Origin of the sequence: Empedobacter stercoris (assembly GCF_025244765.1) — a bacterium.
GTDB classification, from domain to species: Bacteria; Bacteroidota; Bacteroidia; order Flavobacteriales; family Weeksellaceae; genus Empedobacter; species Empedobacter stercoris.
Genome location: NZ_CP104209.1, coordinates 2261543 through 2319213, shown reverse-complemented (window position 1 = coordinate 2319213; position 57671 = coordinate 2261543). Strand labels below are relative to the sequence as shown.

Annotated in this window: 52 protein-coding genes, 7 tRNA genes and 1 riboswitch (2 of these 60 running past the window's edge); of the genes, 27 read left to right on the top strand and 32 right to left on the bottom strand. The window is 31.9% G+C overall.

Annotated features, from left to right (window positions below; translation table 11 throughout):
- Together NZD85_RS10990 and trpA are read left to right on the top strand one after the other, a co-directional pair.
- Positions 1 to 1184, top strand: partial view of an endonuclease/exonuclease/phosphatase family protein gene (locus tag NZD85_RS10990; RefSeq protein ID WP_260541823.1) — the 3' portion only. Its footprint begins 22 nt before the window's first position; 1184 of the gene's 1206 nt are visible here — the last part of the coding sequence; the start codon falls outside the window, past its left edge; its stop codon occupies positions 1182 to 1184.
- A 1-nt stretch (position 1185) separates the two neighbouring features.
- The gene (gene trpA, locus NZD85_RS10985) at positions 1186 to 1953 is read left to right on the top strand and encodes a tryptophan synthase subunit alpha (protein WP_260541822.1); all 768 of its coding nucleotides are present in this window, start codon (positions 1186 to 1188) and stop codon (positions 1951 to 1953) included.
- Positions 1954 to 2033: 80 nt separating this feature from the next.
- On the opposite strand, the gene tyrS is transcribed toward trpA, so the two are convergent.
- The 3 genes from tyrS to NZD85_RS10970 form a co-directional block, all read right to left on the bottom strand.
- Positions 2034 to 3329, bottom strand: coding sequence for a tyrosine--tRNA ligase (gene tyrS / locus NZD85_RS10980; RefSeq protein ID WP_171623276.1), 1296 nt, complete (start codon positions 3327 to 3329; stop codon positions 2034 to 2036).
- Positions 3330 to 3493: 164 nt separating this feature from the next.
- Positions 3494 to 4996: a RagB/SusD family nutrient uptake outer membrane protein gene (locus NZD85_RS10975; RefSeq protein ID WP_171623277.1), complete on the bottom strand. Its 1503-nt coding sequence runs from the start codon at positions 4994 to 4996 to the stop codon at positions 3494 to 3496.
- 12 nt (positions 4997 to 5008) lie between these two features.
- On the bottom strand, positions 5009 to 8140 hold the full coding sequence (locus NZD85_RS10970) for a SusC/RagA family TonB-linked outer membrane protein (protein WP_260541820.1): 3132 nt from the start codon (positions 8138 to 8140) through the stop codon (positions 5009 to 5011).
- 149 nt (positions 8141 to 8289) lie between these two features.
- Here NZD85_RS10970 and NZD85_RS10965 point away from each other — a divergent pair, with 149 nt between their 5' ends.
- The 5 genes from NZD85_RS10965 (at position 8290) to NZD85_RS10945 (ending at position 12672) form a co-directional block, all read left to right on the top strand.
- Positions 8290 to 9192, top strand: a complete 903-nt coding sequence (locus NZD85_RS10965) for a CorA family divalent cation transporter (protein WP_260541819.1) — start codon at positions 8290 to 8292, stop codon at positions 9190 to 9192.
- A gap of 6 nt (positions 9193 to 9198) precedes the next feature.
- Positions 9199 to 10200: an NAD-dependent epimerase/dehydratase family protein gene (locus tag NZD85_RS10960; RefSeq protein WP_260541818.1), complete on the top strand. Its 1002-nt coding sequence runs from the start codon at positions 9199 to 9201 to the stop codon at positions 10198 to 10200.
- Between the two features lie 14 nt (positions 10201 to 10214).
- Positions 10215 to 11282: a diphosphomevalonate decarboxylase gene (gene mvaD, locus NZD85_RS10955; RefSeq protein ID WP_260541817.1), complete on the top strand. Its 1068-nt coding sequence runs from the start codon at positions 10215 to 10217 to the stop codon at positions 11280 to 11282.
- Between the two features lie 101 nt (positions 11283 to 11383).
- Positions 11384 to 11812 (top strand): helix-turn-helix domain-containing protein, encoded by a 429-nt coding sequence (locus NZD85_RS10950; protein WP_260541816.1) that lies wholly within the window; start codon positions 11384 to 11386, stop codon positions 11810 to 11812.
- Positions 11813 to 11826: 14 nt separating this feature from the next.
- Positions 11827 to 12672, top strand: coding sequence for an IS3 family transposase (locus NZD85_RS10945; protein ID WP_260541814.1), 846 nt, complete (start codon positions 11827 to 11829; stop codon positions 12670 to 12672).
- A gap of 44 nt (positions 12673 to 12716) precedes the next feature.
- Here NZD85_RS10945 and NZD85_RS10940 read toward each other — a convergent pair whose 3' ends face one another.
- From NZD85_RS10940 to NZD85_RS10890, 11 genes are all read right to left on the bottom strand, one after another.
- Positions 12717 to 12926 carry a hypothetical protein gene (locus tag NZD85_RS10940; protein WP_260544576.1) on the bottom strand — a complete coding sequence of 70 codons (210 nt, stop codon included), beginning with the start codon at positions 12924 to 12926 and terminating at the stop codon, positions 12717 to 12719.
- A gap of 67 nt (positions 12927 to 12993) precedes the next feature.
- Positions 12994 to 13998 (bottom strand): IS30 family transposase, encoded by a 1005-nt coding sequence (locus tag NZD85_RS10935; RefSeq protein ID WP_260544574.1) that lies wholly within the window; start codon positions 13996 to 13998, stop codon positions 12994 to 12996.
- Between the two features lie 151 nt (positions 13999 to 14149).
- Positions 14150 to 14557 (bottom strand): DUF4184 family protein, encoded by a 408-nt coding sequence (locus NZD85_RS10930; RefSeq protein WP_260541812.1) that lies wholly within the window; start codon positions 14555 to 14557, stop codon positions 14150 to 14152.
- Between the two features lie 39 nt (positions 14558 to 14596).
- Positions 14597 to 17314, bottom strand: a complete 2718-nt coding sequence (locus tag NZD85_RS10925; RefSeq protein WP_260541810.1) for a COG1470 family protein — start codon at positions 17312 to 17314, stop codon at positions 14597 to 14599.
- A gap of 102 nt (positions 17315 to 17416) precedes the next feature.
- Positions 17417 to 18442, bottom strand: coding sequence for a hypothetical protein (locus NZD85_RS10920; RefSeq protein ID WP_260541809.1), 1026 nt, complete (start codon positions 18440 to 18442; stop codon positions 17417 to 17419).
- Positions 18432 to 19238 carry a fimbrial biogenesis chaperone gene (locus NZD85_RS10915; RefSeq protein WP_260541807.1) on the bottom strand — a complete coding sequence of 269 codons (807 nt, stop codon included), beginning with the start codon at positions 19236 to 19238 and terminating at the stop codon, positions 18432 to 18434. The genes NZD85_RS10920 and NZD85_RS10915 overlap by 11 nt, the downstream gene beginning before the upstream one ends.
- A gap of 50 nt (positions 19239 to 19288) precedes the next feature.
- Positions 19289 to 19855, bottom strand: a complete 567-nt coding sequence (locus tag NZD85_RS10910) for a hypothetical protein (protein ID WP_260541805.1) — start codon at positions 19853 to 19855, stop codon at positions 19289 to 19291.
- Between the two features lie 170 nt (positions 19856 to 20025).
- Complete coding sequence (locus tag NZD85_RS10905) at positions 20026 to 20889, bottom strand: helix-turn-helix domain-containing protein (RefSeq protein WP_260541804.1); 864 nt, start codon at positions 20887 to 20889, stop codon at positions 20026 to 20028.
- A gap of 227 nt (positions 20890 to 21116) precedes the next feature.
- Positions 21117 to 21860, bottom strand: a complete 744-nt coding sequence (gene deoC / locus NZD85_RS10900; RefSeq protein ID WP_260541803.1) for a deoxyribose-phosphate aldolase — start codon at positions 21858 to 21860, stop codon at positions 21117 to 21119.
- A gap of 9 nt (positions 21861 to 21869) precedes the next feature.
- The gene (locus tag NZD85_RS10895; protein ID WP_225539142.1) at positions 21870 to 22343 is read right to left on the bottom strand and encodes an Lrp/AsnC ligand binding domain-containing protein; all 474 of its coding nucleotides are present in this window, start codon (positions 22341 to 22343) and stop codon (positions 21870 to 21872) included.
- Positions 22344 to 22370: 27 nt separating this feature from the next.
- Positions 22371 to 23318, bottom strand: coding sequence for an endonuclease/exonuclease/phosphatase family protein (locus NZD85_RS10890; protein WP_260541800.1), 948 nt, complete (start codon positions 23316 to 23318; stop codon positions 22371 to 22373).
- 353 nt (positions 23319 to 23671) lie between these two features.
- Here NZD85_RS10890 and NZD85_RS10885 point away from each other — a divergent pair, with 353 nt between their 5' ends.
- Complete coding sequence (locus NZD85_RS10885) at positions 23672 to 25882, top strand: NADP-dependent isocitrate dehydrogenase (protein ID WP_260541799.1); 2211 nt, start codon at positions 23672 to 23674, stop codon at positions 25880 to 25882.
- Positions 25883 to 25947: 65 nt separating this feature from the next.
- Here NZD85_RS10885 and NZD85_RS10880 read toward each other — a convergent pair whose 3' ends face one another.
- Positions 25948 to 26361, bottom strand: coding sequence for a CBS domain-containing protein (locus tag NZD85_RS10880; protein WP_260541798.1), 414 nt, complete (start codon positions 26359 to 26361; stop codon positions 25948 to 25950).
- A 299-nt stretch (positions 26362 to 26660) separates the two neighbouring features.
- Between NZD85_RS10880 and NZD85_RS10875 the strand changes: the two genes are divergently transcribed.
- Positions 26661 to 29024, top strand: coding sequence for a hypothetical protein (locus NZD85_RS10875; RefSeq protein WP_260541797.1), 2364 nt, complete (start codon positions 26661 to 26663; stop codon positions 29022 to 29024).
- Between the two features lie 46 nt (positions 29025 to 29070).
- Here NZD85_RS10875 and NZD85_RS10870 read toward each other — a convergent pair whose 3' ends face one another.
- The 8 genes from NZD85_RS10870 to NZD85_RS10835 all read right to left on the bottom strand — a co-directional run bounded on the left by NZD85_RS10870 (position 29071) and on the right by NZD85_RS10835 (position 39126).
- On the bottom strand, positions 29071 to 32493 hold the full coding sequence (locus NZD85_RS10870; protein ID WP_260541795.1) for a hypothetical protein: 3423 nt from the start codon (positions 32491 to 32493) through the stop codon (positions 29071 to 29073).
- Positions 32494 to 32547: 54 nt separating this feature from the next.
- Entirely contained in the window at positions 32548 to 34179 is a 1632-nt protein-coding gene (locus NZD85_RS10865; protein ID WP_260541794.1) for an ArnT family glycosyltransferase, read from the bottom strand.
- Positions 34163 to 34798, bottom strand: coding sequence for a lipid-A-disaccharide synthase N-terminal domain-containing protein (locus NZD85_RS10860; protein ID WP_188319319.1), 636 nt, complete (start codon positions 34796 to 34798; stop codon positions 34163 to 34165). Before NZD85_RS10860 ends, NZD85_RS10865 begins: the two co-directional genes overlap by 17 nt.
- Complete coding sequence (locus NZD85_RS10855) at positions 34798 to 35511, bottom strand: glycosyltransferase family 2 protein (RefSeq protein ID WP_188319320.1); 714 nt, start codon at positions 35509 to 35511, stop codon at positions 34798 to 34800. The genes NZD85_RS10860 and NZD85_RS10855 overlap by 1 nt, the downstream gene beginning before the upstream one ends.
- A gap of 105 nt (positions 35512 to 35616) precedes the next feature.
- Positions 35617 to 36675: a glycosyltransferase family 9 protein gene (locus NZD85_RS10850; protein WP_260541793.1), complete on the bottom strand. Its 1059-nt coding sequence runs from the start codon at positions 36673 to 36675 to the stop codon at positions 35617 to 35619.
- A 124-nt stretch (positions 36676 to 36799) separates the two neighbouring features.
- Complete coding sequence (locus tag NZD85_RS10845) at positions 36800 to 37504, bottom strand: SDR family oxidoreductase (protein WP_260541791.1); 705 nt, start codon at positions 37502 to 37504, stop codon at positions 36800 to 36802.
- A 5-nt stretch (positions 37505 to 37509) separates the two neighbouring features.
- Positions 37510 to 38286, bottom strand: a complete 777-nt coding sequence (locus NZD85_RS10840) for an SH3 domain-containing protein (protein ID WP_260541790.1) — start codon at positions 38284 to 38286, stop codon at positions 37510 to 37512.
- Positions 38287 to 38349: 63 nt separating this feature from the next.
- Complete coding sequence (locus tag NZD85_RS10835) at positions 38350 to 39126, bottom strand: enoyl-CoA hydratase/isomerase family protein (RefSeq protein ID WP_171623880.1); 777 nt, start codon at positions 39124 to 39126, stop codon at positions 38350 to 38352.
- Between the two features lie 253 nt (positions 39127 to 39379).
- Between NZD85_RS10835 and NZD85_RS10830 the strand changes: the two genes are divergently transcribed.
- From NZD85_RS10830 to NZD85_RS10780, 11 genes are all read left to right on the top strand, one after another.
- A complete protein-coding gene (locus NZD85_RS10830) occupies positions 39380 to 40774 on the top strand; it encodes an anthranilate synthase component I family protein (RefSeq protein ID WP_260541789.1) in 1395 nt (464 codons plus the stop codon).
- A gap of 3 nt (positions 40775 to 40777) precedes the next feature.
- Positions 40778 to 41341, top strand: coding sequence for an anthranilate synthase component II (locus tag NZD85_RS10825; protein WP_225539152.1), 564 nt, complete (start codon positions 40778 to 40780; stop codon positions 41339 to 41341).
- Positions 41342 to 41343: 2 nt separating this feature from the next.
- Positions 41344 to 42330, top strand: coding sequence for an anthranilate phosphoribosyltransferase (gene trpD, locus NZD85_RS10820; RefSeq protein WP_225541434.1), 987 nt, complete (start codon positions 41344 to 41346; stop codon positions 42328 to 42330).
- Positions 42327 to 43112 carry an indole-3-glycerol phosphate synthase TrpC gene (gene trpC, locus NZD85_RS10815; protein WP_171623884.1) on the top strand — a complete coding sequence of 262 codons (786 nt, stop codon included), beginning with the start codon at positions 42327 to 42329 and terminating at the stop codon, positions 43110 to 43112. The genes trpD and trpC overlap by 4 nt, the downstream gene beginning before the upstream one ends.
- Positions 43109 to 43780: a phosphoribosylanthranilate isomerase gene (locus NZD85_RS10810; protein ID WP_188319324.1), complete on the top strand. Its 672-nt coding sequence runs from the start codon at positions 43109 to 43111 to the stop codon at positions 43778 to 43780. Before trpC ends, NZD85_RS10810 begins: the two co-directional genes overlap by 4 nt.
- 10 nt (positions 43781 to 43790) lie before the next feature.
- Positions 43791 to 44975: a tryptophan synthase subunit beta gene (trpB, locus tag NZD85_RS10805; RefSeq protein ID WP_225541431.1), complete on the top strand. Its 1185-nt coding sequence runs from the start codon at positions 43791 to 43793 to the stop codon at positions 44973 to 44975.
- Positions 44976 to 45035: 60 nt separating this feature from the next.
- Positions 45036 to 45110 (top strand) — tRNA-Pro (locus NZD85_RS10800).
- 47 nt (positions 45111 to 45157) lie between these two features.
- Positions 45158 to 45232 (top strand) — tRNA-Pro (locus NZD85_RS10795).
- A gap of 24 nt (positions 45233 to 45256) precedes the next feature.
- Positions 45257 to 45330, top strand: a tRNA-Arg gene (locus tag NZD85_RS10790).
- A gap of 22 nt (positions 45331 to 45352) precedes the next feature.
- Positions 45353 to 45436 (top strand) — tRNA-Ser (locus tag NZD85_RS10785).
- 24 nt (positions 45437 to 45460) lie between these two features.
- A tRNA-Pro gene (locus NZD85_RS10780) sits at positions 45461 to 45535 on the top strand.
- Positions 45536 to 45572: 37 nt separating this feature from the next.
- On the opposite strand, the gene NZD85_RS10775 is transcribed toward NZD85_RS10780, so the two are convergent.
- A complete protein-coding gene (locus NZD85_RS10775) occupies positions 45573 to 46475 on the bottom strand; it encodes a ketopantoate reductase family protein (protein WP_260541787.1) in 903 nt (300 codons plus the stop codon).
- A 147-nt stretch (positions 46476 to 46622) separates the two neighbouring features.
- On the opposite strand from NZD85_RS10775, the gene NZD85_RS10770 reads away from it, so the two are divergent.
- Complete coding sequence (locus tag NZD85_RS10770) at positions 46623 to 48050, top strand: amino acid permease (RefSeq protein WP_396127061.1); 1428 nt, start codon at positions 46623 to 46625, stop codon at positions 48048 to 48050.
- Positions 48051 to 48124: 74 nt separating this feature from the next.
- Here the strand turns inward: NZD85_RS10770 and trxA are convergent, their stop codons facing one another.
- Complete coding sequence (trxA, locus tag NZD85_RS10765; protein ID WP_317619454.1) at positions 48125 to 48481, bottom strand: thioredoxin; 357 nt, start codon at positions 48479 to 48481, stop codon at positions 48125 to 48127.
- A gap of 235 nt (positions 48482 to 48716) precedes the next feature.
- On the bottom strand, positions 48717 to 49355 hold the full coding sequence (locus NZD85_RS10760) for a suppressor of fused domain protein (protein WP_260541785.1): 639 nt from the start codon (positions 49353 to 49355) through the stop codon (positions 48717 to 48719).
- A gap of 490 nt (positions 49356 to 49845) precedes the next feature.
- On the opposite strand from NZD85_RS10760, the gene NZD85_RS10755 reads away from it, so the two are divergent.
- From NZD85_RS10755 to NZD85_RS10740, 4 genes are read left to right on the top strand one after another with little or no spacing between them, the layout of a single operon-like run.
- Positions 49846 to 50244, top strand: coding sequence for a hypothetical protein (locus NZD85_RS10755; protein ID WP_225541428.1), 399 nt, complete (start codon positions 49846 to 49848; stop codon positions 50242 to 50244).
- Between the two features lie 7 nt (positions 50245 to 50251).
- Positions 50252 to 50677, top strand: a complete 426-nt coding sequence (locus NZD85_RS10750) for a hypothetical protein (protein WP_225541427.1) — start codon at positions 50252 to 50254, stop codon at positions 50675 to 50677.
- A 6-nt stretch (positions 50678 to 50683) separates the two neighbouring features.
- The gene (locus NZD85_RS10745; protein ID WP_225541426.1) at positions 50684 to 51247 is read left to right on the top strand and encodes a hypothetical protein; all 564 of its coding nucleotides are present in this window, start codon (positions 50684 to 50686) and stop codon (positions 51245 to 51247) included.
- Positions 51237 to 51443 carry a hypothetical protein gene (locus tag NZD85_RS10740; protein ID WP_225541425.1) on the top strand — a complete coding sequence of 69 codons (207 nt, stop codon included), beginning with the start codon at positions 51237 to 51239 and terminating at the stop codon, positions 51441 to 51443. Before NZD85_RS10745 ends, NZD85_RS10740 begins: the two co-directional genes overlap by 11 nt.
- A 240-nt stretch (positions 51444 to 51683) precedes the next feature.
- On the opposite strand, the gene NZD85_RS10735 is transcribed toward NZD85_RS10740, so the two are convergent.
- From NZD85_RS10735 to NZD85_RS10725, 3 genes are all read right to left on the bottom strand, one after another.
- A tRNA-Met gene (locus tag NZD85_RS10735) sits at positions 51684 to 51756 on the bottom strand.
- 6 nt (positions 51757 to 51762) lie between these two features.
- Positions 51763 to 51835 (bottom strand) — tRNA-Met (locus tag NZD85_RS10730).
- Between the two features lie 146 nt (positions 51836 to 51981).
- Positions 51982 to 53145, bottom strand: coding sequence for an LOG family protein (locus tag NZD85_RS10725; RefSeq protein WP_171623050.1), 1164 nt, complete (start codon positions 53143 to 53145; stop codon positions 51982 to 51984).
- Positions 53146 to 53257: 112 nt separating this feature from the next.
- A riboswitch (adenosylcobalamin (AdoCbl) riboswitch) is annotated at positions 53258 to 53404 on the top strand.
- A gap of 83 nt (positions 53405 to 53487) precedes the next feature.
- Here NZD85_RS10725 and NZD85_RS10720 point away from each other — a divergent pair.
- Both NZD85_RS10720 and NZD85_RS10715 read left to right on the top strand, forming a co-directional pair.
- Positions 53488 to 53901: an acyl-CoA thioesterase gene (locus NZD85_RS10720; RefSeq protein ID WP_171623049.1), complete on the top strand. Its 414-nt coding sequence runs from the start codon at positions 53488 to 53490 to the stop codon at positions 53899 to 53901.
- A 118-nt stretch (positions 53902 to 54019) separates the two neighbouring features.
- Positions 54020 to 55396, top strand: a complete 1377-nt coding sequence (locus NZD85_RS10715) for a tryptophanase (protein WP_171623048.1) — start codon at positions 54020 to 54022, stop codon at positions 55394 to 55396.
- 40 nt (positions 55397 to 55436) lie between these two features.
- On the opposite strand, the gene NZD85_RS10710 is transcribed toward NZD85_RS10715, so the two are convergent.
- From NZD85_RS10710 to NZD85_RS10700, 3 genes are all read right to left on the bottom strand, one after another.
- Positions 55437 to 56870, bottom strand: a complete 1434-nt coding sequence (locus NZD85_RS10710) for a M28 family peptidase (RefSeq protein WP_225532418.1) — start codon at positions 56868 to 56870, stop codon at positions 55437 to 55439.
- Between the two features lie 90 nt (positions 56871 to 56960).
- On the bottom strand, positions 56961 to 57542 hold the full coding sequence (locus tag NZD85_RS10705) for a hypothetical protein (RefSeq protein ID WP_260541784.1): 582 nt from the start codon (positions 57540 to 57542) through the stop codon (positions 56961 to 56963).
- 27 nt (positions 57543 to 57569) lie between these two features.
- Positions 57570 to 57671, bottom strand: partial view of a hypothetical protein gene (locus NZD85_RS10700; RefSeq protein WP_260541783.1) — the 3' portion only. Its footprint extends 378 nt past the window's final position; 102 of the gene's 480 nt are visible here — the last part of the coding sequence; the start codon falls outside the window, past its right edge; it ends in the stop codon at positions 57570 to 57572.

Here is a 57671-nt window from a genome sequence, read left to right as displayed (position 1 = left end):
TAACTTTATTAATAATCTTTAATTTATTTTTAACGTTAACTACTCAAGCTCAAACTAAATATGCGAGTGCGACAGTCGCTTTTTATAATGTTGAAAATATTTTTGACACCATAAAATCGGTGGGATATATTGACGGAACATTACCATTTAATGATAAAAATTATCATATCCAGATTGCAGAATCTGACATTTCAAAGTACGAAACAGAAGATTTCAAACAAAGTTACACCTACGAAAACATAAAAGGAAAGAAAATTATTCGTCCTTTAATTCTTCAAGAAGAGTTTTTACCAAATGGGAATAAAAGATGGAATACGCAAAAATATTTTCAAAAAATCAATAATATTTCAAAAGTAATTAGCGAATTAGGCGCTGATGTTACAAATACCGCACCTGTTATTGTAGGGATTTGCGAAATTGAAACGAAAGAAGTTTTAGAAGATTTAGCAAACAGTTCGGCTTTAAAAAAATACGATTATGGTGTTGTTCATTTTAATTCATTTGATGCCAGAGGAGTTGACACAGGTTTATTGTATCAAAAATCTCGTTTCAAAGTAATTGAAGCAAAACCTCATCCTATTTTTAATTATGATGCAGATGGTAGACGTCGATACACACGTGATATTTTACAAGTGACTGGATTATTAGATGGAGAAGAAATTACGTTTTTAGTTAACCACTGGCCATCTCGTAGTGGAGGAGAAAAAGCTTCGATGCCAGCTCGTATGGAAGCTGCAAAAGTGATGAAAGGTATTTTTGAAGATTTAAAAGCTCAAAATCCGAATGCAAAAGTAATTGCAATGGGAGATTTTAATGATGATCCTATTTCACCAAGTATCAAAAACACATTCAATCCTGCTGGAGAAATTTCTAAATCAACAGAAAACGGCTACTATAATCCAATGTTACCTTTATACAAAAAAGGAATTGGGACTTTAGCTTATCGTGATGCTTGGAATTTATTTGATCAATTTATATCTACTTCATCATTGGTTACAAAAAACAAAGATTATTCTTCTTATAAAATCTTTAAAACAGAGGTTTTTAACAAAGATTATCTAATTGCAACAGAAGGTGCATACAAAGGTTTTCCAAATCGTATGTGGAGTGGTGATACATATCGTGCAAATGGTTACTCTGACCACTTCCCTGTTTACACAATCTTATTAAAACAAGTGAAATAATATGAATAAATTAGCACAATTATTTGGTCAAAAAAATAATCGTCTTCTTACAATATACACAACTGCTGGGTATCCAAATTTATCGGATACCCCATTTGTTTTAAGAGAATTAGACAAAAACAAAGTTGATATTATAGAAGTCGGAATTCCATATTCTGATCCTTTAGCAGATGGTCCAACAATTCAAGCAACGAGCGAAAAAGCTTTGGCCAATGGAATGACATTGAATATTTTATTCGAACAATTAAAAGATGTAAAGGATGAAATTTCTGCACCTATTGTATTAATGGGTTACTATAATCAAGTCATGACATTTGGATTAGAGAAGTTTTTACAGCATTGTAAAGAGAGTGGTGTTTCTGGATTGATATTACCCGATATGCCTTACGATATTTACTTGACTCAACACAAAGAACTTTTCGAAAAGTATGATCAAAATGTTACGTTCTTAATTACGCCTTTAACAACCGAAAAACGTGTAAAAGAGATCAACGATGCTACTTCTGGTTTTGTTTACATTGTATCAAATTCTGCGACAACAGGAGCAACAACTTCTAATTATAACGAAGATTTTTTATCAAACATCAAGAATTTAGGGTTAACGAAACCTCATCAAATTGGATTTGGCATCTCGACTAAACAAGATGTAGAAAAAGCATGGGAATTTGCAAATGGTGCAATTATCGGAAGTGCATTTTTACGTGTTTTAGAAAAAGCTGAGGGCAATTATTCTGAAGCGATTAAAAATTACATTTCGAGTTTGAGATAAATTTCCTACGAAAAAACATACAAACAAAAAAGCAAGCCCTCGTAAAGGCTTGCTTTTATATTTGAAACATGTTTTTCTATTTATTCTACAATCAAGATAAAATAGTTCTTTTTACCTTTTTGTAATAACACGTATTTATCTGCTATTAAATTTTCTGTTGTCAATACAAAATCATCTGCAACTTTTTCTTTGTTAACTGAAATTGCATTTGCTTTTAACTCACGTCGCGCTTCAGAATTCGATTTCAAGAAACCTGTTTTATCCGCTAACGCAGCTACAATATCTAATCCTGCTTCGATATCTGTCATCGCTACAGTTGCTTGTGGTACACCTTCGAAAACTGATAAAAATGTTTCTCCATCCAATTCTTTTAAATCTTCTGAAGTCGATTTTCCGAATAAAACCTGAGAAGCCTTTTCTGCTTTTCTCAATTCTTCGACACCATGAACTAAAATCGTAATCTCAGTTGCTAATTTACGTTGTAATTCACGTAAATGCGGTTCTTGACGGTGACGTTCGATCAAATCATCAATCGCTTCTTTTTCTAAGAAAGTATAAATTTTGATGTAACGTTCTGCATCTGCATCTGCTTGATTTAACCAAAATTGGTAAAATTTATACGATGATGTTCTTTTTTTGTCTAACCAAATATTTTCTCCTCCTTCAGATTTACCAAATTTAGAACCATCAGCTTTTGTTGTTAATGGACAAGTAAACGCAAACGCTTCTCCTTGAACTGTACGTCGAATTAATTCTGTTCCTGTCGTAATATTTCCCCATTGATCAGAACCTCCCATTTGCAATTTAACACCTAACTCTTTGTATAAATGCAAATAATCGTAACCTTGAATTAATTGGTACGTAAATTCTGTAAACGACATTCCGACATTAGACTCTGATGAAAGACGCGATTTTACTGAATCTTTCGCCATCATGTAGTTAACTGTAATATGTTTCCCTACGTTACGAGCAAAATCAATAAAAGAGAAATTTTTCATCCAATCGTAGTTATTCACCAATAAAGCTGAATTACCATTGTTCGTATCAAAATCTAAGAAACGAGATAATTGCGCTTTAATTCCAGCTACATATTTATTTAATGTTTCTTCATCTAACAAACTTCTTTCTGCAGCTTTACCAGTTGGATCTCCAATAAATCCTGTTGCACCACCAACCAAAGCAATTGGACGATGTCCGTGACGTTGTAAATGAACCAATAAGAAAATCGGAACCAAACTTCCTACGTGAAGAGAATCTGCAGTAGGATCAAAACCTACATAACCAGAAGTCATTTCTTTATTTAGTTGTTCTTCTGTCCCTGGCATTATATTGTGAACCAGTCCTCTCCAAGTCAATTCTTCAATTAATGGATTCATAGTATATTTAATGTGTTTTTTATCTAAATTTTACGAGTTACAAAGTTACTATTTTTCAGTAATATTAATAGTGAATAAAGAGATAAAAAAAATCAAGGTTTTCCAAATGGAAAACCTTGATTTGAGATATAATTATATGAGGATAAAATTATATTAAAAAAATGTTATGAAGGATTTTGTTCACATAAAGGATTAGAATTTAATTCTGAACGAGGAATAACCCAAGTCCATCTTAAATCTGTAGCCGGAACTTCCCATACGTTGTTTATAACAGCTGCTACAGCACCAGTATCACGACGATTAAGGGCAGATTTTGTACGTTTTAAATCGAAGAATCTGAATCCTTCTCCCCATAATTCGATACGACGGTGTAAATACAACTCGTCTAAATAAGCTTGTCCCGATGTTGTAAATGATGTAAATTCTGTATCTCTTGCTTGTGCTAATTCAGTCAAAACACTCTTAGAACCTGCTTCGTCTCCTAAATAATATTTTGCTTCGGCTTCTATTAGGTACATTTCTGCTACTCGCATAAAAGGAACATCACCCAACGCAACATTATTATCTTTATTTTTTGTTAAAAATTTTTGAGATGTATATGGGTATTTTGAATAACTCGATGGCAAACCTAAGTCTGGATGATTTCCTGTTGGATCAACTACTTGCGCACGAACATCCGATGTTGGAAAAGCAGCATATAACTTATGATTCATCACTTTTGGAGCTTGACGAATTTGTGTTGAGTTATAATTACGAGACATATATGCATGAAAGTTTCCAAAGAAATCAGTTTGATCATCTTGAATTGCAATTCCCCACATCCATTCTTTATTGGTAAAATCATTAAAACCTTTCAGATAATCTTCTGATGGCATCAATGTTTTATTCTTTCTTGCTAAAGCCGCATATTGTGCTGCTTTCGCATAATCTTGTTGCACCAATGCGACACGAGCTTTAAGTCCTTGTACGTTATCTAAAGAAAAATGTGAGTTGTGTAGTTTAGAAATACCTGTTAATTGTTTTTCAGCTTGATCTAAATCTGACCAAATTTGTTTATACACTTCTTCTACTGTAGATCTTTCTTTAGGATCTTCCATTAACTCTGGTGAAGGATCTAAGCGAATAACTACTCCTAATTGAGAATTCGTTTTTCCTGCTTCGTATCTATTAGCATACAATTGAACTAATTGAAAATAGCCAAAAGCTCTGTAAGCATATGCTTGTCCAATTGCATTATTCTTTAATGTTTGATTACCTCCTGCATCTTGCCCATATGTAATAACATTATTTGCATTACGCATCATAGAGTACCAAAAATTCCATGGATAAGCGATATTTCCTGAAGATTCGTTGTTAATATCTAACCATCTCAATGTAGAAACGAACCATCCGTTACCTGTAGAAGGAAACACAACATCATCACCTAATACATCACTTACAATTAATTGGGCTGTATATCCATTTTGACCTTGTGAAGAGTTTTGTCTAACATACATATTTCTATGCATCCCGTTAATAATCGTCATCAAGTTTTCTCCTGTAGAATATGCTGTTTCATCTCCAATTTCTGAAGTAGGAATTGTATCTAAGAAATCATCAGCACATGATGTTAAGGATAGAGAAGTCCCTAAAACTATTGCTGCTAATATATATTTTACTTTTTTCATTGTTTATTTTTTTTAAAATTGAACATTTAACCCTACACTCACAATTCTTGATGGTGTATAACGGTATGATGTTGTTCCATTAAACGACTGTACTGGTTCTAAACCTTTTCTAGCTGTCCAGCTTACAAGATTTTCTCCACTTAAGAACAGTTTTAAAGAAGACAATCCAAATCTGTCAATTTGATCTTTCTTAAAAGAGTATCCAAATGTTGCTGATCTAAATGCTAAATAATCTGAATCTACCAACCAACGTGATGAAGCTGCTAAATTTTGGCTCACATTATTAGTTGATAATTTAGGAATGTTCGTCACCTGTCCTGGAGTTGACCATGCATTTAGCATATCAATATGGATTGCTCCTCCATCTGGTGCTGTGTCAATTAAGTTAGCATAATTTCCATCGTAAGTTTGTCCTCCAATTTGATAAGTAAACAATGTATTCAAGAAGAAACCTTTGTACGAAAAGTTATTAGAAAAACTTCCGTATACATCTGGAATAGAAGATCCTACATATCCATACTCTGCGTTATTATGATTTACAGTATAAGCTTTTCCGTCAATGATACGCGTACTTGTATCATTATCTTTTTCAGGGTCTTGTACATATAATGCACGACCATCAGAAGGGTCTACACCATGATACTTTCTTAACCAAAAATCGTATAAAGAGCGACCTACTGCCAAACGTTTTGTTCCGTTAATAATTTCTTCTTGACCATTTGGCATTGTTAAGATTTCATTTTTGATTGTAGATGCATCTACATTTAAATCCCAACGGAAGTTTTCGTTACGGATAATACCGAATTGTAAAGCAATCTCAATTCCTGAATTCTCTAGATCTCCAATGTTTTTGTTAAAACTATTCCCTGGTACTCCTGATGAGTTTGGTGTTGGAACTGCGAAAATTAAATCTTCAGTTTTACGTTTGTAATATTCAACACTACCGGAAATTCTATTATTTAAGAAACTAAATTCTAATGCAACATCAAATTGCTTATTTGTTTCCCATGTTAAATCAGGATTACCCATTTGAGATAAATAAATACCTCCATTCATCCCATTATTGTATCCTAAATCATATAAATTCAAATCAGCTTGATATCCTGGTGCTTCGGACATTCCTCCATCATTCCCAACTTCTCCATAAGATGTTCTTAATTTTAATAGATTAACAAAACTTGAATCTCTCAAGAATGATTCTCTATGGATATTCCAAGCTGCACCTGCTGACCAGAATGTTCCTTTATCTCTACCTTGTGCAAAACGAGAAGATTGATCTTGTCTTACCGAAGCCGATAAAGAGTAAGTACTATTGTAATCATAATTAACACGTCCAAAGTAAGATTCTTTTCTTAAATCGATTGAGTATCCAGTATTACTTGTATTTACGATAAAGTTTGATAATTCTCTAATCCCTCCAACAACTTCGTGTGTTTTTCTCGTATAAGCATATTGTATATTACGATCAATAGACTCGTGTCCTAAATCTACTTGTAAGTTATGTAGTCCGAATGATTTTTGATAAGATAAAATTTGATTTAAAGTTAATGATGTTGTTTTTTGTCTTGTAATCCCTAATGCAGCTGTACCAATTGCATCTCCAATTTCTTTGTTCTGATAAGATTTGAAGTTATAATTTTGGATATCATATGCAACATTCGTTCTAAATGTTAATCCTGGTAACAAATTAAACTCTGCAAAAGTTCTGGTAAAAACAGCATTCGTTTCACGGAAACGATCGTTTAATAATGTTTCTTGCAAAACATTACGTCCTACTCCTGCTCCTGCTCCACGACCTCTTGTAAAAGTACCATCATATCTTACGTTACCATTTTCATCGTACATTCTTTTCCCTTCATCATCGTATAAATACGGTGAATATATTGGCCCCATAAAACGTGCAGTATAAAATGGATTAATATAAGATGAACCTTCTCCATCTTCTGCTTGTTTAGATTTTGTTAATGCACCCGTTATATCTGTACCAATTTTCAACCATTTACTTACACGAGAATCTACATTTACACGAGCGTTATATCTTTCGAAGTCAGATTTTATAATATAACCTTCTTCATTATTATAACCTAAAGATGCAAAGTAATTTGTATCATCAGAAGCACCTGCATAACTCAAGTTATATTGTTGAAGAGATCCAACTCTAGTCACAGCATCCATCCAATCAAAGTCGTTATATAACATTGACGCATTTGGGTTCAACTCACCATTAATAATCACCTCATTATTTGGAACATTATAAATGTTGTTTTTCAAATTCTGAGTTATCAAATTATTTGATGCCCATTGATTCGCTTGTTCTACTGTAGCATTTGGGTTTGATTCTAAATAACCATTACGCATTGATGTCCAAGTCAATTTATAATAATCTTCAGCTCCTACCTTAGCATACTCAGGCACCCCTCTTGTTACAACTCCGGTATTCGAGCTAAATGTGAACTTCCCTTTATTTCCTTTCTTCCCCTTTTTTGTCGTAATCATTACAACTCCATTTGCAGCTGCAGATCCGTATAATGAAGTAGATGAAGCGTCTTTTAGAACACTAAACGATTCGATATCATTCGGATTAATATCAGACAAAGACCCTGTGAAAATAGCACCGTCAACAACAAATAATGGTGAATTTGATAAATTATAAGAAGAAATACCTCTTATTCGAATATTAGCACCAGAACCAGGTTGTCCTGTAGAAGTTGAAAATTGAACTCCAGGAGCTCCACCTTCTAAGGCTTTTGCAACATTAGTTAATGCACGATCTTCAAAAACTTCAGATTTAATCTGAACATTAGAACCCACTACGGTTTCTTTCTTTTGAACACCATAAGCTGTAACTACAGTTTCTTGTAAATCTACAGTACTAGTTTTTTTAGGATTGATTACTCCTAAATTATTACTTGTAACTATATACTCTTCGCCATTAATAACTAAAATATCTCCAACTTTAGCATCAATGTCAAAATTTCCATTTTCGTCTGTATACACAATATTCTGAGTTCCTTTTACAGAAACTTCAATGTCAGACTCTGGAAAACCATTTGCATCATTCACTGTCCCTTTTGTTTGAGCAAATACAAGTGTACTTAACCCAAGAAAAGCGATCAATGATAAAGAAGTCATTTTTTTTCTCATGTGTTTTTGATTTATCTAATGCAATATTAACATTTTTTAACACATTTCCAAAAAAATCATAATTTTAACACAAAAAACCACTTATAATTACATATTTTTAATTATTCAATATAATCTTTTGTTATTTAACACATTAAAAAACACGTTCAATGCAAACGCTTTTTGAAAACGAAAAATTCAAATGGATTAATTTACATAATCCAACGAAAGAAGAATTAGATGAAATTGCAACAAAATATAATTTTCAGAAATTAACGATAGAAGATAGTTTAGAACCTGGCCATTTACCAAAATACGAATCAGATGATCAAAATGTTTCGTTTTTATTGATTCGGTTTTTTGATAAAGAACATCGCATGTTGAAAAACATCATTCGAGAATTTAGTCACAAAATCAGTATTTACATAGGAACAGATTTTATCGTGACTGTTCATCAAAAAGAAACGGATATGTTTGATCGTATTCAGGAAAAATATCTTTCAAATCCTGATTTATCCAAAATAACGATTAAAGGAATTTTGTATCGAATCATTTCCGAAACAATCAAAACTTACGAACAACCGGCTTACAGAATGGATGAAGGTGTTGACTTATTAGAACAAATGATTTTTTCAGATGATTTTAGAAGAATCAAACTTCAAAACCTTTATCAAATTAAACGAGAAGCAACCGCTTGTAAAAAAATATTAGATTATACATTAGAAGCGTTGAAAGAATATCGATTAGATCATAAACGCACAAGTTCCTCTCAAGATTTAATCGAAGAGAATGTAAAAATGCTGCATTTGCATTCACAAATTGTTGATGATGTCCAAAGTTTACTATCTATTTATCTTTCGATTAACGGTCAGAAATCGAATGAAATCATGCAAACTTTAACCATTTTTTCTGCATTTTTCTTACCCTTAACTTTTATCGCTGGAATTTATGGAATGAATTTCGATTTCATGCCCGAGTTAAATTACAAATTAGGCTATCCAATTTGTTTACTTGTCATGTTATTAGTGGTAATTTTTATTTACTTTTGGTTCAGGAAAAAAAAATATTTATAATTCAGTATGATTTTCGTAACGGGAGGAACAGGTTTGGTTGGCGCGCATTTGTTGGTAGAATTGGCAAAAAAGCAACAACCTATTCGTGCTTTAAAACGAAAAACATCGAACACAGAAACCATCCAAAATTTCTTTGCGGAACAAAATGCTTCGCAATTTTATCAATTTATTCATTGGATTGATGGTGATTTGTTGGATATAACTGAACTTCCGAATTTATTAGACGGGATTGAAACAATTTATCACGCTGCTGCTTTTGTTTCATTTGATGAACGTCAAGAAGAAGAAATTTTCAATACGAATATTTTAGGAACTGAATCTTTAGTAAATGAAGCGATAGATACCGGAATAAAGGAGTTTTTCTTTATCAGCTCGATTGCTTCCATGGATGATATTAATCCTGTTACAAAAATGATTGATGAACTTTCTCCTTGGAACAATAGCTTAACGCATTCGTCGTATTCTATTTCAAAATTTAGAGCTGAGATGGAAGTTTGGCGCGCTTCACAAGAAGGTGTTAAGGTAATTATTATTAACCCAGGTGTCATCATCGGGACGTTAGATACAAAACGCGCAAGCGAAAGTTTGTTCCAACAAAATTCCTCGAAAAATGATTATGCTCCTTCTGGCGGAACAGCTTTTGTTGATGTACGAGACGTTGTCAATATTTTATTTCAGTTGATTGACAAGCAACTTTTTAATCAAAAATTCATTGTAATTTCTGAAAATAAAACATACAAAGAAGTATTTGATTATGTCGCAATCAATAGCAAGCGATCTGTAAAAAATGTTTCGAATTCAACGTTAAAAATCATTAAAAACCTTTCTATTTTCAGTCGCATTTTTGGAGGAAAATACATGACGAAAGCCAATTATTATTCGTTAACATCTGTGACAAATTACGATAATTCCAAAGTCGTAAAAGCATTAGATTACAATTTCATTTCGGTAAAAGATGCCGTGGATTATCATTATACTCGTTTTCAAAAACTAAATTCTACAAAATAGTTTACTTTTGTTTTATGGAACAACAATTCATTTCAACACTTTCAATAACTGCTTCAGAATTAACATCAGGAAGCGTTTCAGCTAAAAGTCCATCAAATATTGCGTTGGTTAAATATTGGGGAAAAAAGAAAAATCAAATTCCAACCAATAGCTCTATCAGTTACACATTAACGAATAGTTACACGGAAACTGAATTAAGATTTTCTCCAAAAACTTCAGATACTTTTGAGGTAGACGTTTATTTGGAAGGTGAATTAAAAGAAAGTTTTGCACCAAAAATCATTACTTTTTTTGAACGAATTACCGCTTATATTTCATTCTTAAAGCATTATAAATTTGAAGTCCATACGCACAACTCTTTCCCACACAGCTCTGGAATTGCTTCTTCGGCATCTGGAATGTCTGCATTGGCGTTATGTTTAGTGCAAATAGAAAATTTATTAGGCGCAAATTTATCTGAAGAAAATGCTTTGAAAAAAGCTTCTTTTTTAGCACGTTTAGGTTCTGGAAGTGCTTGTCGTTCGGTTTACAAAGGTTTGGTTGAATGGGGAGAAAATGACTTCATTGAAGGAAGTTCAGATTTATTTGGAACAAAATATCCTGATGCAGAAATTCATGATGTTTTCAAAACTTTTCATGATACCATTTTATTGATTCACGAAGGTCAAAAATCAGTTTCTTCTACTGTTGGTCATAACTTGATGAATGGACATCCATATGCGGAACGTCGTTTTGTAGAAGCAAATGAAAATTTAGAAAAATTATTAGCTATTCTGAAAGCTGGTGATGTGAAAGCATTTGGAGAATTAGTGGAACACGAAGCCCTAACGTTGCACGCCATGATGATGATGTCGAATCCTGCGTTTATTTTGATGAAACCAAATACAGTTGCAGCTTTAGAAAAATTGTGGGAATTCCGTCGTGAAACAGGAAATCATTTGTATTTCACTTTAGATGCTGGTGCAAATGTACATTTACTATATCCTGAGCAAGATGCGGAAGCGATTGAAATCTTCATCAAAAATGAATTAAAACAATTCTGTCAAAACGGAAATTACATAAAAGATAAAGTGAGTTTTTAATCACTTCTAAAATAAAAAAGGTTGTCAATTTATTTGATGACCTTTTTTATTCTATTATTTGTCCCGTCCTGAAATAGCGATACAAAAAAGAAATCGTTATTATGGAAGAAAGAAGCAATTATGTCAAACGTACTCAGCGCGATTACAGTATGTCTTTTAAGTTGAATGTTGTAAAAGAAATTGAGTCTGGGGAATTATCTACTGTGGGCGCTTGCCGTAAGTATGGCATCCAAGCCCGAAGTACAGTTATGAGTTGGCTCAGAAAATTTGGTACCTTTGATTGGGAGAACCAAACACCCTCGAATATGCCAAAGTCACCAGAACAAAAGATCATGGAGCTTGAAGCCCAAGTAAAGCTTTTGCAAAAGCAGAAGGCTTTACTTGAGAAACAAGCTTATGTGGCTGATAAAAAAGCCATTATTTTCGATATGATGATTAACCTTGCCGAAGAGGAATATCAAATTGATATACGAAAAAACTCACCACCCGAACTATCGATTCTTTCCGAAAGGAACAAAAAGAAACCATAAGTTTCTCCTGTGAATTGTTCGGGGTTGACCGACAGGTTTATTATCGTCATTTGAAACGAAGAGCAAAGCGGCAACAAAATGCACAGCAGGTTGTGGATTGGGTAGCAGAGCTGCGAATGATTCATCCAAAAATGGGTGGAAAGAAACTGTATTTTCTTTTGAAAGAGAAACTTGAAAATTTAAGAATTGGCAGAGACAAATTCTTTGACTTCTTAAGGGCTAACCATTTGTTAATCATTTCCAAAAGAAGTTATCACAAAACTACCAATTCGTATCATCGTTTTAAAAAACATAAAAATTTGATTAAAGATTATCAATACAAAAAGCCTAATAATGTTTGGGTATCAGACATAACTTACTTGGGAAACAGAGAAAACCCAGCCTATTTAAGCTTGATAACCGATGCTTATTCTAAGAAAATCGTAGGCTTTGACGTGTCGGATTCTTTGGCTACAGCATCTTGTTTAAATGCTCTAAAAATGGCATTGAAAAAAGAAAACCCGAAGAGTCTTATTCATCACTCAGACAGAGGATTACAATATTGTTCCGATGATTATCAAAAGTTATTAAAAAAGCATAAAATACGTTGTAGTATGACACAAGAATCAGATCCTTATGAGAATGCCATAGCCGAAAGAATTAATGGAATTTTAAAACAAGAGTATGATATTGATAAATTTAATGTAGATTTGAATACAAGAAAGATTTTGGTCAAACAAACCGTAGAGATTTATAATGAGTTCAGACCACACTTGTCAAACCATTATTTAACGCCGATGCAAATGCACCAACAACAAGAATTAATACCAAAATCGTACAAAAAGAAAAACAGTACAAATACGAATATATGTACTGTTTAAAATAAAATTTTATTGGTCTAATCCTGTATCATTTTTTCAGGACGTTACAATTTATTGGTTTCTCCTTTCCCAAAAATAACCAAACTCAAAAAAACACTCATTCCGATAACGACAATAATGTTGCCTAATCCAATTTCTATCGGGAAAAAAACTAATCGTATTGCGAAAATAGTTGTTGTAAATAGAACTACTTTTAACCAAAAAATGTAATCAAATTTAGTTTTTGGAAGAATTTGTTTTGGCATTTTATAAATCCAAAAAGCAATAAAAATCGCACCTAAAAATGTGCTAAAATGTTGTAGAAATTTATATCCGCCATGTTCAAGTTATAAGTGCAACTGGCCAAGTAGATTTTAGTTTTTCGATAGGGCTAATATAGCCAAACTTTCTTACTCTTCTATTGTTAATTAATTTTTCTATTTGTTTGATTCTTAGGTTACTTACTAAATTCAGGTCTGTTTTCTTTGGTAAAAATCTTCTTATCAAGCCTATTCTGTTCTCAACAGTTCCTTTATCTTGCGAGGTGTAGGGTCGGGTGAAATAGGTTTTGATATGGTGTTTTTCGGCTATTTGTTTGTGTCCGGCAAACTCTTTTCCGTTGTCAAAAGTCATGGTTTTGATCCAGCTGCTACCTATTCTGGATATTCTTTTATTGATTAATTCTTGAATGTTTTGAGCGTATTTTCCTTGCAATTTGTCTAAGGTGGTTACCAAAGTTGCTCGGTCTGTCATCACTAATAGAGCTGATTTGTGGTCTTTCCCCATCATTAAATCGACTTCGATGTCTCCCAATCTTTCTCGTTGTTCAACTACTTTTGGACGTTTCTCAATGGATACTCTGTCTTTGATTATACCTCGGGTTTGTTTATAGTTGCCTCTTTTGAATCTGCGTCTGCCATGTCTTAAAAATTTATACAGATTTTTATAGGGCGCGTCAGCTCTGCGATTACTCTTTTTACAGTCCCATATCCATTGATAGATGCATTCTAGAGAAACACCCTGAACGCCCATGCACTTCCATTCTACAGCAATCAATTCTGGACTTAGTTGTTCATTCTTTAACCAATTAGCTGCCTGATTTTTAAGCGACTTTGTGAATTTTACTGCCTTGTTTTTTTGTTTGTGCCTTAAACTTGTTTTTTCTTGCGCCAAATCAGGAATATAGCTACCTGCGTGTAGACCACGCTTGCCAATATTTCTTTGTAATTCACGCGTGATGGTAGATTTATGTACGCCTATTAAATCAGCAATATCTTTTTTGCTTTTTCCTGCGGTCAAAAGTATTCCAATTTGGTATCTTTGTTCCTGGTCGAGTTGTTTATATATTTTTTTTACAAATCAAATTTAGCACTTGGCTAATCATTGGGGGCTAGCCCCCAATGATTTAATTTGAGTTGCACTTATTTGTTGAACTTAGATCCTTTTATTTCGAAATTATTGAAAGGAATTTGAAACCAAGTTTCCTCTAAAGCTGGAATTAATTTCGTAAAATATCCCATTCGTGGGTGAAAGCATCCCAAAAAAGATGCGAATAAGCTCCTATTATAATTGAAAGAATCACAATTATCCAATGTTTTTTAAAATAGTAAATCCAATCAAAATTTAGAAATTGAGCAAATCGTTCTTTTAAAAAAATAGGTAAATGATGAATTAAAATATTTCGGACAAATAGGTAAAAAACGAAACAATAAATAAGAGCAATTGGTAAGTCAAAATACAAAACACCCCAGAACAAATGACTGTGCGTCGCTATAATCTCCATTCGAGAGAAATATTCTAAATCTGGCGACATCGAACCAATGATTAATCCCGTCATCGAAAACCAATTCGATTTTAGTTTTTTTAGCGGAAGAATAATTGCTGGATGGCAAAAAGTTAGTGGCATTTAGAGTTTATTTTGATGCAAAGTAAATCAAAATATCCATTAACTACCAAAACGTTTGATGTTAACTTTTCGTTCCTTAATTTTCAGAATAAGCGGTTCATATTCTGTATTTTGTTCCTTTTCTACCGTTATTTTATTCAAATATGTTTTTGCATAAACATGTTCTGGTAAACTATTTTCAACAAGATGAAATGTATAATTTCCGACAGGTAAAAAAGCTGTATATTCACCTCTATCATTTGTTTTAACTGTAAAAATCTGTCCATTTTCGTGATTAAAAACCAACGTAAACCCGAATAAATTTGCCGAAACCTGATACTCCAAATTTGAAGATAATTCATACTCAACTTTCCCTCTCACAACACCAGTTTGTTGCATTGGAATAGAAATAGAAGTCGTTTTAGAATTAATATTAACCGCATAATCTTGTGCAAACCATTTTTGTCCAGGAAGTTTGATTAAATAATTACCATATGGAACTTTTTTATACTTGATATTACCTTCCAAATCTGTAATAAAGTTAGTTTCATTTATCTTTACATTACGACTATCAGCCACTTTATCACCTTCATCAAAAATACCATTTGCATTGTAATCATAAAACACAAACAAATTTAATGTTCCGTCTTTTACATCTGTTACAGTGCGTTTCGCAGGCAAATTATATTGAACACCAACCTGCAAATAAGTTTGTTTGTTGTTAAAAGTTTTCGAATCATAATGACTAAAATTCGCTTGTGTACTTACAATAAAATTATCAATTGGTTGATAATCCACAGAAGCTCCAAAAGTTAGGGTATTTCCAAAATTTTTGTCAATATTATAATAAGTAGAAACTGCCGTATTCAATTTTTTCTGAAAAAAGCTTTGACGAAAACTCGCCGAAGTTGTAAAACGTTCTAATTGATGATTTAGATTATTCGTCGAATAAACCTCTGCAATCATCATACTTCCTCGTTGATAAATTGAGTTTAACTGAAAGTTTTTCACATTCCACGTTAATTGTCCATAAACAATTGGATCAACCTTACTCAATTCGTTTAGCTCAGAAAATCCTCCCAAAGCATTCAACACCAACTGATGCACACGAGAATTAGACAACCACGTAAATGTTCCGTTCAAATAAGCTGATTTAAAGTCCATCGGCATATACTTAAACGTCTCATAATTCAGAATATTTGATTTTTCTATATTCAATTTAGGAGAAATCGAAACATTAAAATGACTTGCCAATTTGAATGATATACCCGTCTCAAAACGTAACGCTTTCGACTCATTCGCTTGTGTATAATTCATCAAATATGGATCGATAGATTTCGGATTGTTATTGGTAACCGTTAACGAAGACCACAACGAAAATTTAGAAAACGTTCGTTGAAAACGCTGATTAAGATACAATGCTCCACGTCGTGTCCCCGGATAATATCCTGAGCTGTAATAATTGGAACTATAAAAATCAAATTTACCAATTGTTCCAGAAACATTTGCAGAAATCGACATCGAGTTTTCGACATTGTTCGTCTCTTTAAATTTTGATAAACCATACCCAAATTTCATCGAGAAATTCCACTTGTTTGGTGTAATCCATTTGTAACCATTTGTCAAAATAAAGTTCGTTGTAGAATAAGTTCTATCAAACAAAGCTGTTGTTTCTAATTCGTTTTTATCTTTTATTAAAAATCGTCCATTCGCAAAAGTTGTGTTGCTATTCTTGAAAACATCGTTCGTCAAATCATCTAATAAATTGTAATTTTTTTCGACCGTTCCGACTACAATTCGGTTATCATTCTTATCATAATTATTAAACAACATCACTCCACGTCCGTTAACTGGAATATCAAAATCGTTGTTATTGATTGATCCTATTAAAATTCCTTTGTCTTTGCGTTGATATTTCACCCAAGAATCTGTCAAAACCATGTCTTGATTCTTATTCCAAGTTGTTCCATTAATATTATATGCAAATTCATTCAACCCAACCGAAAATTCTTGATGAGCCATTAAATTATAATTCGCATTAGCAGAATTAATATCGCGAGCAGTTAATCGAACATAATTTGAAGAAAAATTGGTCCAATTCTGATTTAGCATTGTTGGATCTATATACACACGATTGGAACTTGCATTCTGAATGGTAAAAAACACATTTCCTGCAAAATCTTTGGTCGTTGTATAACCCGAAACATTTGCCTGAAAACTTTCAATTTTAATCATATCTCGGTCTACATATTTAGAAAATCGAACAATTTTTTCTTGAAAAGCTTCAACTATAAGTCGTTTGTTATTATAAGTATAACTTCCTCTGAAATCAGGAAGTACATTGGTTAACAAAATTTCTTCGGCTTGATTTCCCATATTCATTACTTTTAATTCATAATGAATAGAATCTCCTTCTTGACGGTAAAAAATATTACTCTGGACAGGAAAAATTTTGATGTTTCTCTTTTGCAAAACAACAACTGAAGTAACAGATTTTCCTATTTCTTTTTTACTTAAAAAATCAATAATATTGAATTCTAAATCTAATTTCCCAGCCATTTGCGATTTACTCACCGTAAATTGCATTGGAATAAAAGCCTTCTTGTTTGGATTGATTTTAATTTGAAGATTATCTTGCGAATACGATCTTATAGCCGAAGGAATTTTAAGTCCCAGACGAGCATTTATCGTATCATTGGTTGTATTTTCTAATTGAAGAATAACAGAAAAGTTGTTGCTATCTTCTAATTTAACTTCTTTTATTGTACTAAATTTCAATCCGTTATTTATTGTTTGAGCAAGTAAGTTTTGTCCGCTAACAAGGAAAAGCAGAATAAAAAATACGCTTCGAAAATAATTAATTGAAAAGAACATATTGTTTTACAAAGGTGTAATCGTGTACAGCAAAGAAGTTGAATAATTCCCAGGTTTGCTATTCAAAATTTTATTATCCGACGGAGTTGTAGAATAAATAATATTGTATTTTTTTGAAGCTGTTTTAGAACTATTCGTCATCAATGATTGATTGTAATTCGAAAGTTTTATAACCTTAGAAAGATTATTTGTTTCGATGTCTTTTATCTGAACATTGATTGAATTTAATTCCAAATTCTGTGCATCACTCGATTGTAAATATTGATTAAGCGACGAAACTTGAATATCGTAAGCAGTATCAGAAGAAACTATTAAGCCGTTTTGATATTCTTTCTTCACACCATTTCTATAATCTTGTATTGTATTGAAAACCAATTCTGCATTTACAGCAGAACCATCGACCGCAATAGAAAACGTCGGAGCTGATTCGTAATTTCCGTTTGGACTAATTTGCATTTCAATCGGAAAAAGACTTTTACCAATCAGGGTTCCAAATTCATTCAATAAAGAAAACTCGAATTGAATTGAATAATTGTTCCATGATTTCAGAGCATTTAGATATGTTCCTGCATCTATCACAATATCATAATTCAAGACAATTGCACCATATTTTCCTGTAGTTGTAGCAATAGTCAAAGGAGAATTTCGGATAAAATAATTTGGAGAAAAACTCATCGCGATGTTATTCTGAATAACTCCTAATTGATTTAGCGTAGGATAATTCTCTGAATAATATTGAGAAGTTGTATAATTATTAAATTTTAGCTTCAGTTTTTCGACAGGAAATTCTTTTTTCTGAGAATTTACAATAGGCGAGACAACACGCGCAACTAAAGACCAATTTTTATAATTTAAAGCACCAGACATGTGCATTTCTACAGCTACAACATTAGTCACCGTAACTCCACTACTTCCATTTACTTGCACCCAACCATTATTGTGGGCATTTAACGTAAACTGAGCAGACACTGCCATTGTCAACAATAATGTAATTGTTGAAACTATTTTCTGAAACAAATTATTATTTATCATTTGAGAACGTCAATTCAGCAATTTTCAATTGATCATCTTTCTCAAAACTTAAAGTTGAGGTAACAATATACGAGCCTTTTGGCAAATCCTTTGGCAATGGTATATATACAATTCTTTTATCAGTTGGTAAACTATAAAAAACTGCATCTTGCAATTTTATTTGTTGACCATTTTCTTGATTAATGATTTCATTTCTAATCGTTCCTTCGCTCCAAACATTTCCTTCATTGGAAATATTAAGCACCAAACGGTTTTCAGTTTTATCGTAAACAAAATTTGTAAACTCTACATTTGTATCACGTGCAATATTTAACCGTTGATAAATTTTGACACCTGTACGAATCGAGATTTTAATATTTTCTCCACTTTTGTTTTGTCCATCGATCGGATTTGTTTGCGTGATGTACATCATTGCTGTATGCACACTCTCTGCATTTATCTTTTCAGGAACTTGCATCAGAACTTCTATTTCTTTCGATTCTCTTGGCAAAAGTGTAAATGTATTACTTGGTAAAACTGTGATCCAGTTTGCATTACTTGTTGGTAAAGTATTAGGTTCAGAGACTACATTACCTCCAAACTCATCATACTTCCAATCATTAAAAGAAACAGACAACTCTAATGTATGTGCATCACTTACATTGGTTACCAAAATCTTTTTACGCTCAGACTCACCAGGATTTAACGCAAAATAAGTCCTTGGTGGACTTACAGAAATACCTGATTGTGCACTAATCTTAGTTGAAATGATTAATGCTAAAAAAGAAACGATTGTTAAAAAACGAAGAACTTTCATAAGCAAAAAAAGAAGTGATATTTTTCAATACCACTTCCTGTTTTTTTATATTATTGTGCCTCAATTGTATAAGTTACAGTAGTTGTATAAACATTAGGATTCTCAACATTGTAGTATTTATTTAGATAAGCATTGTTTCCTCTTCCTTTATACGCAACGTTGAATTTTAAATCTGTACCACCAACTGCACTAGAAATTAAATTTTTATCAGAATTAGTTAAATTTTTAACTTCAGGAAACTTAGCCTTTGTTAATTCATTCCCTGTTCCTAAACTTGCTTGTAAATTAATTGTACTTACAGCAATTTTATGATCTTTACCATCTTTAGATGTATATTCTAAATTTTCGTTATCAGATTTCACTTTTACAGCAAAACCACCAGTACTATATACAATTAAGTGGTCGTTCATGTTTGATGTAACACCATTAGAATAATCTTCTTTTGTTTGATATTCTAAGTTTACAATATTATCACCTCCAATTAAAATTGTTTGAATTGGGTATAATTTTACATTCAATGTTGCTGAAGCTGTTTTAGGTCCCACTGCCTCTTGTGCAAAAGCTGTTCCAGAAACTAATCCACAGAAAATTGTTAAAAAAAATGCTAATTTTTTCATGATTTTATAATTTGTTAAAAATTTATTAAAAAATATTTGTTAAACAATCTGGTAGTTTGTATATTTAAGATTGGTTATTCTCAAATGCGATTGCAAATGTAGAAGTTGTTTTTTATTCTTAAAAGATTAAATCATACCAAAAGATGATGAAAAACGACATTTCTAACTATTTAATTCGGAGTGCTTTGTCTGAATTTAGTCGGAGAAATCCCCGTGTTTTTCTTGAAAAACGCAGTAAAATTGGTTTCTTGAAGGAAATTGAGTTCCAGCGCAATGTCTTTTATTGACATTTTTGAGTTGACTAATAAAATCTTTGCATTTTTCATCAATTCTTCAACAATCATTTCTTTTGCTGTTTTTCCAAAAACGATTTGAGTTGCTTTATCTAACCTTCTTTTTGTAATAAAAAGTTTATCACTGTAAAAAGATACTTGTTTATTTTCCTTGACATTTTCTTGCAAAAGTTTTTTGAATTTTGTCGCAAGTTCTACATCAAAATCATCTTGTATAAATTGGCTTTGCATATCAAATGTTTCCATTTGACCATTGATAATAATACGTTCCAAAAGATTATGAGCAAGCTTCATATCTAATTCATTTTCGAATGCAGTAAAGAAATATTGCAAATAATTAGCCTCAAAAATTGGAGCAGAACAAATTCTATTCTCAACAATATTTATAATATCTCGCGAAAAAAGTGTAGAATTTTCTAACTTCAAGTTCTCTTCGATTGATTTCGAATAAAACTCTTGTTTAAAAACAATATAATAAGCATCAGTACGAGTAGTTTGTTTCACAAAATCTTGGGAGATATTGGGAGCTATAAAAAGAAAATGATTTTTGGGAATCGAATATTCTTTTCCATTTATTTTATGAACAAATTTTTTAGAACCAGACCAGATTATTCCAAAATACTCATCAACGGATAACTCTTTTCTCAATTCCTCTATTTGTAGGATATCATTCAATTCAAATGCAGTTATACCTACATCAAAAATCAAATTATTATAAACATTACGACTATTCAACAACATAAGTCTATACTATTTTATCAATGTTATCTATGCAAAATTACGACCATTTTTAATCAAATCACTTGATATAAATCAAGTTATAATTTTAGGGCTCCAAAAATAATAAAATACAATATGCTATTTAAGTATTTTTAGAAATTAACTAAAAAAGGAAGCTTATTTTTAATGAATAAAAAAAGTCTCAATAAATATTGAGACTTTTAAATGTATTATAATGTAGAAATTTTCTAATAACCTTCTGCTCCTTGATCTCCTTTTACAATCGCCAAAGCAGATGAAGTGCCTATTCTTTTCACACCTAAATCAATCATCTTTTTTGCTTCTTCTGTTGTACGAACTCCTCCAGAAGCTTTAACGGGTAAAGAACCAGCGTTCTCAAGCATTAACTTAATCACATGTTCGTTTGCACCATTTGGTTCTCCATTGTCTGTTTTATAAAAACCAGTCGAAGATTTAACGAATACTTTTGATGCGTATTCATCTCCAATTTTATTCAAAACAATATCACGAATAAGTTGCGTAATTTCAACAATTTGTTCGTCCGATAAAGCAGCAGTTTCTATAATCCATTTTACAACTTTACCTTCACGTAAAGCTACTGAAGTAGCAGATTCTACTTCCTCTCTTACTTTATCAATTTCACCTTTTTTGAACGCTTCGTAGTTCACTACAAAATCTAATTCATCAGCTCCATCTGCAATCGCTTTTTGCGCTTCTCTCAACTTTTCATTCAAATCGTAAGTTCCCTCTGGAAAACCAATTACAGTTCCCAAAACAACTTTCGATTTTTTCTCATCCAATAATTCACGAACTGATCGTACATAATCAGGACGAATCATCACCGCATAAATCTGATTATCTATGGCTTCTTGCGCCAATTGGTGCACCATATCTAATGTATCAGAATTCGAAATACCTGCTTGTTCAGGCGTTTTAAGATACGTCGAGTCTAAATATTGATTAATATTCATCTTTGTATATTAAAGTTTTATTTGTCTATCTATCGGTTGCTCCAACGAAATTATTGTTTCTGTTCGCGTTACACCATCAATTTGCTGAATTTTCTTGTTCAAAACATTCATTAAATGAAGGTTATCACGACTCAGAATTTTCAAGAAAATTCCATAATTTCCCGTTGTAAAATGAGCTTCGACCACTTCTGGAATTTCTTCCAAAGCTTTAACGACTAATTTATAAGATGAAGGTTTATCCATAAAAACCCCAACAAAAGACATTGTAGAATATCCTAAAATAGATGGATTAACGATAACTTTTGTCGAATTAATCACACCCGAATTTTCTAACTTCTTTATACGTTGATGAACCGCTGTATTTGATATTCCTAATTCTTTTGCCAATTGTGACACAGGAATATTAGCGTCATCCATAAAAGCATTCAGAATCAATTTATCAATTCCATCAATCTCTACTTGACCATTTTCGTGGATTCTCACCTTTTCTAAAATTAAACCGCTACAAATTTAATATTTTAAAATGGTATAAACGGGAAAATGATCGCTATATCCACCGAAATATTTTCCACCAACAAAAGTTCTAAATGGCAAACCGCTTGATTTCCCGCCACTATTCTTCAGAAAATTCGCATCAAAAATAGCTGTTTTGATGTATTCTAAATTTGATTGTGAAGTTAAAAATCCTTGCGAGAAAAGTTGCTGATCAAATAACATCCATTGCTTTTTAAAGATCATAGAACCTCTTTTATACGATTGTAGACTGACCATTGGATTGAATAATTCTTTTCTGCTTATTTCTTCTTGTTTAGAACGAGTATCCAATTCATCAATTAAGTCAGAATTTGTTGGAGAATCATTAAAATCTCCCATCACAACAATTTTTGCCGAATAATTTTCGGTTAACAAATCGTTAATTCTTTTTCGAATCGTTTTTAAAATATGTTGACGTTTTAATTGATTGACTTCTTTATCAATTTTAGAAGGCAAATGAACAATAAAAATATGAATAATTTCGCCAATTAAATTTCCTTTCACATATAAAATATCTCGTGTATAAGATTTTGTATCATACTGATCTTTAAAGATAAATCTAATTGGTTCGCTTTCTATAACTTCAAAAAATTGTTGACGATAAATTAATCCAACATTTATTTTTCTTTCGTCTAATGATTTATATAAAAGTGTTTTATAATCACCATCTTTCAAAAAATCATTTTGAATCAAATCTTGCAAAACCTCTTCATTTTCAACCTCAGCCAAACCAACCAAACATGGTAATTCATTTGTTTCTAATTTTCCAATTTTAGAGATGCAGAATGCAATCTTTTTCACCTTTGTATCATAACGATTATCTTTCCATTTGATAAAATTACTGGGCAAAAAAGATTCGTCTGAAGATTTAGAATAAAAATTTTCGACATTATAAAATGCGATTGTCACTAGATTTTGTTTCAAAAGAATTGTTTTTATGCAAAATTAAGAAAGAAACTAAGTGTATAAAAATTGGTTTCTTAAAAAGAATTAAATAGACAGCTCTTTCAAAAGTGAAATTATACATGAAGTTGAAAAAAAAAACAGTAAAAAATTATCAACTTGAACAATTTTGTTTCAATAAATTATTAACTTGACGACCTATCAAAAATCATGTTAAAAATTATACTAAAATTAGTGTAAATGATTGATTTATGGTCAATTTAATCTGTTAAATATTGTATATTTGCAAAGTTTGCATTTTCTGCATTCAAAATTGAAAAAATGTATTTTTAATTGACTATTATTAAAATAGTCTCAAAAAAATTTAAAACATAATGTCAAAAATTCATTACACACTTACGGATGAAGCTCCGATGTTGGCAACTCACTCATTTTTGCCAATCGTACAAGGATTCACTAAAACAGCTGATATTACAATCGAAGTTCCAGATATTTCTTTAGCTGGTCGTATTTTAGCTAATTTCCCTGAATTCTTAAAAGAAGAACAAAGAATTCCTGATGCTTTAGCAGAATTAGGAGCTTTGGCGACTACTCCGGAAGCAAACATCATTAAGTTACCTAACATTTCGGCTTCTGTTCCTCAGTTAGACGAAGCAATTGCTGAATTGCAAGCGAAAGGTTTTGCTGTACCAAATTATCCAGCTGAACCAAAAAATGAAGATGAAAAAGCAATCAAAGCTAGATACGGAAAAGTTTTAGGTTCTGCTGTAAACCCAGTTTTACGTGAAGGAAACTCTGACCGTCGTGCACCAAAAGCTGTTAAAAACTATGCAAAAGCTAATCCTCACAAAATGGGAGCTTGGGCTACAGACAGCAAAACAAAAGTTGCTTATATGAAATCTGGTGATTTCTATGGTACTGAAAATTCAACTACGTTAGAAAACGCAACTGAATATACAATCAAATTTTACGGAGAAGATGGTTCTGTTCAAGAATTAAAATCAGCAGCACCTTTAAAAGCTGGAGAAGTAATTGATTCTTCTGTAATGAACTTAAACTCTTTAAGATCATTTGTTCAAGAAGCGATTCAAGAAGCAAAAGATAAAAACGTATTGTTGTCTGCTCACTTAAAAGCAACAATGATGAAAGTTTCTGATCCAGTTATTTTTGGAGCTATCGTTGAAACTTTCTTCAAAGATGTTTTCGTAAAATATGCTGATACTTTCAAAGCATTAGATATTAATCCAAACAACGGTTTAGCCGATTTATTCGAAAAAATCAAAGGTCATGCGCAAGAAGCAGAAATTAAAGCTGCTATCGAAGCTGATTTAGCAAATGGACCACGTGTTGCAATGGTGAATTCTGATAAAGGAATTACAAACTTCCACGTTCCTTCTGATATTATTGTTGATGCTTCTATGGCTGCATTAGTAAGAAACGGAGGTAAAATGTGGAACAAGGATGGTGCTGAAGAAGATACTGTAGCAATTATCCCAGACCGTTCTTACGCTGGTTTCTACGAAGCTGTTGTAGACGATATGAAAGAAAATGGAGCATTAGATCCAACTAAAATTGGTACAGTTCCTAACGTTGGTTTAATGGCTCAAAAAGCTGAAGAGTACGGATCACATGATAAAACTTTCCAAGCTCCTGCAAATGGAACAATCAAAATTGAAGATGCTAACGGCAACACTTTATTAGAGCAAAAAGTTGAAGCAACTGATATTTTCAGAATGTGTCAAACAAAAGATGCACCTATCCAAGATTGGGTAAAATTAGCAGTTAACAGATCTCGTTTATCTGATACACCTGCAATTTTCTGGTTAGATAAAGAAAGAGCTCACGATCAACAAATCATCAAAAAAGTTGAAAAATACTTAGCTGATCATGATACAACAGGTTTAGATATCCGTATCATGGACGTTAAAGATGCCATGAAAGAAACATTGAAACGTGCAAGAGAAGGAAAAGATACAATTTCTGTTTCAGGAAACGTATTACGTGACTATTTAACAGATTTATTCCCAATTTTAGAATTAGGAACTTCTGCTAAAATGTTATCTATCGTTCCATTGATGAACGGAGGTGGATTATTCGAAACTGGTGCGGGTGGATCTGCTCCAAAACACATCGAACAATTCGTAGAAGAAGGTTACTTACGTTGGGATTCTTTAGGAGAATTCTTAGCTTTACAAGCTTCTTTAGAGCATGTTTCTCAAACGCAAGGAAATGCAAAAGCACAAACTTTAGCTGATGCTTTAGATGAAGCAAATGCAAAATTCTTAGCAACTGATAAATCTCCAGGACGTAAATTAGGAACTATCGATAACCGTGGATCTCACTTTTATTTAGCTATGTATTGGGCAGAAGCTTTAGCAAACCAAACAGCAAATGCTGATTTAGCAGCTAAATTCGCTCCAGTAGCAAAAGCAATGCAAGAGAATGAAGCAAAAATTAACGAAGAATTAATTGCAGCACAAGGTCAACCACAAGAAATTGGAGGTTACTACAAAGCTGACTTCGTTAAAACAACTGCAGCAATGCGCCCATCAGCGACATTAAATGCAATTGTAGACGCAATCTAAGATTTCGAAAACAACTAAACATAAAAAAAGCCTCCAAATTTGGAGGCTTTTTTTATGTTTTACTTTTAATATTGCTCTAAAAGATATTTAACCAAATCTGTAGAAGTCACAATCCCAACAACCTCGTTATTATCTACAACTGGCAAAGAGTGAAAACTTTGTTGTGATAAAATCTCTGCAACATCCTTAATGTTTGTTTCAGAAGAAACAGTTACAGGCTCTTTTACCATCACATCTTTCAGTTCGTATGTATCATACAAAGCATTCAATGCATTCGTATCAACATCACCCACTCCATATCCTAATCTCGAAACATCATTTTTACTTACAACTCCTACCAACTTAGTTCCTTCAGTTACAGGAATATGTCGAATATTATACTCCTTGAACAATTCATTCACTACGCTTAATTTCTTATTTGCTGGAACTGCAATTAAAACTTTTGCCATAATCTGATTTACTGGTACTCTTTGTTTCATTTTCTTAATTATTTAAATTGATTAACTTTTCTATAGTAAAATTCATCAATAATTCATTCATTTGAAATGATATGCAATAGTAAAAAATAAAATAAAATTTCGTGTCTTAAATAGATTTGACTGTTTTTTTTTGAGGATTCTAACAGCTTGTTTATTTATAAAAAATCTTTCAACAACTCATTAAATAAAATCGATTTTATCAATTAAAAAAAATTAACAAATGTTTATTTTTTTATCTGTCAAGTTAATAATAATTTTAAAGATTAAGATTTATTGAATCGAAATAATTTTATACTCGCATGAAATATTTTTATTTACTCGCATTATACTTAATTACAGTTACAACTTTTGCGCAATCCAAATTAGAAACAGCCATAAAAAGTCTTCAGACAAATTATGCACAAGAAAAAGTTTATTTATTATTTGATAAACAAGACTACATTGCTGGAGACAATATATGGTTCAAAGCTTATACACTAAATGGATATCAACCAAGTTTGATCTCTACCAATCTAATCGTAGAATTATATGATAAAGATAAAAACTTATTGAACCGAAAATTGGTGCCGATTATAAATGGAGAAAGTGATGGAACATTAAACACAAAAGCTGAACATGAAGAAGGAATTTATTTTGTGAGAGCGTACACAACTCACATGACTTTTTTTCCTGAGCAATTTCAATACATTAATCAAATCAAGATTTTCAATCCAAATTCTAAATTAAAAATCGTTCCAAATCAAAACCTAAAATGGAATGCAAAAGCGCACGCTGAAGGAGGAAATTTTATTCAAAATCAAACGACAAAATTCGCTGTACGATTAAAATCTGACGGAAAGTTACCTAAAAAATGGCGTGGAATTGTTTTCGAGAAAGACAATCCAACCAACCAACTATCAACATTTGAAAATTTAGATGAAAACGTGGCTACATTTTCATTGAGAGCAGAAGAAGGTAAACTCTATCAAGTACAAATAACTGATGACAAAGGAATTCAACAAATTATTGATTTACCTGAACCGAAAAAAGAAGGCGTATTATTAAAAGTTGTGCGTAACAGCAAGGATATTATGATACAACTGAAAAGTATTAATCAAGAAAATCCCTTGTTAAACCATAAAATTATTGGTACAATAAACAATGAACTTGTGATGAGTTCTCAGATTATAAAAAGTATCGAAACCGCATCTACACTTGTCCCAAATGAAGTTTTAGAGAATGATAAAGGAGTTCTCAACATTACCGTTTTCAATGAAAATGATCAAGAAATTGCCAATCGATTACTCTTTATTAATCGCAATGATTTGTATAAAAAACCCGCCATTACTTTCGAAACAACTACTCGTCCACGCGAATTAAATACAATACAACTTGAATCTGATCAAGAAATCAACTTCGCTTCAGTCATTAAAGATCAAAAAGAGAATGATGAAGACAATTTACTTTCGGCTATTTGGTTGTCGCGAGATTTCACCTCAAACATCAGCAATCCTGCTCAATATTTCAAGAACAATGAATATTCTGAAAATTTGGATGCCCTACTTATTACAGAAAAATGGAGAAGATTCACATGGGAAGATATCATCGTAGGAAACATTGTAAAACCTGATTTTGAAACAGATAAACGTTATTTATCGTATAAAGGAAAGGCGTACATGAATGGAAGAGAATTAAGCGATGCTGAATTGAGTATTATCTACAAAATGCAAGATAGTCCGAAGAATTTTGCTACACTTTCCACTGATTACGAAGGAAGTTTCGAAATGAATAATTTATTCTATTATGGTCCTATGGCGATGAATTATTTTTTGAATTCGGAAAATTCTAAACCCGCTAATAATGGAACATTGACTATATCGGTTGCTCCAAATTATAAAACAAAAGCGTATAAAGCTAAATTACCTGCTACACCTTATGTGTTAGAAGAAATATCGGATGCAGCAAACAGTAAAGAGATTGAAAAACAACATACCTATAAGAAGAATATAAAAATCATTAATGATAAAAGTATTCGATTAAAAGAAGTTGTGGTAAAAGCCGATAGTAAATCTAAAACAATAAAGCTAAACGAAGAATTGAGCAGTGGAATGTTTAAGAATATTAACGAAACAGTAATTGATTTTGTAAACGAACCTCAACCCATCGAAGGTTATTATAACGTGGTTGATTTTTTAGCTGGAAGAGTTGCTGGACTTACGGTTTCTAACGGTATTCCAAAAATTAGAAATGCTGAAGTTAATATTTATCTAAATGAAATGAAAATTTCTCCAGACAACCTAAACGGAATAAACATTCGAGATATTGCCATGGTAAAAGTATTCAAAGGTGCAGGTTTATTAGGAAATGCAATCGCTATTTACACCAAAAGAGGAAGTGATGCGCCAATTGACAACACACCAATGTTAACGAATAATTTGATTCAATTAGGTGGATACAACAATTCGCTCCCATACTTTAGTCTTGATGATTATGAATCTCTATACTCCGAAGTTCCAGATGACATTAGAAGTACTTTATTTTGGAATCCAAACTTATATATTGAACCAGGAGAAAATACATCCATCGAATATTTTAACAACGATAGTCCAGGGAATTATAAATTAACCATAATTGGTTTTGACGAAAAAGGAAACCCTGTTTTCTACGAAGGTAAAATTGAATAAGAATAAAAAAACGTTTTGAATAGCTCAAAACGTTTTTTTTTATTGTTTAAAACCTCGCCTGTACTTGTACGCTTCCGGTATGTATCGGTTTATTCTCTTCCGTTTTTCGTCCATCATACGAAATATTTAATTGCAGAAAACTTGTGATTTGTCGTTGCAATTGCAATTGCCAAACAAAATTATTTCCTGCTCGTAAACCTTCCATCATTTGATTTCCTACAATTGATTCTTGATTACCCACAAATTGATTGTTGATAAAACTAAAACTTCCCAACAAACTCATCTTTTCCGAACTATTCCATTGCAATTCTGTACCCAAATCAGACTGATTTAATTGCTCTTCTCCAGAAACATTTTTCTTATTCTGATAATTATAAAACAACGAAGCTACAATTGATTTCTCCGTTTGATAACTGATTTTTGGCAATAAACGAAGATTGTTTAACTTGTAACGACGACTTGCAAAAATCTCCGAATCGCTATTAATTACCATATATTCTGTGTCAAAACTCGCAATCAAATCTTTTAAAATCTTGTAACGTGTTTGCAACAAATAACTATCCGAATCGCGGTATTCAGAACCTGTATAAACATAGGTTTGGGATTGTTGTTGATTATAAATAAAATTCGTCGACCATTTATATTGTGTGCCTTGATTAAAGAAAATCGATGAACGAATACTTCTTGTTTTCCCTAAAATCAAAGCAGATTTTGTAAAAGGATTCCATTCTAACGTCGAACCTTCTTTGCGTAAAGAATTACCTGCCGAAATATTTTGTTGAAACATCCAACGATTCCAGAATTCATTCTCCGTATTGAAAACCTGTTTTGGACGAAAACGTAACGTAAAATTGAATTGATTTTTATTTGTTTTTAAATACTCTATTGTATTCGTATATACACGAATATAATTTGCTTGATCGATAAATTCTGCCACTTCAAACTCATCAATTTGCTCTATTCCATCTCCGTTATAATCCGTCCATTTGTAAATCCCCATTCCATCCGAAACTTTTACATACTGAAATTCTCGCTGCGGCTCTACTCCACTCCCCACTTCATAATCTACATTTAACTGCAATCCTTGATTGAAAAAAGCTTTGTACCATTTCACATTACCCGTCATAAAATCTTCGTTTGCCGCATCCAAAAATTGATAATTTACTCGTCGATAATGAAAATTTATGCCTAATTGATGATTTTGTTTTTGAATTAGAGATGAATTAAAAATTAGTCCTTTACTTTGTTGAATATTTTGCCAAGTCCCTAAACGAACCGAATCATCTTGACGTTGATAAACCGTTAAGTCTATTTTTCGCCCAATAGAATCTGCAAAACCTCCTTTCAACTGAAACTCATTCCATTTAAAACTCAAATTCGATTTTTCATTTTGTACCAAATCATCGATATCATTATTTTCTCCCCAAACACGCGTACCAACCCAAAATTTAGATCCAATTTTTCGTTTTCCATCAATCATGTAGCGTGCAAAATTGGTATTTTGAAGCGTTGCATTAGTTGATAAAATATTGGCTTGCGCAACAATCTCATCCTTTTCTGTTTTATAATTCGCATCTATTTGATTTCTCAAACCTTTGTACAGGCCTGTATTTTCAAGATAATCAAATGTGTATTGTGCGTTAAATTTTTCTTTCCAAGTTGAATTGATTTTTGCTGTGATAAAATTCTGATTTACGCCACTTAATTCTTGTTCCAAGTTAAAATCACGCGCAAATTCTACCGCACGCAAACGCTCGGCACTCTTGTAGTTTTTGTTGATAAAATTCCATTCTGCATAAGGTGTAATTTTCCAATCGTTAAAAGAAAATGTTTTTTCACCATAAACACGGGTTGCTAATCCAGAATTAGCGTTATCATCAATCGAAGAAAATAAATTTTGATCATAATTACTCAGTCCTACATTAAAACCAATATTTCCATTATCTTTCAACTGATATTGACCATTTAGTGTATAAATCTGTAATTTCTTTGGGGAAATCAATTGCTTAATTGGTTCGTAATCGCCTTGTAAAACACCCGTAACAGGTTCAGTAAATTGAAAAACTTTTCCGTTCTGGTTTGCATTTATTTGACGATAATTTCCTTGATTAGCACCGACATACGTAAACGCAACTTGATACAATTCGTCATTTGGATCAGTCGAATATTCAAAAATATCTAAGCCATTTAAGTTCACTTTTCGATATAAAATTCGGTTCGAATCATAACTTGTTCTTTCAGCAGAAACAGTGTACATTTTAGCTGGATCATTTCCTGCATTGGCCAAAATTTGTTTTTCATCATCTGTTAAATCATTTCCAAGCGAATTGTTTTTCGAATCACCTTGAGAAAAGAAAAAACCTGACAGTTTTAATCGTTCTGTTTCATACTCAGCTCCACCGTAAAGTAAAACTTGGGAATAATTGCGCGAATTATATAAATACTCGACATTAATACGCGTGTTTGCAGTAATTAATCGGTTCGACGTAAACGAAATTTCTCCCGTATTGTAATTAATAACGTAATCATTTTGCTCTCCTCGCTCTAATTGAACACCATCAATGTAAACTTTTTCACTTCCCGAAATAATTATCACATACAGCTCATTGTTCTTTCCTGAAAGGCGGTAAGGACCTTGATTTCCGTCTTGTCCTACAAAATTAACACGCATAAATTCGCCTCGTGTAATACTTCCTGAAGCAAAAATAGTTGTCGAAGATTTCTCACCTTTTAATTGCGTGGATAATTGTAAACCTGTTACTTTTTGATTGAATGGATTGAAAAAATCTCGTTCTTGATTGGTGTTAATATCAATATGTCCTGCTCTAATTTTAGAATTTTTATTGGCTAATTCGATGTAAACTTTATCAAATTCTTGTAAATTCTGCGTATAACCATCAGATTCTATCGGAACATTATTGTCCGCTATTGCCGCACTTACTGTAATGTCATCCGATAATTTACCAGACAGCTCCAAGTCTAACGAAGATTGTACAGAGCCACTTTGGTTATTCCCAAAACGAATTCCACGAACCATCGACCCTTTGCTATTTAATCCTTCAAAAATATCTTTGGTTGCTTGCTTTGAATCGGGTTCGAGTTGATAAAAAATGTTAACAGGTTTGTCATCTTTCACAATAATCGACGGATTCTTTGCGTAGAAAACTGATTCGACCAATTTCGGATTGACGAAATATTGAATTCTCACCATTTGTCTTGCTAACGAAGTTGTGAAATAAATTTCGTTTCGATCAAAATTAATTGAATAATGATCTTTTGGAATTGCATGACCAGCAGAATCTAAAACTTGAAATTTTTCGGTTAAAATTCCTTTATACTGAAGTTTTATGGTATCTGAAATTAGAACAGAATCTTGTCTGAAATTTGGATTTTTCCAACCAAAATTTTGAGCAAAAACAAAACTGTTTGCTAACCAAAAACTCAGAAAGAATAAAACGCGAAACTGCAAAAGATTTTTAATAAATAACGATATTTTTGGTTAAAAATTTTACTCGAATGTAAATCACTTTTTTTGAACTAAATAATAATCCTTTTGAATACGATCATTATAATTTTTTTGATTTTTTGACGAATGATTTAAATCGACAACGCCAATTTTTTGAAACGAATAATTCTTAAATTGTTCTGCTATCAAAATTGAATCGGATTGATTTGCTAACATTCCAAACTTCGTTTCTTTCGGAAAATTTAGCTTCTTTCCATCATAAATTGCCGGAATAGAAGTGCCATAATCTAACACTATTTCTGGTACAAAACTTTGCGTTTCGTATGTTTTAATCTGATATTGTTTTTCTAATCTATGAAGATTTTTAGCTGATGAATACAGTTCCTCGGAAAACGTTAATTTTGAAAGTGGAAAGCCAAATGCAACAACTGTACACATCAATAATACGGTGGAATAAAATACTTGTTCGAAAGACTTTATTTTTAATCCTTTGAGTATTGATAGACCTAAAACTAATCCAACAACCGCAAACGGAATCGACCAAACCAAAAATTCTGATAACCGATCTTTTGTATAAATAAAAACTCCTACAGCGATTACAATTCCAATTAAACCATATAAACCAAAAGCGAAATTTGTAAAATATTTTTCAACTTTATTGCTAAAGTTTTTAAATTCTAATCTTAAATATTCGATATAAAAACCAATATTCATCGCTAATGGAATCAAAACTGGTAATAAATATCTTGATTTTTTTTCTGGAATTAACGATAATAAAACCACAGAAAAAACCGTCCATAACCATGCAAATTGATAGGTTCTTTTATTGGTTACTTTATGTCTCAGATAAGGATAAATTAAACTTACCAAAGCTGGAATTGTCCACAAACCAGATTGTGTAAAAAAGCTCCAGTAATAATAAATTGGGCGAGTATTGTAACTGTGCCAATTGTTTACTTCTTTTGTAGAAGCTGCTAAAAAGTGCTCAGCATCAAAGTATTTTACATACAACATCCAAGCAAATCCTACAACACAACCCAATATAATCGTCAATAAAGCGATGCTTAAATTTCTACCTAATTTCTGTCTAAAAACTAAAAAATAAGCAATTAAAAATGGCAAAAATAAGGCATACAACGAAACTGGACCTTTGCTCATGATCGAACATCCTAAGAAGAAAAATGCAACTATAAAATTGAATAAATTAAATTTAGTTACTTGAAACTCCTTCACTAAAAAGAAAATTGTACCCATCATAAAACTATGCGTGTACATATCCCAATTGTTATCTCTTCCTGAGAAAAAAACGTAAAACGACGTAATCAAAACCAATGAAGAATTTACAACTTGCTGTTTTGTTAAATCGAATTTTGTTAACGTTTTATAAAACCAAATAACTAATAAAATGGTAATTAAAACAACTGGAACGCGTAACCAAAAGAAATTTTCGAAACCAAAAACATTTCCAAATACAGCTGTAATCCATGTTGGTAAAGGTGGTTTTTCGTATCGAGGTAAACCATTAAGTGTAGTAAAAATCCAATTTCCATTATTCACCATTTCTCTCGCAGAAATTATATTTCTCGCTTCCATAATGTTGGTTTGTAGAACATCTAAGTTGACAAACAACATCAAGATTGTCACAATGATTAAAAATAAAACTGAATTTTGTTTAATCCACTGAACCATTTTTTTCTTTTCGTTTGATTAATATATTTCGAGCATAAACAATGAATCCCATAAAATGCCCAACAAATAAAACGGGATCTTTTCGGATAATTGCATAAATTAAAATCAATAAGGATCCAGATAAACTAATTAACCAAAATCCCATTGGTAATTGTGATTCATTTTTTCTTTCAGAATAAAGCCATTGATAGATAAACCGAAAGGTGAAAAGAACCTGAGAAACAATCCCTAATGATAACAACCATGTCGGAATTTTTTCGTTTTTAAATAGTAAATCTACATCAAAAATACCGTTATTAAATCCATACAAAACAATTAACACAGGAAAAATATACAAGAAAATACGGACAATTTTCGGGAATTCGTGCCAATGATTTTGCAACTGTATGTTTCTGATATAAATGTAATATGTTAGCGTTTGACCTAACATAATCGAAAAATCATGACGCAAATAACCATATAAAAATAAAAGTACAGAGGCAAAAAGACTAATTTCCCAAAACAATTTTGGTGTAAGTACTTTTTTATTTTTTTCGGAAACAATCCATTGCAAAATTAGCCGACTTGAAAAAAGCGTTTGCGCAATAAATCCAATGCTAATTATAATCCAATTTGACATTATGCTCCTTCTTGAATCTTATAATTGATGTATTTTTTCTTCATCCAAACAAATGCAAAACAATCCATCAAAGGACCTAATAGACGGTTCCATAAATTGAATTTCGATTCGCCTGCAATTCGAGGAAAGTGTTTTACGGGAACTTGAGTTACAGTTCCGTTTTGAAGTAGAATCATAGCTGGTAAAAAACGATGCAACCCTTTGAACATTGGAATCTTTTTCGCTTTATCAGCATTGATAACTTTTAATGGACAACCGGTATCATCCATTCCGTCATTTGTAAAAGCTCTTCGGATTGAATTTGCAATTTTAGATGACATATTTTTCACAAAAGAATCTTTACGATCTGCACGAACACCCGTAACCAAATCATATTGATCTGCTAAACCTAAAAGCTTATTGAAATCTTCGGGAGCTGTTTGTAAATCTGCATCAATATAACCTACCCATTTCGAATGTACAGAATCAAAACCAGCTTTTATTGCAGCTGACAATCCATAATTTTTATCAAAAGATATGTAGTGAAACTTCTCGTTTCTTTGGCAGATTTCTTTGATTAATGGTAAACTTTTATCTTTAGAACCATCATTAATCAGTAAAATTTCAGTTGATTTTACAGCGGTTTTTACATACTTATTCATCTCATTTTCCAAACGTAACAAATTATCTTCTTCGTTATAGATTGGAATAATAATTGTGAATTCTGTTGACATTTATTTAATATTTCAAAGTTCAAAGCTATGAAATATTAAATAAAAAATAAGACATTAATGCTTAGACCAACTTGTTTATTGTCAATTATTTAAATATATTGATTATTAAACAGAAAGTAGTTTATCCATTTCTTGAATTATACGATTCTTATCTTTATCGCCCTCACTTACTAAAACTACTGCATTTCCTTCTCCGTAAGGTTTATAGCGTTTCAAAAAACTTTCACTTTTAAATAATCCGATTGTCTTTGTTGGAGCAGCACAACTTAGATGCATCATTCCAGAATCAGCAGCAATTACAAATTCACAATTTTTCATTACTGCAGCAATTTCTCTTACATCTTTGCTATAAAAAGTAGGAAGTTTATGTGTTAACATTGAAATGTTTTCGACAGGTAAAATCTCAATTAAATTATATTCTTCTGAATATTTTGGATAGAAAACCTCATAAAATTCAGTCCACCAATCGGCTACATAACATTTCGTACCTGTTGCATAGGTGAAAAATGCTAATGTTTTTTTTGCTTTATTTTTAGTCAAATGATCAAGCGTTTCTTTTCCTATTTGAACCTCTTTTTCTGTTAACTGAATATCTAAAGATGGAATGGGAGAATGATCATGCTTATTTTTAAATAATTCTTTAAATTTTCTCAATTGATAAACTGGATATTGTGCTTGATGAAGTTGATTTTCTTGAGTTGTATCAAGTTCAAATTCACTCCCAAAAATTTTATATTTAGAATTCGCAAAAGAAGTAGAAAGTCGACCCGAAGAAGAATTTTTATCAACATTAATGACTAAATCGTACTTTTTTTGTTTGATTTTCATCCACACTTTCGCGTAGTTAATTAATTCTTTAAAAGGTTTTTTGGGTAATTCTATTATTTGATCAACTTGTGGATAATTTTCGAAAATAATTGGAGCAACCTTTCCTTTTACAAATAAATCGATTTTCACCTCTGGAAAATCTTTTATAATTTCTTGTACTAAAGGTGTTATTAACAATAAATTTCCTAAACGTTGGTTAGGTCTGTTTATCAATACTCTTCTTAATTCAAGAAGTTCATCTTTTTCTATTTTTGGCAAATTTCCATCGCCAATACCTCCAGTTAATCCACGCATTATTGTACGTCGAAAATGATTGATTGATTTCTTAAAACTCATTAAAGAATGTTAGTTTGAAGATTACATATATTGCAATCTAAAATATTTCACGAAACTATGTAAACTATCGGTAATTACAACTATTTTTTTCAAAAAAAAAGACCTCATTTTAGAGGCCTTTGCATTATTTTGTCTTCGTTGGACGAACTTCTATTTTACTTGGTAAAACATTTGAATTCATTTTTAATAAATCAACTATCATTTGTCCTAAATCTTCGGGCTGAATTTTCCATCCATCTTCAGAATTTGGGACATGATCATTGAAGTGAGATGTTACAGAACCAGGCATGATCGTTGTACACTTGATATCATAATTTCTTAAATCTAACATCGCTGCTTGTGTAAACCCTACTACTCCAAATTTTGAAGCATTATATCCAGCACCATTGGCAAAAAAATTAGTTCCTGCTAAAGATGCGATCGAAATATAATAACCTTTTGACACTTTCAAAGCCTCAACAGAAGCTTTTATTGTATGAAAAACACCTGTTAAATTAGTGTCTATCATTGCGTTCCAATCCTCTAAAGAAAGCTCATCTACTGGTGCAAATTTCCCTAAACCAGCATTCGCGATGACGATATCCAAACGACCAAAAGCAGAAATAATTTGTTCTACAGCATTTTGCTCATCTTCGAAATGTCTAACATCTGACTGAATAGCCAAAACATTATCTTTTCCTAAGTATTCGCGTGCTTTTTCGACATCATTTATGTTTCTTCCTGAATTAGCAACTTTAAGTCCATTTTCAACTAAAACTTTTGCTATTCCTAACCCAATTCCTTTTGTTGCGCCTGTAATATACGCGACTTTATTTTCTATATTTTGCATTATAATTATTTTTGATTTAACCAATTCCATTTGCCATCTTTTCGGTAAATATAACCGCCTTCTTTTGCATTTTCTTGATGTACATAAATTGCATCATACTCTAAAGTTACAATTTCATTTTTAGAAACGCCATTTAAATTACGCTTTATTCCATCTTTGTAATTAGAATAAAGAGACGTTCCTTTTGGAATCATCATCAACGTTCCGAAATCATAATTTTTAATTTTGAACGGATCTTTTTCTCCTCCTAATCCATAAATCTGACTCCCTTTTTTCAAATTATTGACTATATACAGACGCGTATATCCCTTTTTATCAATCATTCGATATAAATAATCAACCACACCATCGCCAAAAAAATCACCTTTTATCGCAAAACATTTGTAAGCAGTTGCCAAATAAAATTCGTTAAATGCAGGATGTGTAGCAATCTCTGTTTCGAACTGATTGATAAAATTTTGTTGTGTAATCAAATAGCCACTAAATGTGTACAAATCATTTTGTAAAACGGCTTCATTCACTCCTTCGTCCAAAATTAATTTAGAAGAACTGATATCAATTTTTACCCAATTTCCACTTTTCGCTTTTCCACTATCTTTGATAGAAAAAGCTTCTCCTTTTTCTAAAATTTTAACAGGATAACCATATGGAATTTTTCCGACACGTTTGCCATTTGGAGCAGTTCTAATCGTCAATCCTTCTTGTGCAATAACTTGATAAATTTCTTGCGAAAACGCAATTGAACTCATCACCAGAAAGAATCCAAAAATTATTTTTTTCATGATGTAAAATTAAAAAGCTTCAAGAAATCTTGAAGCTTTTTGTTGATTTATTTTAAACTAAAATTAGTTAAAATTCGGCTTTCTTTTTTCTATAAAAGCTGTTGTTCCTTCTTTGAAATCATCTTCATCAAATAAATTTCCAAAACTCTGAATTTCAATTTCAAAACCATTGTCTTTATCCGATGCATTTATTGCTTTTATCGCGTGACGAATAGCAACAGAAGAATTCTTTACAATTTTACCTGCAATTTCTTTCGCACGATTTATTAATTCTGCTTGTTCCACTACTTCGTTTACCAATCCCATCTCATACGCACGATCTGCCGTAAACATATCTGCCGTCATAATTGCCTGCATAGCACGACCTTTTCCAATTAATTTTGGTAAACGTTGCGTTCCACCATAACCAGGAATTAAACCTAAAGTAACCTCTGGCAATCCTAACTTTGCATTTGTAGATGCGATACGAAAATGTGAAGCCATCGCCAATTCTAATCCTCCACCTAAAGCGAAACCGTTAACAGCCGCAATAACAGGTTTTGTTAAGTTTTCTACTTTATCAAATACATTTTCTTGTCCTTTCGCAGCCAATTGTTCTCCTTGATGACCATCGAAATTTGCAAACTCTTTGATATCTGCACCTGCTACAAAAGATTTTTCTCCAGAACCTGTCAAAATAATCGCTCGAATTTCATCGTTTGAGTTTGCATTAGTCAAAAAATTAGAAAGATCTTCTAATAAATCTTTGTTCAAGGCATTTAATGCTTGTGGACGATTTAAAGTTACCAATGCAATTTTATTTTCTACTTCAACAATAAGATTGTCATAATTATTTTCCATTTTATTTGTGTTTTTATTATTCTCTCAAAAATATCAATTGTTGAAAGAACTAAAAAATTTATCAAAAAATAATTTGTTGGTTTCAAAATCATTTCTAAATTTGCCTCAATGAATACATTATTTACAAATAACTGGTGGTGGTTAATCGAACAACAAAACGTTGGTTCGTAAGACCTCTATGCAATTATATGTAGAAAAGGCTTGTCGTAACCGACAAGCCTTTTTTTGTGCTCTAAACCTAAATATTTAGCAAATGAATTTAACTTTTAACATACAGAAAGAAACTGTTTTAGCTGATTTAACGACTCCTGTTCAACTCTATTTGAAGCTGAGAGACATTTATCCAAATGCATTATTATTAGAAAGTTCAGACTACCATTCGAAGACGGATGCAAATTCATTTATTTGCCTAAATCCGATCGCGACTTTCAAGGTAACGAAAGGAATCGTAAATGAAACTTACAAAAATGGTAAGACGAAAGAGTATGAATTAAAAGGTCAGAATTTAACTGAAAAGTTCAAGGAATTTACCGCTCAATTCAATATCCAAAATGGAGAAGATTTACCTGTCAATGGTTTGTTTGGATACATTGCTTGGGATGCTATTCCGCATTTCGAAACGGTAAAATTTTCTGCTCAAGGAAATGAAGCGACAATTCCAGAATTTTCTTATTCATTTTATCAAAATATAGTGGTTTTTAATCATTTTCACAACGAAATTCAATTCATCGAATTTCAAAATGAGGAAACTATTTCAAAATTTGCAGAAATTAAAAGTGTCATCAACAACAAGTCAATCATTGAATATCCATTTAATGTGGAAAGTGAAATTGAATCAAATTTAACGGATGAAGAATTCAAAAAAATGGTTACAAAATGCAAACAGTCTTGTTTTCGTGGTGATGTGTTTCAGATTGTTCCATCAAGACAATTCAAACAAAAATTTTCGGGCGATGAATTTAATGTTTACCGCATTTTACGCTCTGTAAACCCTTCGCCATATTTATTTTATTTCGATTATGGCAACTTTAAAATATTTGGTTCTTCACCAGAAGCACAAATAATCATCAATAATAATCACGCCGAGATTCATCCAATCGCAGGAACAGTTCGTAGAACTGGAAACCCAAATTTGGATAAAGAATTAACCGAAAAATTAATTGCAGACCCGAAAGAAAACGAAGAACACGTAATGTTAGTTGATTTAGCTCGAAATGATTTGAGTAGAAATTCTGCAAATGTTGAAGTGGCTGAATACAAAGAAATTCAATATTTTTCTCATGTGATTCACATGGTTTCAAAAGTAACTGCTCAATTGGATACAAGTGTCAATACCATGAAAATATTCGCAGATTCTTTTCCTGCTGGAACACTTTCTGGGGCACCAAAATTCAAGGCAATGGAATTGTTAGATACCTATGAAAATCAAAATCGTGGTGTTTATGGAGGAGCTATTGGTTATTTAGGATTCAATGGTGATATCAACATGGCAATTGCCATACGCACGTTTGTTAGCAAACAAAATACCTTATATTTTCAGGCTGGTGCTGGAGTTGTTTCCAAATCGGTTGAAGAAAATGAATTACAAGAAGTCAATCATAAATTAGGCGCACTTCGTCGCTCTATCGAAATCGCTCAAAATCTATAAACTATGAAAATTTTAGTCATCGATAATTACGATTCGTTCACTTATAATTTAGTGCATTCATTGAAAAAATATGCAACCGATATCACTGTTGTTCGCAACGATGGAATTTCTTTAGAAGAAGTGAATTTGTATGATAAAATATTACTTTCTCCAGGTCCAGGAATTCCTGACGAAGCTAATTTACTGAAACCTATTATTAAAAAATATGCATCAACCAAATCTATTTTCGGAGTTTGCCTTGGTCAACAAGCAATTGGAGAAGTTTTTGGAGGGAAATTATTAAACACGCAAGAAGTATTTCATGGTGTTAAATCAACCATAAAAGTCATTAAAGATGATATCATATTCAAGAATTTACAAGAGAGTTTAGAAGTTGGACGCTACCATTCTTGGGTTGTTTCGAATGAAAATTTTCCAGACGATTTAGAAATTACCGCAATCGGGCCAAACGAAGAAATAATGGCCTTACGTCACAAAACGTATGATGTGCGAGGAGTTCAGTTTCATCCAGAATCTATTTTAACGCCAGAAGGAGATCAAATGATTAAAAATTGGTTAGAAAATTAAACATGAGAAAGTTATTAAATTTATTATTCGAAAATTATACACTTTCAGAAAAAGAAGCCTATCAAATTATGGTTGATATTTCTGAAGAAAAATATTCGCAAGTAGAATTAGCATCGTTCTTAACTATTTTCAACATGCGAAATATAACATTGGACGAACTGAAAGGTTATCGACGAGCTTTACTGGATTTGTGTGTAAAAATTGATTTACCAAAACAAGCCATTGATGTTGTAGGAACAGGTGGAGACGGAAAAGACACGTTCAATATTTCGACATTGAGTTGTTTTGTTTTAGCAGGAGCTGGCGAAAAAATTATCAAACAAGGAAATTATGGAGCGTCTTCTGTGAGTGGTTCTTCGAATATGTTGGATAGTTTTGGATACGAATTTTCGACCAATCAAGATAAGTTAAAACACGAATTTGAAGAAGTTGGAATTACATTTTTGCATGCACCTCTTTTTCATCCAGCTTTAGCGAAAGTAGCCCCAATCAGAAAAGGATTAGCTGTAAAAACATTCTTCAATTTGATGGGACCTTTGGTAAACCCTATCCAACCAGATTTTCAAAATTTAGGAACATATGACATCAGAACAGCTCGACTTTATCATTATGTGATGCAAAATTCGGGTGTTCATTATTCCATTTCAACAGCTTTAGCTGGTTATGATGAAATTTCATTGACTTCGCCAACAAAAGTGTATAACAACGAAGGAGAATTTATTTTAGAAAGTAAAGATTTTGGACTAAATTCTCTTCAGCCAAATGATATAAAAGGTGGAAAATCAATCGAAGAAAATTCGAAAATATTTTTAAGTGTTTTAGAAGGTAATTCAACTCAAGCACAAAAAGAAGTGGTTTTAGCAAATGCTGCTTTAGCGCTTAAAACAATTTATCCAACCAAAGATTTAATCGAATGTGTAGCAATTGCGAACGAAAGTTTAGACAGTAAAAAAGCATTGAATGTATTCCAAAAACTAATAAGACCATGAAAACGATATTAGATGAAATTGTCGCGCAAAAACGCAAAGAAATTTTAGAAAAAAAGAAAACTCAATCAATCAATAGTTTTAAAAATTCAGAACATTTTAATTCTCCTATTTTATCTGCAAAAGCTTCAATTTTGGATCAATCAACATCAGGAATTATTGCCGAATTTAAACGTAAATCACCTTCAAAAGGGTTTATTAACAAAGATGTATTGGTAAAAGATGTCGTCGTTGGTTACGAAAAGTTTGGCGCTTCAGTAGTTTCTGTTTTGACGGATGAACAATTTTTTGGTGGAAGTTTTGAAGATTTACAACAAGCTAAAGAAATCTTGAATATACCAATTTTAAGAAAGGATTTTATTGTTGATGAGTTTCAAGTGTACGAAACAAAAGCAATTGGCGCCGATTTGATGTTGTTGATTGCAGAATGTTTAACAAAAGATGAAGTCTACAATTTAGCGAAAACAGCAAAGGAAATTGGATTGGAGGTATTATTGGAATTACATTCTGAAGATCAAATGGAAAAAATAAATGAGTTTATTGATTTGATTGGAATCAACAATCGTAATCTAAAAAACTTTGAAGTAGATATCCAAAAATCGAAACAGATTTTAAAACAATTACCACAAAATTTAATTAAAGTTGCGGAAAGTGGAATTTCGGATCCTGAAACGGTAAAAGAATTGCGACAAGCAGGTTTTCAAGCTTTTTTGATTGGAGAAAATTTTATGAAGGCAGATAATCCTTCTCAAGCATTTGAACAATTTGTAAAAGCATCAAAATGAAACGATTTCAAGTAAAAGTTTGTGGAAATAATAATCTTGAGAATTTTAAAGAAATTGCTGCAATCGAACCAGATTATGTTGGTTTTATTTTCTATCCCAAATCAAAACGATTTGTAAAAGATAAAGCGATTTTTGACATTTTTCCGAATGCCGAAAAAGTTGGCGTTTTTGTGAATGATTCGATTGAAAATATACTCAAAAAAGTTGAACAATATCAATTAGATGTTGTGCAATTACATGGCGATGAAACAGCTTATTTTTGTGAAAAATTAATTAATCAAAAACACCAACGATTGATAACAGATGAAAACTTTTTAGATTTTAAAATTTGGAAAGCTGTAGGAATTCAATCAAAAGATGATTTTCAACAATTAACCACTTATCAACAAGTTGTTGATAGCTTTGTATTCGACACAAAATCTTCTGATTACGGTGGAACAGGACGTAAATTCAATTGGCAACTGTTAACAAACTATCAGTTATCAACACCCTTTTTATTAAGTGGAGGAATAGAACTTGAAGATGCATTACTTTTGAAAAATTTTCAACATCCAAGATGTATTGGATTTGATATTAACAGTGGTTTCGAGTCAGCACCAGGAATTAAAAAAGCTGACGAAGTAAAACAGTTCATCGATACAATTGATGGACGAATTGAACAAAATTAAAAAAAATAAAATGAAATACGAAGTTGACGAAAGAGGGTTTTATGGTGAATTTGGAGGAGCTTTTATTCCAGAATTATTGCATCATAATTGTGAAGAATTATCACAAGCTTTAGAAGATTATGCAGATACAAAAGAATTTAAAGATGAGTTTAATTTGTTATTAAAAGATTACGTTGGACGTCCAAGTCCATTGTATTACGCGCCAAATCTTTCGAAAAAACACAAGGCAAACATCTTACTGAAACGTGAGGATTTAAATCACACAGGAGCACATAAAATCAACAATGCGATTGGTCAAGCGCTTTTAGCAAAACGAATGGGTAAAACCAAAATTATTGCCGAAACAGGAGCGGGACAGCATGGTGTTGCAACGGCAACGGTTTGTGCGTTGATGGGATTAGAATGTATCGTTTTTATGGGTGAAGTAGACATTGCTCGTCAAGCACCTAATGTTGCACGTATGAAAATGTTGGGTGCACAAGTAATTCCCGCAACTTCTGGAAGTAAAACTTTGAAAGATGCGACAAACGAAGCGATTCGTTATTGGATTAATCATCCAGAAACATTTTATATCATTGGTTCTGTTGTTGGACCTCACCCATATCCGGCTATGGTTACGAAATTTCAAGCAATTATTTCAGAAGAGATTAAAGCGCAAATGAAAGAAAAATATGGAAAAGAAAACCCTGATTATGTGATTGCTTGTGTAGGAGGAGGAAGTAATGCTGCTGGAGCTTTTTTTCATTTTTTAAATAACGAAGAGGTGAAATTAATTGCTGTGGAAGCTGCTGGATTAGGTGTAGAATCTGGAGAAACTGCTGCGACAACAATCAAAGGTACAGAAGGTATTATACACGGTAGCCGTACGTTATTGATGCAAGATAAGGACGGTCAAATTGTAGAGCCCTATTCTATTTCTGCTGGATTAGATTATCCTGGAGTTGGACCATTACATGCGCATTTGTTCAAAACTGGTCGCGCAGAATTCTTAAATGCAACCGATGATGAAGCCTTAAAAGCAGCTTTTATGCTGACAAAAGAGGAAGGAATCATCCCTGCTTTAGAATCTTCGCATGCTTTAGCGGCTTTAGAGAAAATTAATTTTAAACCGCAAGACATTGTGGTTCTGAACCTTTCGGGTCGAGGGGACAAGGATTTAGAAACCTATATGAAAGTTTCCGAAAAATATTCTTAAAAATATTTGGTTAATTTTCAAAAATCACCTTACATTTGCACCCACGATAATGAAATCTATCGGGGTGTAGCGTAGCCCGGTCATCGCGCCTGCTTTGGGAGCAGGAGGTCGCAGGTTCGAATCCTGCCACCCCGACAAAATTTTCATCCGAAAAGATTTCATTAACGATAAGAAGACCGAATCGGGGTGTAGCGTAGCCCGGTCATCGCGCCTGCTTTGGGAGCAGGAGGTCGCAGGTTCGAATCCTGCCACCCCGACAAAATTCAACGAATTTTTGGATCGGTCCAGTAGCTCAGCTGGATAGAGCAACTGCCTTCTAAGCAGTAGGTCTCAGGTTCGAATCCTGACTGGATCACAAATTTATTTGAAATAAATTAGGAGAGGTGCCAGAGCGGTAATGGAGCAGATTGCTAATCTGTCATCGGGTAACCGATGCCAGGGTTCGAGTCCCTGTCTCTCCGCTTTATTTCATTTGATGACCAAATCGGGGTGTAGCGTAGCCCGGTCATCGCGCCTGCTTTGGGAGCAGGAGGTCGCAGGTTCGAATCCTGCCACCCCGACAAAAACCTTTGTAGAACTACAAAGGTTTTTTTTATTTTAATACGCTTCCTCAATTGCTTTTACCATATTGTACACCAACTCATTATAAGGTGTTGAAATTCCATATTGTTTTCCTAACGCAATTATTTCACCAGAAAATTCATCAACTTCAGAATATCGTTTTGCTTCACGATCTTGCAACATTGATGTTTTCCCTTGCTCATCGACTATTTTTAGAGTCGCTTTCATTCGATCTACTTCCTTATCCCCAATCTGTACACCATGTGCATTTCCTACTGCAATAACTTCTTCCGATAGTAAATCCATCAATTTATCAAGATGTTGATTTGTTTTGAATGCCCCGTACGGAAACTCCAATAAGAACGTTAATTGATTCGCAACAACATTAACCAAATACTTCGCCCATTGCGCATCTTGAATTTCATCCGTTACCATATTTGGAATTTTTGCACCATTCATATACTCACTCAACGAATGTAAACGTTCTTGAAACTTATTCTCAATATGTCCAAAAATAATCTTACCAATACTTCCGTATGTTACCCGATTTTCAACTTTCACAGCATCCATATACGCCACAGCATTAATCACTTTGTCCCAACCAAAGGTATCAGCTAAAATTCGTTCAGAAGATATTCCATTCAACAAACTAATAATCAATGTGTTTTCTCCTACAAAAGGTATTAAATCAACAATCGCCTCTTTTAGTTGATTACTTTTTACAGCAACAAAAATAAAATCAGGATAAATTTCATTTTCTATCCCTGTGATATAATCAAAATTATATCTTTTTTCATTCACAAACACCCCTTCAGCTGCGTACTTTTCTTTACGATCTTGATTAACGATTATTTTTACATTCTCTGAATTATAATCATAAAAACTTGCCGCATATTTTGCACCTAATGCACCAAGTCCTAAAAAATAAATTGATTTCATCTTTTTGTTATTTTAAGGATAAATGTAAAATATATTTAATTAACCTAATTCAACGATTATTGAATATTAATCTAAACAAGACAATTCTTTAAAATGTTCTTTTTAAAAATACTTTTTACATATATTTAACAAATTAATACATCACACGTGAGTCAAATAAAAAATACCGAAGAAAAAGAATTGCAAAGAGGTCTTACAAACCGACATATTCAATTAATCGCTTTAGGAGGTGCAATTGGAACTGGTCTATTTTTAGGGATTGGACCAGCTGCAGTTCTAGCTGGACCATCTGTTATTTTAGGATATGCAATCGCTGGAATTATAGCCTTTTTTATCATGCGACAATTAGGAGAAATGGTGGTTAACGAGCCTGTTTCTGGAAGTTTTAGCCATTTTGCTTATAAATATTGGGGTTCATTTGCTGGATTTGCTTCTGGTTGGAATTATTGGATTCTTTACGTTTTAGTAAGTATGTCTGAATTGACAGCAATCGGAATTTATGTGCAATTCTGGTGGCCCGAAATTCCTTTATGGGCTTCAAGTTTATTCTTTTTTATCGTTATCAATGCGTTGAATTTAGGCTCAGTTAAAATGTTTGGTGAAGCCGAATTTTGGTTTTCAATCATTAAAGTTGTTGCCATTATCGCAATGATTATTTTCGGAGCATACTTATTAATTAGTGGAACTGGAGGCGAACAAGCGACTGTTCAAAATCTTTGGAACAACGGAGGTTTCTTTCCAAAAGGATGGCTCTCTGGGAATAGTGAAGGTGGTTTCAGCGGATTATTAGCCGCTATGGCTCTAATTATGTTCTCTTTTGGAGGCTTGGAATTAATTGGAATCACAGCTGCAGAAGCTAAAAATCCAGAAAAAACAATTCCAAAAGCAACGAATCAAGTTATTTATCGAATCTTAATTTTTTATGTAGGGGCATTAATTATCTTATTTTCTTTGGCTCCTTGGGAAACAATTACAGATAAAAGTAGTCCATTTGTAATGGTTTTTCAAAACTTAAATCACTTAAAACTCGATCTTTTTGGTCATACAATTGATTTTTCAAGATTAATCGCTAATGCGCTAAATGTTATCGTTCTAACTGCTGCTTTATCAGTTTATAACAGCTCTGTTTATAGTAATAGTAGAATGTTATACGGTTTGGCTGAACAGGGAAATGCGCCAAAATTTTTGAAGAAATTAAATAAAAATCACGTTCCAGTGATGGCCATTGCAGTATCTTCTATTTTTGCAGCAATTTGTATTTTCATCAACAAAGTAATTCCAGAAGATGCTTTTCATATTCTAATGTCATTAGTTGTTTCAACATTAGTTATCAACTGGATTATGATCTCGATAACACACCTTAAATATCGAAAACAGAAAGATATAGAAAACGTAAAAACATTATTCCCTTCGCTTCTGTACCCGATAAGCAATTACCTTTGTTTAATTTTCTTATTTGGTATTTTAATCATCATGTGGTTTACTGGACTTAAAATTTCGGTAGAATTAATTCCAATATGGTTAATCTTTCTATACATTTCTTATCGAATTGTAAAATCAAATAAAAAGAAATAAAATTTATAAACACAAAAAAAATCCGCTCAATAAGCGGATTTTTTAATCGACTTTGGCTGCAAAGCAAACCTATTTTAAATATACTTTTTAATCACCTCAACCAATTGTTCTTTTGGTCGCGCACCACTTTCTTTCCAAAGCAATTCGCTATTCTTGAAAATAGCAAAAGTCGGAACACCTTGCACTTGATAACGTGCCGCTAAATCTTGATATTTATCAACATCCACTTTTAGAATTTTGACATCATCTCCCAATTCCTCTTTTACTTGCTGCAACACAGGTCCCATCATTTGACAAGGTCCACACCAAGTCGCAAAAAAGTCTAAAAGAACGGGTTTATCTGAATTAATAATTTCTTCGAAAGTCATTGTTTTTGATTCTTGTTCGTTATTTGGTTTCTCTTTATTTCGATTGAATAAATTTCTAAACATTGTGATATTTTTTTCTATAAATATTCTAAAAAAAGCACTCCCGAAAGAGTGCCTCATAATTAGCTTTACTAATTATTAACCTAACCTATGAAAAATTTATTCTACTATTAGTGCTACTAACGCTTTAGTATAATCAAATCAAATACCAATTTTAATATATTGATAATCTGTTTATTACATTTAACAAAATTTAAGAAATAAGCTTACGTAAATAGCTCTATTTGAAAATTAATTGTTACAATTCGCAAACAAATTTTGGATTAACTGACTTTATTTCAGTTAGCACTGACATTATTTCTTCTTTTGTTGAATTCGCTTCTAGTCTTTTCAATTGATCTGAATTTAAACCAACCATTTGTAAAAAAGTCACTTTACCGTGAGGTGTGTTTATCTCATTTAAATCATCATCTTTTATAAAAGCTAAACCAACAATATCCGTGTCCGTATCTGTTCGAATAGGACCTCCTAATGGTAAATATTGATATTCATCAAACCAAACTTTAGTTTCATTGACAAATCGACCCAAGTTATTCATCAGCTGAACTACCCAGAAAGGATCTTCTCCATTGTCATCTTTTACAGGTTTTACACGAAACGAAAATTCAAATCCCCATTTACTAAATTCTGCTCCTACACTTTCTTCCGAATAATATAAATGCGACATTCCATAGCTCACCAAATGATAATAACCGTTCACATCAAATACAGCCACTCCATCAATTGGATCATCTCCACCTTGAAACGACATTACTTGTGGCGAATAAAATCTTGGTTCTAAAGTTCCATAGACTTCTTTTAAACGATTTTCGATTGCAATCGCACCAACAGCCTGATCTGATTTATATTGTTTTTTATATTCTTCTACATTCATCATACAAAAATAGTTTATCCAAATTAATTCGAGAAGTTAAGATATAAAAAAAGAGAGTTTCTTGTTAGAAACTCTCTTTGTAGTCGTTTTGAAGAGCACAAAATGTTTTACCAAGTACTTATGACTTCTTTATACTTTTCTTTGATCTTTTACGATTTTAGAAAAATATTTTTTGATCATAAACTATTATTGAATAGGTAATTTTTCCTATTTTTACTGAGTTACGTTTTGGTTACTTTTGTACTATTTCGTAATATTCAAGAAAAGAAAAAAACTCATTATAGAAGGTGATAATATAAATGAGGATTCTTGATGACAAAAAATAATATCTATCATAAAGATATTGTAGGTTATAATCCTTATAATGGAAAATTGACTTTGCATTCGAGAAATCCTAAATGTGAAGATTTTACGATTAATCTAAATGATGTGTACCGGATCTTCTATATTATAAAACGAACTTTTTAAAAAAAAATATTATAAAACGCTAATTATGAATAATGTTGACAAATTGGATGATATTATGTATAATGAAATTGAATCATTAGAGGATAAAAAATGGTATAAGTATGAATTTGAAAAGAGTAAATTTAAAATAAAAAAAAACAATAACAATATAAAAGTGTTGCCTTATGTAAATTTTTGGTTACGTGCTATTTTTATCGCATTGTTTATAGTTTCTTTCAACATACTTGTAGATTATTTTTTGGAGAAAAGTATTGAAGAAGTTTCTCATAGTCAAAAATATCTTGAATTCATTGATAGGTATATTATAGTTTTTGTAATACTAATTTGTTGTATAATTAATTGGTTGTTCATTGTGGCTAATAAAGATAATGTATATGATAAATTTTGTTCTTTGTTAGAAGAAAAGGGTTTTAAAGTAAGTTAAATAAATTATGAATAGTAATAATGATATATGGATAGTACAGAGAATATTACGCTATATTCTTGCATTAATATTGGGAGGAGTTGTTTTTTTATTAATTTCTTTTTTAGATATTCTATTTATAGAAAAAATATCACCACAATCATTAGAAATTTTATTAGGGAATTATGTAATGCCATTTATAAAAGGTTTTATTTACACTTATGTAGTAATGAAAATTTCTATAGGTCAAAAAGGTAGAATAATAATGGGTTTAATATCTGTATGTTTTATAATTTTTTTTATTTTGGGTAGTTATTATTATGAAATTCAAAAACTACCAGTATTTTACAGATTGTTAGGGAATTATGCAACAATTATAGGTTCATTATCGAGTTTTATTATAGGATGTAAATTTTTAACTGATAAAAAGAAACTTAATTCGACTGTAAATTAAATAAATATGAAGAAAATTTTACTTATTGTTACTTGCTTTTTTATTTTAATAGCTTGTGGAGATTCAAGCAATAATAATGAAATAGAAATTGAATTAATTCAATTAAATGATATTAATAATTGGTATAGTGATAATTATTCTATCAATGAAAAATTTATTAGTAAAAAAGATGGTTTTGAAAACCGAGATGAAAAATCAAAAAAAATATATATAAATGGTTTTAGAAAACAGTTTAATCTAAACACTGATTGGGATTTTATTAATCAATCGTTAGAAGTAAAAGGAACAAATGGTTATAATAAATTAATTGTTATTTCTACTCATTTTGAGAATTTAAAAAACAATCAATTTTTTATTTACAATCAAGTCTTTTACTACTCGAATAATATTGATGATTATGGTTATCAAAATAATTATAAATATCCAGTTCCTTTAGAAATGACTGCTAAAATTTTTGATAAAAATGGAAAAGAAGTAGATGAATTAGAATACCTTACTATTTGGGATGGTGATTTTAGTTCTTATGGAGATATCTGTAATAATATAACTGAATTTGATGATGAAAAATAAAGAAATAATATATTCTGCAACTGCAATAATAATTGCTTTGTTGTTTTGTTTTACTTATTATTTAATAAAAAATAACAGTAATGAAAGATATGTTTTTAATAATAAATATCCTTTGGTATTAGATAAAAAGACAGGCGAAGTTTTTAATTTTAGAAATGGGAAAAAAATAAAAATGCAGGAAGGTGAAAACTATTAAATTCTTGTCAAAAATCCATCGTAAAAAACGATATAAAAATAGGTGTAAAAATGGGTTAAAAAATGCATGCTTTTAACTATTGTTTACAAATGATAAAAACGCTATTCAGTTTTTGCTGTTTAGCGTTATATTGTTTTTTATATTCTTCTACATTCATCATACAAAAATAGTTTATCCAAATTAATTCGAGAAGTTAAGATATAAAAAAAGAGAGTTTCTTGTTAGAAACTCTCTTTGTAGTAGCGAGGACCGGACTCGAACCGATGACCTTCGGGTTATGAGCCCGACGAGCTACCTACTGCTCCACCTCGCGATTTAGTAGCGAGAACAGGACTCGAACCTGTGACCTTCGGGTTATGAGCCCGACGAGCTACCTACTGCTCCATCTCGCGTTATTGGACTGCAAATATACGTTCATTATTTAAAATACCAAATATTATTCCAATTTATTTTATTTTATTCAGAAAAATCTAAAGAAAACAAGATTTAAATATTTATCTAACAACACTTTAATTACTTAAAAATAATTAAAAATATTTTAATTATTTTTTTTATCTACTTTGATTGGTGGATGCTTTTCAATAAAATCAATCGCTAAATCAGACGAATCTGTCAAAAATAATAAGTCTTTATAAGGTCTTCCTGTTGATAATTGATGCAATACAGAATAAATCGAAGTATCTTCTACATACCTTTTTTTGCTCAAAAATATCATTGGACTGTAATACCCTGATGTTCCGTAATGGTTTTGCGCTGCTTCCTGAAAAATTTCTTGAGTAGTTCCTGCACTTCCTGGCGCATAAACCAATCCGAACAAACTAATGGTTAACAACATATCTTCACGAATACTATTCGAAAAATACTTTGCAATATTTGTTGCAAACAAATTACTTGGCTCGTGTCCGTAAAACCAAGTTGGAATAGCTAAACTTTCAGCACCATTTGGGTAAAGATCCAAAACTTTCTTAGCATTTGTCATATAATTCTTGGCTAAATACTCTGTTTTATTTTCATCTACAAAATCTAAATCTGCTAAAATATGAATTGCATTCATTAGATCTTCGTCTGAATAATTTGCCATATAAGCTCCTAAATTTGCAGCTTCCATAATCCCTGGACCTCCCCCAGAAACTACAAAATATCCTTTCGATGTTGCTAATTTTGCGGCTTTCGCTGTTTCATTATAGAACTCTGAATTGCGCGCTGTAGAATGTCCGCCCATAAACCCAACGACTTTTCGTTTTGTCATTCCCTCATCATCATACTCTAAGATTCTTCGCAAACCATCATCAATTGATAAATCATGCAAACGTTGAGCTAAAGCTTCAGAAACAGAAGGATTATATTTATGTTTTTTGAAATGTTTATAGATTTTTAGATCAATACTTTGGTCATTATTTGGATCGTAACCTTCCATCAACTCTTGCCATGTGTATAATTTTCCTCGATAAGGATTATAAGGAACAGCTTCAAACTTTGGATATATAAAAGCTCCGCGCTCTATTAAATGAATTGCATGATGTTGTCTAAACTTACATCCCAAGAAAGAAGTATTACACAAATTATATTCTTCCCAATTGATCTCGTGACGAATAAAATTAATATCCTGAATAACTTTATTTGTTAAATCTTTGGTTTGAGCAACTAATTCTTCCCACTCATTAATATTATGAACTAAGTCTTTTATTGGTTTAATTTTCATTGGTTTCTTTTAAAATGATTAAAAAAATTGAGAAAATGAATTTACACGAATTATTCCAAACCAACGAATTCGATCCAATAAATATAAAAATTTCATTTTTCTCATCTATCTTTGCACCTTGTTTCATTTCAAAATATAGGGAAATCGTGTGTAACTCACGAGCTGTCGCGCAACTGTAAATCAACAAATTTGATAAGCCAGAATGCCAATTTTGAAATTTTAATTTATAATAAACTTTCGCGAAAAAGGTTCAAAAATTATGTTCTATGAAATTATTAAAACACCACAAAAACATTGTCACAAAATTAATTTTAAGAAAAAGTAACGTGTAATATTATGATAATGGAAGTGGAAAAAACCCCAAGAGAAGAGTTGATCGAACAACGTATCATCAATTCTGAAACTCGTATTTTCAAAGCTGTTTTTCCAGGAGATACAAACCATCACAACACCATGTTTGGCGGATCAGTCATGTATCTGATGGATGAAATTGCTTTTATGACAGCAACTCGTTTTTGTCGTAAACCTATTGTTACAGTAAGTAGTGATAAAATTGATTTTAAACATTCTATTCCTGCCGGAACTATTGTCGAAATGGTTGGTAAAGTTGTTCGTGTTGGTCGTACAAGTTTGGATGTACAAATTGATATATTCATCGAAAGTATGTACAGAGATGGCCGCGAAAAAGCGATTACTGGAACATTTACGTTAGTTGCTATTAACGAAAACAAAAGACCAGTTCCTGTTATTGACTAACAACGAACTATAAAAAGCTAAAATCCTTTATCTAAGAGATAAAGGATTTTTTTTCGTTTTTAATTATATAATTGATAATATTCTTAAGGTTTCTTAGTTTTACACTAAACACAAAAAAATGAAATTACCTTTTGCCGAACCATTTCGTATAAAAATGGTCGAAGAAATTTATCAATCTACTCCAGAAGAGCGCGAAAAGTGGATCGAAGAAAAAGACTACAACCTATTTAATCTTGAAAGCCATAAAGTATTTATCGATCTATTAACCGATTCAGGAACTGGAGCTATGTCGGATAAACAGTGGTCTGAGATGATGACTGGAGACGAAAGTTACGCAGGTTCTCAATCATTCTTGAAACTAAAAGAAACAATCAATACAATTACAGGTTTCAAATTTCTTTTACCTACTCATCAAGGTCGTGCAGCGGAAAATGTATTATTTTCGGCACTTGTTAAAGAAGGTCATGTGGTTCCTGGAAATTCACATTTTGACACAACAAAAGGACACATTGAATTTAGAAAAGCACATGCCATTGATTGTACAATTGACGAAGCATTTGATAGCGAATTGATTCATCCATTCAAAGGAAATATCGATTTACAAAAGCTTGAAAATGTCTACAAAGAATATGGCAAAGAAAAAATTCCATTTACTTTAATCACGGTAACGTGTAATTCTTCTGGTGGTCAACCTGTATCTATGGAGAACATTCGTCAAGTACGTGAACTATCTAATCAGTATGAAATTCCTGTCTTTTTTGACGGTGCTCGTTTCGCTGAAAATGCATACTTCATCAAAGAAAGAGAAGAAGAATTTAAGCAGAAAACAATTAAAGAAATTGTTTTGGAAATGTTTTCTTTTGGGGATGGAATGACGATGTCTGCAAAAAAAGATGGTTTGGTAAATATCGGTGGATTTATTGCACTGAATAACGAAGAGCTATATAAAATTTGTGGAAATTTTGGAATTATATACGAAGGATATTTAAGTTATGGAGGATTAGCTGGACGCGATTTAGCTGCCTTAGCACAAGGTTTACAAGAATCAACAGAATATTCGTACTTACAATCTCGTATCAAACAGATCGAATATTTAGGAAATAAATTAATCGAATATGGAATTCCGATTCAACAGCCAATTGGAGGACATGCTATTTTTGTAGATGCTGTAAAATTCTTGCCAAACGTCCCGCGCGAAGAATTCCCTGCACAAACTTTAGGAATTGAATTGTATAAGGAAGCTGGAATTCGAGGTGTAGAAATTGGAACTATTTTGGCTGATCGTGATCCTGAAACAAGAGAAAATCGTTATCCAAAGTTAGAATTGTTGCGTTTAGCCATTCCAAGGCGTACTTATTTCCAAAGTCACATGGATTATATCGCAGTAGCATTGAAGAATATTTTCGATCGCCGAAATGAGATTAATTCAGGTTATGAAATTTCGTGGGAATCAGAAATCTTACGACATTTTACCGTTAAATTAAAAAAGAAATAAACAAAAAATCCTTCAGAAATTCTGAAGGATTTTTTTGATATTACCATCTCCAATCGCCTGAAATACGAAGTGGAGTTTTTAAATTTCCTTTGATTAAAGCTTCTTTTATTTCAAGTTCAGACCAATGATTAGAAGGTATTTGATCAAGATTACTTAATTGGTATAACAAATAGGTTTCTAAAATGACATTATTTTTTAAGCCAACTTCTTCTACATAATCAAACGTATCACAATTGGCGTGGTAACAATCTAAAGCACCTTTTGTAAATTGACTATCTGACAAACCTATAATTGGCACACCTTGTAACATAAAAGGCTGATGATCCGAATGTAAACCGATACTTACATATGTACTCGATTTAAAATCTGGAATTACTTTTTGGACATCTTTCGCATATGCTGATAAAATTGGCAAACTGCTTTCCATTGTCGAATAATAGGATTTTGGATTAGTTGTCATATCCATATTTGACATCACTTTTATTTGATGAATTGAACCATCTTTCATTGCTTGATTCACATAATGTTTAGAACCAATCAATCCAACTTCTTCTCCCATAAATAGAACAAACTCTATTGTTCGCTCATTTTTCAATTGAAGTTTTTTGAACGTTCTTGCTACATCAATCACAGAAAAACTTCCCACTCCATTATCTATAGCTCCCGTAGCTAAATCCCAACTATCTAAATGACCTCCTAAAACAATTTTTTCGTCTGGATATTTAGTTCCAATTTTCGTGGCAATAATGTTGCGACCTTTCATTTGTCCAACATCATTTTTCATTTCTATTTTTGCAACTTCCTTTCCTTTCTTTAAATTTTCTTTGATTTTCAATCCGGCTTCTAAACTGATATTAAGTGCAGGAATCTTGATAATTTCTCCCGTAACCGAAGCAGTACCTGTTAATAAAATTTCTCCTGGAGCACGATTAAACAAAATAATTCCTTTTGCTCCATATTTTTCTGCTAAAGCAGTTTTTTCGGAGCGATGCAGATTCTCAACTTCTTTTGGTGTCCCTTCTAATAAACCAAGTGCAGCGAAAACAATTTTACCTTTTACTTGATCACCAATTTGTTTGTAATCATCTTGTAGACCATTTCCCAAATCAATCAATTCACCAGAAAGTTTGACTTTTGCAGGCGAATGTGCTAACGCAACCGCTTCGATTGATTGATGATTAACTTTAAGATCTAAACTCTTACGATTCCACCCATTAAAAGTAAATTCCTGAAAAACAATATCATAACCATAAGAACGCAATAAATTTGCAGCATATTCTTCTGCTTTCTTTCCATTTTCTGTTCCTGTTGCACGATGCCCAATCGTTTCGGTTGCTTTTTTTAATTGTTGATAAGCCTCCGAATTTTGTTTTACTTCGTTATTTATCAACGTTAAAATTTGTTCATTCGTTTGAGCTGATAAACTCATAGTTGCAGTAATTAAGCCAAGTGAGAATAATAATTTCGATTTCATGTGTGAGTATTTCCATAAACTTAAAAATGTTTTGGAAAATAATTGATAAAAATTAACTAAAATTTTTATTTTATTTTGAAAGATAGATCATTACTTCCACAATAATTTCAATTCAACTTTATACTGTCCAGCATAAGGTTTTGCATTTGTAGGCTTTTCTGAAATAGAAAATTGATAAACACCACGTGCAGGTAACTCGAAAATCGTTTCTTTTCCGAAAGGTCCTCCTTTTATAGAATCTGCAGGTCCTTTGATATGATTAATCCGAATATTAGCCATTGAATCTTGTGCTGATACTTTAATCCAAACTTTTTTGGCTGAATCCGAATTAAACGTAAATGTATTCGTTTGACCCGCTACTTTAGTAGGTTCTGCATTTGCTTTTGCATAACTAATAACCAAATCTTCGGTTGTATTATTGAGACTTAACGGAACAATTTTATCCGTATTTGAAATAGTTTTTCGGCTCGGTTTTTCAACTATTTTATTAGAGTTTTTTAGAGTTTTTTCTTCCTCTTTCATCATATCCTCTACAATTGGTTTATCTTGTTTAGCTAAATCCTTGTATGCCGAATCAATCCCTATTTTGCTTGGATAAATTGTCGGCGTAGATTTGTCATCACAACTATAAAAACACAATAAAGCAATAAAAGCAATAAAATTCCATTTCATAACAGCAAAATTCTGTTGTAAAAGTAACTATTTTAACTGCAATTTCAAGGTATAATTTCCTTCAAAAGGATCTCCTTGCATTAAACTTTCTCCAATTCTAATTTGGTACAAACCTTTTTCTGTCAAATC

What these genes read in the sequence shown, in the direction of transcription:
- trpA (WP_260541822.1), top strand. Translation starts at nt 1,186, where the DNA reads ATGAATAAATTAGCACAATTATTTGGTCAAAAAAATAATCGTCTTCTT.
- tyrS (WP_171623276.1), bottom strand. Translation starts at nt 3,329, where the DNA reads ATGAATCCATTAATTGAAGAATTGACTTGGAGAGGACTGGTTCACAAT.
- NZD85_RS10975 (WP_171623277.1), bottom strand. Translation starts at nt 4,996, where the DNA reads ATGAAAAAAGTAAAATATATATTAGCAGCAATAGTTTTAGGGACTTCT.
- NZD85_RS10970 (WP_260541820.1), bottom strand. Translation starts at nt 8,140, where the DNA reads ATGAGAAAAAAAATGACTTCTTTATCATTGATCGCTTTTCTTGGGTTA.
- NZD85_RS10965 (WP_260541819.1), top strand. Translation starts at nt 8,290, where the DNA reads ATGCAAACGCTTTTTGAAAACGAAAAATTCAAATGGATTAATTTACAT.
- NZD85_RS10960 (WP_260541818.1), top strand. Translation starts at nt 9,199, where the DNA reads ATGATTTTCGTAACGGGAGGAACAGGTTTGGTTGGCGCGCATTTGTTG.
- mvaD (WP_260541817.1), top strand. Translation starts at nt 10,215, where the DNA reads ATGGAACAACAATTCATTTCAACACTTTCAATAACTGCTTCAGAATTA.
- NZD85_RS10950 (WP_260541816.1), top strand. Translation starts at nt 11,384, where the DNA reads ATGGAAGAAAGAAGCAATTATGTCAAACGTACTCAGCGCGATTACAGT.
- NZD85_RS10930 (WP_260541812.1), bottom strand. Translation starts at nt 14,557, where the DNA reads ATGCCACTAACTTTTTGCCATCCAGCAATTATTCTTCCGCTAAAAAAA.
- NZD85_RS10920 (WP_260541809.1), bottom strand. Translation starts at nt 18,442, where the DNA reads ATGATAAATAATAATTTGTTTCAGAAAATAGTTTCAACAATTACATTA.
- NZD85_RS10915 (WP_260541807.1), bottom strand. Translation starts at nt 19,238, where the DNA reads ATGAAAGTTCTTCGTTTTTTAACAATCGTTTCTTTTTTAGCATTAATC.
- NZD85_RS10910 (WP_260541805.1), bottom strand. Translation starts at nt 19,855, where the DNA reads ATGAAAAAATTAGCATTTTTTTTAACAATTTTCTGTGGATTAGTTTCT.
- NZD85_RS10905 (WP_260541804.1), bottom strand. Translation starts at nt 20,889, where the DNA reads ATGTTGTTGAATAGTCGTAATGTTTATAATAATTTGATTTTTGATGTA.
- deoC (WP_260541803.1), bottom strand. Translation starts at nt 21,860, where the DNA reads ATGAATATTAATCAATATTTAGACTCGACGTATCTTAAAACGCCTGAA.
- NZD85_RS10885 (WP_260541799.1), top strand. Translation starts at nt 23,672, where the DNA reads ATGTCAAAAATTCATTACACACTTACGGATGAAGCTCCGATGTTGGCA.
- NZD85_RS10880 (WP_260541798.1), bottom strand. Translation starts at nt 26,361, where the DNA reads ATGAAACAAAGAGTACCAGTAAATCAGATTATGGCAAAAGTTTTAATT.
- NZD85_RS10875 (WP_260541797.1), top strand. Translation starts at nt 26,661, where the DNA reads ATGAAATATTTTTATTTACTCGCATTATACTTAATTACAGTTACAACT.
- NZD85_RS10865 (WP_260541794.1), bottom strand. Translation starts at nt 34,179, where the DNA reads ATGGTTCAGTGGATTAAACAAAATTCAGTTTTATTTTTAATCATTGTG.
- NZD85_RS10860 (WP_188319319.1), bottom strand. Translation starts at nt 34,798, where the DNA reads ATGTCAAATTGGATTATAATTAGCATTGGATTTATTGCGCAAACGCTT.
- NZD85_RS10855 (WP_188319320.1), bottom strand. Translation starts at nt 35,511, where the DNA reads ATGTCAACAGAATTCACAATTATTATTCCAATCTATAACGAAGAAGAT.
- NZD85_RS10850 (WP_260541793.1), bottom strand. Translation starts at nt 36,675, where the DNA reads ATGAGTTTTAAGAAATCAATCAATCATTTTCGACGTACAATAATGCGT.
- NZD85_RS10845 (WP_260541791.1), bottom strand. Translation starts at nt 37,504, where the DNA reads ATGCAAAATATAGAAAATAAAGTCGCGTATATTACAGGCGCAACAAAA.
- NZD85_RS10840 (WP_260541790.1), bottom strand. Translation starts at nt 38,286, where the DNA reads ATGAAAAAAATAATTTTTGGATTCTTTCTGGTGATGAGTTCAATTGCG.
- NZD85_RS10835 (WP_171623880.1), bottom strand. Translation starts at nt 39,126, where the DNA reads ATGGAAAATAATTATGACAATCTTATTGTTGAAGTAGAAAATAAAATT.
- NZD85_RS10830 (WP_260541789.1), top strand. Translation starts at nt 39,380, where the DNA reads ATGAATTTAACTTTTAACATACAGAAAGAAACTGTTTTAGCTGATTTA.
- NZD85_RS10825 (WP_225539152.1), top strand. Translation starts at nt 40,778, where the DNA reads ATGAAAATTTTAGTCATCGATAATTACGATTCGTTCACTTATAATTTA.
- trpD (WP_225541434.1), top strand. Translation starts at nt 41,344, where the DNA reads ATGAGAAAGTTATTAAATTTATTATTCGAAAATTATACACTTTCAGAA.
- trpC (WP_171623884.1), top strand. Translation starts at nt 42,327, where the DNA reads ATGAAAACGATATTAGATGAAATTGTCGCGCAAAAACGCAAAGAAATT.
- NZD85_RS10810 (WP_188319324.1), top strand. Translation starts at nt 43,109, where the DNA reads ATGAAACGATTTCAAGTAAAAGTTTGTGGAAATAATAATCTTGAGAAT.
- trpB (WP_225541431.1), top strand. Translation starts at nt 43,791, where the DNA reads ATGAAATACGAAGTTGACGAAAGAGGGTTTTATGGTGAATTTGGAGGA.
- NZD85_RS10775 (WP_260541787.1), bottom strand. Translation starts at nt 46,475, where the DNA reads ATGAAATCAATTTATTTTTTAGGACTTGGTGCATTAGGTGCAAAATAT.
- trxA (WP_317619454.1), bottom strand. Translation starts at nt 48,481, where the DNA reads ATGTTTAGAAATTTATTCAATCGAAATAAAGAGAAACCAAATAACGAA.
- NZD85_RS10760 (WP_260541785.1), bottom strand. Translation starts at nt 49,355, where the DNA reads ATGATGAATGTAGAAGAATATAAAAAACAATATAAATCAGATCAGGCT.
- NZD85_RS10755 (WP_225541428.1), top strand. Translation starts at nt 49,846, where the DNA reads ATGAATAATGTTGACAAATTGGATGATATTATGTATAATGAAATTGAA.
- NZD85_RS10750 (WP_225541427.1), top strand. Translation starts at nt 50,252, where the DNA reads ATGAATAGTAATAATGATATATGGATAGTACAGAGAATATTACGCTAT.
- NZD85_RS10745 (WP_225541426.1), top strand. Translation starts at nt 50,684, where the DNA reads ATGAAGAAAATTTTACTTATTGTTACTTGCTTTTTTATTTTAATAGCT.
- NZD85_RS10740 (WP_225541425.1), top strand. Translation starts at nt 51,237, where the DNA reads ATGAAAAATAAAGAAATAATATATTCTGCAACTGCAATAATAATTGCT.
- NZD85_RS10725 (WP_171623050.1), bottom strand. Translation starts at nt 53,145, where the DNA reads ATGAAAATTAAACCAATAAAAGACTTAGTTCATAATATTAATGAGTGG.
- NZD85_RS10720 (WP_171623049.1), top strand. Translation starts at nt 53,488, where the DNA reads ATGGAAGTGGAAAAAACCCCAAGAGAAGAGTTGATCGAACAACGTATC.
- NZD85_RS10715 (WP_171623048.1), top strand. Translation starts at nt 54,020, where the DNA reads ATGAAATTACCTTTTGCCGAACCATTTCGTATAAAAATGGTCGAAGAA.
- NZD85_RS10710 (WP_225532418.1), bottom strand. Translation starts at nt 56,870, where the DNA reads ATGAAATCGAAATTATTATTCTCACTTGGCTTAATTACTGCAACTATG.
- NZD85_RS10705 (WP_260541784.1), bottom strand. Translation starts at nt 57,542, where the DNA reads ATGAAATGGAATTTTATTGCTTTTATTGCTTTATTGTGTTTTTATAGT.